General features: G+C 71.1%; 48 protein-coding genes and 1 tRNA gene (1 of these 49 running past the window's edge). 25 read left to right on the top strand and 24 right to left on the bottom strand.

Annotation, left to right across the window (positions count from 1 at the left end; translation table 11 throughout):
- The 7 genes from ACZ7CD_RS35290 to tkt form a co-directional block, all read right to left on the bottom strand.
- Positions 1-2,003: the 5' portion of a substrate-binding domain-containing protein gene (locus tag ACZ7CD_RS35290; protein ID WP_470380602.1), read on the bottom strand. Its footprint begins 901 nt before the window's first position; only the first 2,003 of its 2,904 coding nucleotides appear in the window; it begins with the start codon at positions 2,001-2,003; the stop codon falls past the left edge of the window.
- A gap of 237 nt (positions 2,004-2,240) precedes the next feature.
- Positions 2,241-3,020 (bottom strand): 6-phosphogluconolactonase, encoded by a 780-nt coding sequence (gene pgl, locus ACZ7CD_RS35285; protein WP_360400202.1) that lies wholly within the window; start codon positions 3,018-3,020, stop codon positions 2,241-2,243.
- Positions 3,017-4,066: a glucose-6-phosphate dehydrogenase assembly protein OpcA gene (gene opcA, locus ACZ7CD_RS35280; RefSeq protein WP_360400205.1), complete on the bottom strand. Its 1,050-nt coding sequence runs from the start codon at positions 4,064-4,066 to the stop codon at positions 3,017-3,019. Before opcA ends, pgl begins: the two co-directional genes overlap by 4 nt.
- On the bottom strand, positions 4,063-5,550 hold the full coding sequence (zwf, locus tag ACZ7CD_RS35275; RefSeq protein WP_360400332.1) for a glucose-6-phosphate dehydrogenase: 1,488 nt from the start codon (positions 5,548-5,550) through the stop codon (positions 4,063-4,065). The genes opcA and zwf overlap by 4 nt, the downstream gene beginning before the upstream one ends.
- A gap of 53 nt (positions 5,551-5,603) precedes the next feature.
- A complete protein-coding gene (locus ACZ7CD_RS35270) occupies positions 5,604-7,190 on the bottom strand; it encodes a glucose-6-phosphate isomerase (protein WP_470380601.1) in 1,587 nt (528 codons plus the stop codon).
- 25 nt (positions 7,191-7,215) lie between these two features.
- Entirely contained in the window at positions 7,216-8,328 is a 1,113-nt protein-coding gene (tal, locus tag ACZ7CD_RS35265; RefSeq protein ID WP_360400211.1) for a transaldolase, read from the bottom strand.
- A complete protein-coding gene (gene tkt, locus ACZ7CD_RS35260; protein WP_470380600.1) occupies positions 8,325-10,415 on the bottom strand; it encodes a transketolase in 2,091 nt (696 codons plus the stop codon). Before tkt ends, tal begins: the two co-directional genes overlap by 4 nt.
- A gap of 264 nt (positions 10,416-10,679) precedes the next feature.
- On the opposite strand from tkt, the gene ACZ7CD_RS35255 reads away from it, so the two are divergent.
- Positions 10,680-11,612: a heme o synthase gene (locus tag ACZ7CD_RS35255; RefSeq protein WP_470380599.1), complete on the top strand. Its 933-nt coding sequence runs from the start codon at positions 10,680-10,682 to the stop codon at positions 11,610-11,612.
- Positions 11,613-11,634: 22 nt separating this feature from the next.
- Complete coding sequence (locus ACZ7CD_RS35250) at positions 11,635-13,632, top strand: hypothetical protein (RefSeq protein ID WP_470380598.1); 1,998 nt, start codon at positions 11,635-11,637, stop codon at positions 13,630-13,632.
- A gap of 2 nt (positions 13,633-13,634) precedes the next feature.
- On the opposite strand, the gene ACZ7CD_RS35245 is transcribed toward ACZ7CD_RS35250, so the two are convergent.
- From ACZ7CD_RS35245 to ACZ7CD_RS35235, 3 genes are all read right to left on the bottom strand, one after another.
- Entirely contained in the window at positions 13,635-14,285 is a 651-nt protein-coding gene (locus tag ACZ7CD_RS35245; RefSeq protein WP_470371063.1) for an HD family phosphohydrolase, read from the bottom strand.
- A gap of 61 nt (positions 14,286-14,346) precedes the next feature.
- Positions 14,347-14,994, bottom strand: a complete 648-nt coding sequence (locus ACZ7CD_RS35240) for a hypothetical protein (protein ID WP_360400225.1) — start codon at positions 14,992-14,994, stop codon at positions 14,347-14,349.
- 6 nt (positions 14,995-15,000) lie between these two features.
- A complete protein-coding gene (locus tag ACZ7CD_RS35235) occupies positions 15,001-16,005 on the bottom strand; it encodes a hypothetical protein (RefSeq protein ID WP_360400335.1) in 1,005 nt (334 codons plus the stop codon).
- A gap of 408 nt (positions 16,006-16,413) precedes the next feature.
- Here ACZ7CD_RS35235 and ACZ7CD_RS35230 point away from each other — a divergent pair, with 408 nt between their 5' ends.
- A complete protein-coding gene (locus ACZ7CD_RS35230) occupies positions 16,414-16,923 on the top strand; it encodes an FKBP-type peptidyl-prolyl cis-trans isomerase (RefSeq protein ID WP_360400228.1) in 510 nt (169 codons plus the stop codon).
- A gap of 163 nt (positions 16,924-17,086) precedes the next feature.
- Here the strand turns inward: ACZ7CD_RS35230 and ACZ7CD_RS35225 are convergent, their stop codons facing one another.
- Together ACZ7CD_RS35225 and ACZ7CD_RS35220 are read right to left on the bottom strand one after the other, a co-directional pair.
- A complete protein-coding gene (locus tag ACZ7CD_RS35225; protein WP_360400231.1) occupies positions 17,087-18,028 on the bottom strand; it encodes a quinone oxidoreductase family protein in 942 nt (313 codons plus the stop codon).
- Positions 18,029-18,127: 99 nt separating this feature from the next.
- Positions 18,128-19,714 carry a DUF885 domain-containing protein gene (locus ACZ7CD_RS35220; RefSeq protein ID WP_470380597.1) on the bottom strand — a complete coding sequence of 529 codons (1,587 nt, stop codon included), beginning with the start codon at positions 19,712-19,714 and terminating at the stop codon, positions 18,128-18,130.
- Between the two features lie 37 nt (positions 19,715-19,751).
- Between ACZ7CD_RS35220 and ACZ7CD_RS35215 the strand changes: the two genes are divergently transcribed.
- The 3 genes from ACZ7CD_RS35215 to ACZ7CD_RS35205 are packed head-to-tail and all read left to right on the top strand — an operon-like array spanning position 19,752 to position 21,706.
- On the top strand, positions 19,752-20,042 hold the full coding sequence (locus ACZ7CD_RS35215) for a hypothetical protein (RefSeq protein WP_360400237.1): 291 nt from the start codon (positions 19,752-19,754) through the stop codon (positions 20,040-20,042).
- Positions 20,039-20,884: an ATP-grasp domain-containing protein gene (locus ACZ7CD_RS35210; protein ID WP_470380596.1), complete on the top strand. Its 846-nt coding sequence runs from the start codon at positions 20,039-20,041 to the stop codon at positions 20,882-20,884. The genes ACZ7CD_RS35215 and ACZ7CD_RS35210 overlap by 4 nt, the downstream gene beginning before the upstream one ends.
- A 27-nt stretch (positions 20,885-20,911) precedes the next feature.
- A complete protein-coding gene (locus tag ACZ7CD_RS35205; RefSeq protein ID WP_470380595.1) occupies positions 20,912-21,706 on the top strand; it encodes an alpha/beta fold hydrolase in 795 nt (264 codons plus the stop codon).
- Here ACZ7CD_RS35205 and ACZ7CD_RS35200 read toward each other — a convergent pair.
- The gene (locus tag ACZ7CD_RS35200; RefSeq protein WP_470380594.1) at positions 21,692-23,269 is read right to left on the bottom strand and encodes a solute symporter family protein; all 1,578 of its coding nucleotides are present in this window, start codon (positions 23,267-23,269) and stop codon (positions 21,692-21,694) included. The genes ACZ7CD_RS35205 and ACZ7CD_RS35200 overlap by 15 nt on opposite strands.
- Positions 23,266-23,676 (bottom strand): DUF485 domain-containing protein, encoded by a 411-nt coding sequence (locus tag ACZ7CD_RS35195; RefSeq protein WP_360400249.1) that lies wholly within the window; start codon positions 23,674-23,676, stop codon positions 23,266-23,268. The genes ACZ7CD_RS35200 and ACZ7CD_RS35195 overlap by 4 nt, the downstream gene beginning before the upstream one ends.
- A gap of 332 nt (positions 23,677-24,008) precedes the next feature.
- On the opposite strand from ACZ7CD_RS35195, the gene ACZ7CD_RS35190 reads away from it, so the two are divergent.
- The 4 genes from ACZ7CD_RS35190 to ACZ7CD_RS35175 are packed head-to-tail and all read left to right on the top strand — an operon-like array spanning position 24,009 to position 28,264.
- Positions 24,009-26,687, top strand: coding sequence for a nitrate- and nitrite sensing domain-containing protein (locus tag ACZ7CD_RS35190; protein WP_470380593.1), 2,679 nt, complete (start codon positions 24,009-24,011; stop codon positions 26,685-26,687).
- The gene (locus ACZ7CD_RS35185; RefSeq protein WP_053738309.1) at positions 26,684-27,103 is read left to right on the top strand and encodes a roadblock/LC7 domain-containing protein; all 420 of its coding nucleotides are present in this window, start codon (positions 26,684-26,686) and stop codon (positions 27,101-27,103) included. The genes ACZ7CD_RS35190 and ACZ7CD_RS35185 overlap by 4 nt, the downstream gene beginning before the upstream one ends.
- A 2-nt stretch (positions 27,104-27,105) precedes the next feature.
- Complete coding sequence (locus ACZ7CD_RS35180; RefSeq protein WP_360400255.1) at positions 27,106-27,669, top strand: DUF742 domain-containing protein; 564 nt, start codon at positions 27,106-27,108, stop codon at positions 27,667-27,669.
- Positions 27,670-27,727: 58 nt separating this feature from the next.
- Entirely contained in the window at positions 27,728-28,264 is a 537-nt protein-coding gene (locus tag ACZ7CD_RS35175) for a GTP-binding protein (protein WP_360400258.1), read from the top strand.
- A gap of 73 nt (positions 28,265-28,337) precedes the next feature.
- Here ACZ7CD_RS35175 and ACZ7CD_RS35170 read toward each other — a convergent pair whose 3' ends face one another.
- Together ACZ7CD_RS35170 and ACZ7CD_RS35165 are read right to left on the bottom strand one after the other, a co-directional pair.
- Positions 28,338-29,330, bottom strand: a complete 993-nt coding sequence (locus tag ACZ7CD_RS35170) for a hypothetical protein (RefSeq protein ID WP_470380592.1) — start codon at positions 29,328-29,330, stop codon at positions 28,338-28,340.
- A complete protein-coding gene (locus tag ACZ7CD_RS35165; RefSeq protein ID WP_470380591.1) occupies positions 29,323-31,335 on the bottom strand; it encodes a toll/interleukin-1 receptor domain-containing protein in 2,013 nt (670 codons plus the stop codon). The genes ACZ7CD_RS35170 and ACZ7CD_RS35165 overlap by 8 nt, the downstream gene beginning before the upstream one ends.
- Before the next feature lie 111 nt (positions 31,336-31,446).
- Between ACZ7CD_RS35165 and ACZ7CD_RS35160 the strand changes: the two genes are divergently transcribed.
- From ACZ7CD_RS35160 to ACZ7CD_RS35150, 3 genes are all read left to right on the top strand, one after another.
- Entirely contained in the window at positions 31,447-32,388 is a 942-nt protein-coding gene (locus ACZ7CD_RS35160) for an NPCBM/NEW2 domain-containing protein (protein ID WP_470380590.1), read from the top strand.
- Positions 32,389-32,461: 73 nt separating this feature from the next.
- Positions 32,462-32,926 (top strand): GbsR/MarR family transcriptional regulator, encoded by a 465-nt coding sequence (locus tag ACZ7CD_RS35155; RefSeq protein WP_360400270.1) that lies wholly within the window; start codon positions 32,462-32,464, stop codon positions 32,924-32,926.
- A gap of 9 nt (positions 32,927-32,935) precedes the next feature.
- Positions 32,936-34,039 carry an ankyrin repeat domain-containing protein gene (locus ACZ7CD_RS35150; RefSeq protein ID WP_470380589.1) on the top strand — a complete coding sequence of 368 codons (1,104 nt, stop codon included), beginning with the start codon at positions 32,936-32,938 and terminating at the stop codon, positions 34,037-34,039.
- Here the strand turns inward: ACZ7CD_RS35150 and ACZ7CD_RS35145 are convergent.
- Genes ACZ7CD_RS35145 through ACZ7CD_RS35135 form a run of 3 tightly spaced genes read right to left on the bottom strand, consistent with a single transcriptional unit; the run spans position 34,018 to position 36,639 of the window.
- Positions 34,018-34,935 (bottom strand): COX15/CtaA family protein, encoded by a 918-nt coding sequence (locus ACZ7CD_RS35145; protein WP_458431219.1) that lies wholly within the window; start codon positions 34,933-34,935, stop codon positions 34,018-34,020. The two genes, ACZ7CD_RS35150 and ACZ7CD_RS35145, sit on opposite strands and share 22 nt — an antisense overlap.
- 19 nt (positions 34,936-34,954) lie before the next feature.
- Complete coding sequence (locus ACZ7CD_RS35140; RefSeq protein WP_470371051.1) at positions 34,955-35,713, bottom strand: ABC transporter permease; 759 nt, start codon at positions 35,711-35,713, stop codon at positions 34,955-34,957.
- The gene (locus ACZ7CD_RS35135; RefSeq protein WP_360400282.1) at positions 35,710-36,639 is read right to left on the bottom strand and encodes an ABC transporter ATP-binding protein; all 930 of its coding nucleotides are present in this window, start codon (positions 36,637-36,639) and stop codon (positions 35,710-35,712) included. Before ACZ7CD_RS35135 ends, ACZ7CD_RS35140 begins: the two co-directional genes overlap by 4 nt.
- 339 nt (positions 36,640-36,978) lie before the next feature.
- Between ACZ7CD_RS35135 and ACZ7CD_RS35130 the strand changes: the two genes are divergently transcribed.
- Positions 36,979-37,554, top strand: coding sequence for a DUF998 domain-containing protein (locus ACZ7CD_RS35130; protein ID WP_360400285.1), 576 nt, complete (start codon positions 36,979-36,981; stop codon positions 37,552-37,554).
- Positions 37,551-39,536, top strand: coding sequence for a glycosyltransferase (locus ACZ7CD_RS35125; RefSeq protein WP_470380588.1), 1,986 nt, complete (start codon positions 37,551-37,553; stop codon positions 39,534-39,536). Before ACZ7CD_RS35130 ends, ACZ7CD_RS35125 begins: the two co-directional genes overlap by 4 nt.
- Here the strand turns inward: ACZ7CD_RS35125 and ACZ7CD_RS35120 are convergent.
- Together ACZ7CD_RS35120 and mptB are read right to left on the bottom strand one after the other, a co-directional pair.
- On the bottom strand, positions 39,517-43,302 hold the full coding sequence (locus ACZ7CD_RS35120; protein WP_470380587.1) for a patatin-like protein: 3,786 nt from the start codon (positions 43,300-43,302) through the stop codon (positions 39,517-39,519). The two genes, ACZ7CD_RS35125 and ACZ7CD_RS35120, sit on opposite strands and share 20 nt — an antisense overlap.
- A 475-nt stretch (positions 43,303-43,777) precedes the next feature.
- Complete coding sequence (mptB, locus tag ACZ7CD_RS35115) at positions 43,778-45,310, bottom strand: polyprenol phosphomannose-dependent alpha 1,6 mannosyltransferase MptB (protein ID WP_360400294.1); 1,533 nt, start codon at positions 45,308-45,310, stop codon at positions 43,778-43,780.
- A 124-nt stretch (positions 45,311-45,434) separates the two neighbouring features.
- Between mptB and ACZ7CD_RS35110 the strand changes: the two genes are divergently transcribed.
- From ACZ7CD_RS35110 to ACZ7CD_RS35065, 10 genes are all read left to right on the top strand, one after another.
- The gene (locus tag ACZ7CD_RS35110) at positions 45,435-46,106 is read left to right on the top strand and encodes a helix-turn-helix transcriptional regulator (RefSeq protein WP_458431226.1); all 672 of its coding nucleotides are present in this window, start codon (positions 45,435-45,437) and stop codon (positions 46,104-46,106) included.
- A complete protein-coding gene (gene sufB / locus ACZ7CD_RS35105) occupies positions 46,103-47,557 on the top strand; it encodes a Fe-S cluster assembly protein SufB (protein WP_470380586.1) in 1,455 nt (484 codons plus the stop codon). Before ACZ7CD_RS35110 ends, sufB begins: the two co-directional genes overlap by 4 nt.
- A gap of 1 nt (position 47,558) precedes the next feature.
- The gene (gene sufD, locus ACZ7CD_RS35100) at positions 47,559-48,716 is read left to right on the top strand and encodes a Fe-S cluster assembly protein SufD (RefSeq protein WP_470374459.1); all 1,158 of its coding nucleotides are present in this window, start codon (positions 47,559-47,561) and stop codon (positions 48,714-48,716) included.
- Positions 48,713-49,027 carry a non-heme iron oxygenase ferredoxin subunit gene (locus tag ACZ7CD_RS35095; RefSeq protein WP_360400305.1) on the top strand — a complete coding sequence of 105 codons (315 nt, stop codon included), beginning with the start codon at positions 48,713-48,715 and terminating at the stop codon, positions 49,025-49,027. Before sufD ends, ACZ7CD_RS35095 begins: the two co-directional genes overlap by 4 nt.
- A 33-nt stretch (positions 49,028-49,060) precedes the next feature.
- Entirely contained in the window at positions 49,061-49,834 is a 774-nt protein-coding gene (gene sufC, locus ACZ7CD_RS35090; RefSeq protein ID WP_266041288.1) for a Fe-S cluster assembly ATPase SufC, read from the top strand.
- 26 nt (positions 49,835-49,860) lie between these two features.
- Positions 49,861-51,138 (top strand): cysteine desulfurase, encoded by a 1,278-nt coding sequence (locus ACZ7CD_RS35085; protein ID WP_470380585.1) that lies wholly within the window; start codon positions 49,861-49,863, stop codon positions 51,136-51,138.
- A 1-nt stretch (position 51,139) separates the two neighbouring features.
- The gene (sufU, locus tag ACZ7CD_RS35080) at positions 51,140-51,580 is read left to right on the top strand and encodes a Fe-S cluster assembly sulfur transfer protein SufU (RefSeq protein ID WP_360400311.1); all 441 of its coding nucleotides are present in this window, start codon (positions 51,140-51,142) and stop codon (positions 51,578-51,580) included.
- Positions 51,577-51,954: a metal-sulfur cluster assembly factor gene (locus tag ACZ7CD_RS35075; protein ID WP_360400314.1), complete on the top strand. Its 378-nt coding sequence runs from the start codon at positions 51,577-51,579 to the stop codon at positions 51,952-51,954. The genes sufU and ACZ7CD_RS35075 overlap by 4 nt, the downstream gene beginning before the upstream one ends.
- Positions 51,955-52,428: 474 nt before the next feature.
- Positions 52,429-52,506, top strand: a tRNA-Ile gene (locus ACZ7CD_RS35070).
- Between the two features lie 127 nt (positions 52,507-52,633).
- Positions 52,634-53,392, top strand: coding sequence for a hypothetical protein (locus ACZ7CD_RS35065; protein ID WP_470380584.1), 759 nt, complete (start codon positions 52,634-52,636; stop codon positions 53,390-53,392).
- Between the two features lie 3 nt (positions 53,393-53,395).
- Here the strand turns inward: ACZ7CD_RS35065 and ACZ7CD_RS35060 are convergent, their stop codons facing one another.
- The 3 genes from ACZ7CD_RS35060 to ACZ7CD_RS35050 all read right to left on the bottom strand — a co-directional run bounded on the left by ACZ7CD_RS35060 (position 53,396) and on the right by ACZ7CD_RS35050 (position 57,349).
- Positions 53,396-54,460, bottom strand: a complete 1,065-nt coding sequence (locus ACZ7CD_RS35060) for a carboxylate-amine ligase (RefSeq protein WP_470371058.1) — start codon at positions 54,458-54,460, stop codon at positions 53,396-53,398.
- A 154-nt stretch (positions 54,461-54,614) separates the two neighbouring features.
- Positions 54,615-56,288: a GGDEF domain-containing protein gene (locus ACZ7CD_RS35055; RefSeq protein ID WP_360400323.1), complete on the bottom strand. Its 1,674-nt coding sequence runs from the start codon at positions 56,286-56,288 to the stop codon at positions 54,615-54,617.
- A 107-nt stretch (positions 56,289-56,395) separates the two neighbouring features.
- Positions 56,396-57,349 carry a lycopene cyclase family protein gene (locus ACZ7CD_RS35050; protein ID WP_470380583.1) on the bottom strand — a complete coding sequence of 318 codons (954 nt, stop codon included), beginning with the start codon at positions 57,347-57,349 and terminating at the stop codon, positions 56,396-56,398.
- Positions 57,350-57,671 lie beyond the last annotated feature (322 nt).

Genomic DNA, 57,671 nt, shown 5'->3' with positions numbered 1-57,671 from the left:
TGCAGCACCTGCTGGCGGGTGAACGCGAGCAGCTGCCGGGTCAGGTTCGCCGCCCGCTCACCGGCGTGGCGGATGTCCTCGATCGCCGCGCGCCGCGGGTCGTCGGGCAGGGTGCGCCGCAGCAGCATCTCGCTGTTGCCGTTCACCACGGTCAGGATGTTGTTGAAGTCGTGCGCGATGCCACCGGTCAACCGGCCGATGGCCTCCATCTTCTGCGCGTGCCGCAGCTGCGCCTCGGTCTCGCCGACGCGTTCCTCGAGCCGGGCGCGCGCGTCCTTCAGCTCCTGCATCAGCCGGATGCCGCGCAGGGCGCTGCTGAGCTGCTGCTGCACGGCCTCGTAGATCCAGCCCTGCTCCGGGCCCTCCTCGAAGATCACGTACCCGAGCTGCTCGTCGTCGGCGTGGAGCGGGGCGACCAGCGCGCTGAACGGCTCATCGCGGCGGAACGGGTACGGCGTCAGCGCGATGGCGGGGAACGGCCTGGCCGGAGCGGTCCGCACCGCGCCCCGCTCGTAGCGGACGAGCACACGGGCTATGCCGGGCGCCTCGTACGCCATGACGTGGCAACCGGGGATGCCCAGCCGCGGCAGCTCCTCGACCAGCGCGTCGGTGAGCTCGCTGACCGTCCTCGACGCGATGAGCCGTTGCCCGGCTTCGCGCACCGTCTGGTCGTGGCGCTCGTGCGACAGGTACGCGAACTTCGCGTCCGTGCGGAACGCGTCGCCCACCAGCAGCTGCACGCGCAACCACAGCTCCTGGAACACGGCGGCGTCGGTGACCCGTGCGGTGACGAACCGGTAGAGGTCGAACAGCGGCGCCCACCAGCTCTCCGGCGAACACCCGGCGCGCGCGCTCGCCCGGATGTACTCGGCGAGCAGCTTGAGGAACTCCGCCCCCTCGACCTCCCCGCGTCCGGCGGCCATCAGCTCGACGACGAGCTGTTCGGCCCAGCCCTCCGGCAGCGCCTCCGCCGACGGGCCGAGCGAGGACCGCAGGTGCCCGGCCACGGTGTGCGCGCTCGCCGACTCGGTGAGGTTCAGCCGGCCGTGCGCGGGCGCGTGCTCGCCCAGCCCGGTGGGCAGGCAGCCGCACGACCGGCGCACCACCAGCTCGGTGCGCATCGTCTGCACCGGCGGCGTGGGCCGCTTGCGCGCCAGCGCCAGCGCCAGCTCCGCCGCCCGGACCCCCATCTGGTGGAAGGGGGCGCGGACCGTGGTGAACGCGGGCATCGCCGCGTCGATGTCGACCTTGCGGTGCACCCGGACCTGGTGACCGGAACCGGACGTCGTGGCGTACCCGAGGTCGTGGGTGCGGACGTTGGTGTGGTTGTCGTAGCCGACGACCGCGATGTCCTCCGGGATGCGGAACCCCAGGGCCTCCAGCGCGGACACGACACCGATCGCGTAGTCGTCGTTGGCGGCGGCGACCGCGTCCGGCGGCCGGTCCACCGACGCGAGCACGGCGCGCACCGCGTCCGCAGCGGTGCTCGGCTCCCAGACGAACGAACCGGGCACCGTCACCAGCCGCGGGTCGAGCGGAATCCCGTGCTTGCGCAACGAGTCCGCGTACCCCTGGTACCGCTCCTGCGCCCCGGCGTGCGACCGCGGACCGCGCACGAACGCGATGCGCCTGCGGCCGTGCACCTCGATGAGGTGGTCGACGGCCTGTTCCATGCCTTTGCGGTTGTCCATCAAGATGGCCGGCCACTGCGCGAGGGAGGTCTCCACACTCACGATCGGCGTCGGTGCGTACCGCTTCACGTACTCCTGCATGCCCTCGGAGCCGATGAGCTGCCCCACGCGCGTGGTCCACACGACGAGCGCGTCGACCCGGTCCGGTGACACGAGCTCGTACACGGAGTTGGCCTGGCGCTTGTGCGGGTCCGGGTGGCCGAGCTCGGTGCCCACGAAGCACACCAGGTCGCACCCGAGCCGCTGCGCACCCTCGCTGACACCGCGCCACTGCTCGCCCGCGAGCTCGATCAGCGGGCCAGCGGTGATCATCCCGATGGTGGGCCGCCGCTCCGCACTGCCGTTCGCCACAAAACCCCCGCTGCCTCAACGCGATTCGAGATGATACGCGCAGCCGGGGGAATGCCCGGACTGTTGCGAGGGGGAACTCTTCGGTGGATTTGGCCGTACTGCACGGAGTTCACGGTCTGGCGGCCTGATCTGCCCCACGCGCTGTACGACCGTGTTCCCCCGACGAAAAAGGCCCCCGGTGCGAACCGGGGGCCCTCGTCATGCCAGCGGGGGTGTGAACAAGGCGGGCACCTTCGAGGCCGCCGCCGTGTCCAGCAGCCACAGCGTGCGGCGGCGTCCGGTGGCACCGGCGGCCGGCAGCTGCACCTCGCCCGCACCGGTCAGGCTCATCGCGACCGCGGCGGCCTTGGCCTCCCCGGTGGTCATCAGCCAGACCTCCTGCGAGTTCCGCACGGCCCCCAGCGTCAGCGACACGCGGGTCGGCGGCGGCTTGGGGCAGTTGCGGACGGCCACGACCGACCGCTCCTCCTCGTACACCGCAGGGGAAGCGGGGAAGACCGACGCCACGTGGCCCTCCTCGCCGACACCCAGCATGCAGACGTCGAACGACGGCACGTCGCCGTGGTCCTCCGGGCGGGCCAGCGCGGCCAGCACCGCCGCGTACGCCTCGGCGGCGGCCTCCGGGTCGTCGCCGAACTCGCCGTCGGAGGGCGCCATGACGTGCACGCGCGCCGGGTCGACCGGCACGTGGTCGAGCAGGGCCGCGCGGGCCTGCGTCTCGTTGCGCTCCGGGTGACCGGACGGCAGGAAGCGCTCGTCGCCCCAGAACAGGTCCACGCTGGACCAGTCCACGGCGTCACGGGCGCCGTTGCGGTTGAGGTGCTCCAGGACCGCGGTGCCGGTGCGGCCGCCGGTGAGCACGACCGACGCGGAGCCGCGGGCGGCCTGAGCGTCGACCACGCGGGTCACCAGGCGAGCCGCCGCGGCGGCGGCCAGGAGGTCGCCGTCGCGGTGGACCACTACTTGCGGACTGCTCACGAACCCGCCTTCGCCTTGGGCTTCTTCGCGGCCGCCTTGCCGTTGGGCGCGGGCAGGTCCGCTGCGGCCTCCGGTTCACCGGCCGCCGCCGCGGCCGCGGCCGACTCGGGCTTCGCCGCCGGCGTGCGACCCCGGGAGATCTTCGACAGCGACTTCAGCGCCGCCGCGTAGACCTCGTCCGGGTCGAGCCTGCGCAGCTCCTCCGCGAGGCAGTCGCGCACCGAACGCCGCTGCAGCGCCACCCGCCGCGACGGCTGGCCGGGCTGGGTCAGCGTGCCCACCTTGCCGTCCGGGCGGTGCAGGTCGACGTGACCGGACGCCCGGTTCAGCGTGACCTGGACGATGCCCTCGCCCGAGGTCGCCTTGAAGCGCTTCGCGGGCACCTTCAGCCGGTCGGTCAGCCACGCGGCCAGCAGGTCGGTGGACGGCGAGTCGGCCTCACCGGTCACCTCGGCGTCGACGACCTTCTCGTACGGCGGCAGGTCGAGCGACGAGGCGAGCATGGCGCGCCACAACGTGAGCCGCGTCCACGCCAGGTCCGTGTCGCCGGGCGCGTAGTGCGCCCGCCGGGTCTCCAGGGCCTTGATCGGGTTCTTCTCGGCGGCGGCGTCGGTGATGCGCCGCTGCGCGAGCTGGCCGATCGGGTCCTTCGACGGCGAGATCGGCGCGTCGAACGGCCACCACGCCACGACCGGGGTGTCCGGCAGCAGCAGCGGCATGACGCAGGACGCGCCCTCCTTGGCCAGCTCGCCGTACAGGCGCAGCACCACGACCTCGGACGCGCCCGCGTCACCGCCGACGCGGATCTGGGCGTCCAGCCGGGGAGCCGCCTGCCGGGCGCCGCGCGCCACGACGATCACGCGACAGGGGTGCTCGCGCGAGGCGTCGTTCGCCGCGTCGATCGCGGCGTCGGTGCGCTGGCCGTCCTCGGTCACGATGACCAGGGTCAGCACGCGGCCCAGCGTCGTCGCACCGCCCTCGTCGCGCAGCCGGACGAGCCGGGAGTTGATCTGCGAGGTGGTGGTCGAGGGAAGGTCGATGATCACGGACGCCTCCAGTGCCTTCCGGTCCTGGCGGTCATCGCGTCCGCCGACGGCGGTCCCCAGGTGCCGGCCTTGTACTTCTCGAGAGCCGGTTCGTCCTTGCGGGCCCAGAACTCGAGGATCGGGTCGAGGATCTCCCAGGAGAGCTCGACCTCGTCGTTCTTCGGGAACAGCGACGGCTCGCCGAGCAGCACGTCGAGCAGCAGCCGCTCGTAGGCCTCCGGCGACGACTCGGTGAACGAGTGGCCGTAGCCGAAGTCCATCGTGACGTCGCGGACCTCCATCGTGTTGCCCGGCACCTTCGAGCCGAACCGGATGGTCACGCCCTCGTCCGGCTGCACCCGCACGACGAGCGCGTTCTGGCCGAGCTCCTCGGTCGCGGTGTCGTCGAACGGCAGGTGCGGCGCCCGCTTGAACACGACGGCCACCTCGGTGACGCGGCGGCCCAGGCGCTTGCCGGTGCGCAGGTAGAACGGCACCCCGGCCCACCGGCGGGTGTTGACCTCGCAGGTGATCGCACCGAACGTCTCGGTCTTCGACTCGGGCGAGAAACCGCCCTCCTCCAGCAGACCGGGCACCTTCTGGCCGCCCTGCCAGCCACCGGTGTACTGGCCGCGCGCGGTGGTCTCCTCGAACGGCTCCGCCGGACGCGTCGCCGAGAGGATCTTCACCTTCTCCGCCCGCAGGTCCGACGGCTTGAAGGAGACGGGCTCCTCCATCGCGATCAGCGCGAGCAGCTGCAGCAGGTGGTTCTGGATGACGTCACGCGTGGCGCCGATGCCGTCGTAGTACCCGGCGCGGCCACCGAGACCGATGTCCTCGGCCATGGTGATCTGCACGTGGTCGACGTAGTTCGAGTTCCAGATGGGTTCGTACAGCTGGTTCGCGAACCGCAGCGCCAGGATGTTCTGCACGGTCTCCTTGCCGAGGTAGTGGTCGATGCGGAACACCGACTCCTCGGGGAAGACCTCGTTGACCGTGCGGTTGAGCTCCTTGGCCGAGGCCAGGTCGTGGCCGAACGGCTTCTCGATGACGACGCGGCGCCACTGGTCGTTCTGCGCCTGCGCCAGACCCGCGCGCTTGAGCTGGTTGATCACCGTCGGGAACGCGCCCGGCGGGATCGACAGGTAGAACGCGTGGTTGCCGCCCGTGCCGCGCTCGGTGTCGAGCGCCGCGAGGCAGGAGGCCAGGTTGTCGAACGCCTCGTTGTCGTCGAACGTGCCCTGCACGAACCGGATGCCCTCGGCGAGCTGCTGCCACACGGCCTCGTTGAACGGCGTGCGCGCGTGCTCCTTCACCGCGTCGTGGACGACCTTCATGAAGTCCTGGTCGGCCCAGTCGCGGCGGGCGAAGCCGACGAGACCGAAGCCCGGCGGCAGCAGACCCCGGTTCGCGAGGTCGTAGATCGCGGGCATGAGCTTCTTGCGCGACAGGTCACCGGTGACACCGAAGATGACCAGCGCGCTCGGCCCCGCGATGCGCGGCATGCGCTTGTCGCGCGCGTCCCGCAGCGGGTTGCGCCACTTGGCGGCGGATGTGGTCACGAGCCGTCCTCCTGGACTGCCTCGACGAGCTGGGCCAGACCTGCGATGCGGTCCTGCAGGTGCAGCCGCAGCACCGGGCGGCCGTGTTCGACGAGGACCTGACCGTCACCGGCCGCCTGCGCGAGCTGCAGCTGCGCCAGCGTGTAGGGACGGCCGGGCACCTCCAGGTCGTCACCGGACTCGCCGGTGATCTGGATGAACACGCCGTTCTGGTGACCGCCCTTGTGGTACTGGCCGGTCGAGTGCAGGAACCGCGGACCCCAGCCGAACGTGGTCTGCAGGTGCGTCCTCTTCGCGATCTCCGCGCGGAGCAGCTCGAAGGACGCGTCGTCGATCCTGTCCAGGTACGCCTGAACGGAGATGTAGCTGTGCTCGGGCGCCACCTCGACCAGGGCGGCGAGCGCCTCGGCGACGGTGTGGACCTCCCGCGGGGCCCAGTCGGTGCCGTGGCCCTCGACCGGACCGTCCACGAAGGACGGAGCGGTGGCCGAGACCGCCGGCGCGTCGAGCAGCGCCCGCGCGGCCTTCTTCGCGGCCTCGACGTCGGGCTGGTCGAACGGGTTGATGCCGAGCACCCGGCCGACGAGCGCGGTCGCGTACTCCCACAGCAGGAACTGCGCGCCGAGCGGGCCCTCCACGGCCACGTGCGCCGACCCGGTGGCCGGTCCGATCGCGACGGTGGTGGCGTCGGAGCGGGCGTCGACGAAGCCGGGGGCACCGGGGCCCTCGACGACGACGGGCAGCAGGCCGGTGCCGTTCTTGCCGGTGGACTCGGCGATCAGCTGCTCGGCCCAGTCGCCGAAGCCCTTGATGCCCGAGCCGGTGTCGGCGAACACGACCTTCTCCGCGCCGTTGGCGTGCGCGGCACCGAAGATCGCGGCCAGCCGCACCGCGGGGTTGTCGACCGAGTCCTGGGAGAGGACCTTCGCCTCGGCGGCGGCGTCGTCGAGCAGGGACTCGACGTCGGCGCCCGCGAGGTAGGACGGCACCAGGCCGAACGCGGTCAGCGCGGAGTAGCGGCCACCCACGTGCGGGTCGGCCAGGAACACCTTGCGGTAGCCCGCCTCCTCGGACGCCTTCTGCAGCGGCGAGCCGGGGTCGGTGACCACCACGATGCGCGACGCGGCGTCGATGCCCGCGTCCGCGAAGGCCTTCTCGAAGATCCGCCGGTGGCTGTCGGTCTCGACGGTGCCACCGGACTTGGACGACACCACGATCACCGTGCGCTCGAGGTCACCGGCGAGCGCGTCGGCGACCTGGGCGGGATCGGTGGTGTCCAGCACGACCAGCGGGACGCCCGCGGTGCGCGTGATCACCTCGGGGGCCAGCGACGAGCCGCCCATCCCGGCGAGCACGACGCGGTCGACGCCTTCGGCGTGCAGTGCGGAGCGCAGGGCCACGAGGTCGGGGAGCAGCGCACGGGACGACTCGTGCAGCGTGGTCCAGGAGAGGCGGATGCCCGCCTCGGACTCGGCTTCCGGCCCCCACAGGGTCGGGTCCTGCGCGGTCAGCTTGCTCGGCACCGAATCCGCGACCAGGTCAGCAGCGATCGTGCTGACCTGGTCGGCGTTCGGTGACCTCACGATGTCGACGGAGGTCACTTGATGATCAGCCCTTCAGCTTCGCCAGTTGGTTCGTCACCGTCTCGAGCAACTCTTCCCAGGACTTCTCGAACTTCTCGACGCCCTCGGTCTCCAGCGCGACGAACACGTCCTGGAGGTCGATGCCGACGGCGCTGAGCCGGTCGAACACCTCCTGGCCCTCCGCGGCGCGCCCGGTGACCGTGTCACCGGTGATCTCGCCCGCGTCGGCGACGGCCTGCAGCGTCTTCTCCGGCATCGTGTTCACGACGTCGTTCACGACGAGCTGGTCGACGTAGAGGGTGGGGGAGTAGCTCGGGTCCTTCACACCGGTCGAGGCCCACAGCGGGCGCTGCGCGTTCGCGCCGTCCGCCTTGAGGGCCTCCCAGCGCTCGCCCTGGAAGGTCTGCTCGAACGCGCCGTAGGCGATCCACGCGTTGGCCAGCGCGGCCTTGCCCAGCAGCGCGGTGGCCTCGTCCGTGCCGATCGCCTTCAGCCGCTTGTCGATCTCGGTGTCCACCCGGGACACGAAGAACGACGCGACCGAGTGGATCGAGCGCAGGTCGTGGCCGTTCGCCTTGGCCTGCTCCAGGCCCGCGATGTAGGCCTCCATGACCTTCTCGTACCGCTCGACCGAGAAGATCAGCGTGACGTTGACGGAGATGCCCTCGGCGATCACCTTCGTGATCGCGGGGATGCCCGCCTCGGTGGCCGGGATCTTCACCAGCAGGTTCGGCCGGTCCACGGTCTTCCACAGGTCCTGCGCCTCGGCGACGGTCTTGTCCGTCTCGAACGCCAGGCGCGGGTCGACCTCGATGGAGACGCGGCCGTCCACACCGTTCGTGCTGTTGTAGACGTCGCGGAACTTGTCGCACGCGTTGCGCACGTCGGTCGTGGTGACCTCGCGGATGGTCGCCTCGGTGTCGGCGCCCCGGTTCGCGAGCTCGCGGACCTGCTCGTCGTAGGACTCGCCCTTCGACAGGGCGCCCGCGAAGATCGTCGGGTTCGTCGTGACACCGACGACGTTCCAGTCGCGGATCAGCTCGTCCAGGTTGCCGCTGGTCAGGCGCTCGCGGGACAGGTCGTCCAGCCAGATGGAGACACCGGCGCCGGACAGTGCGTCGAGATGCGGCTTGCTCACTTGTTACCCCTCACGTTGTCAAGGGAACGGCGGGCGGCGGCGACGACGTCTTCCGTCGTGAAGCCGAACTCCTTGAACAGGACCTGGTAGTCGGCCGAGGCACCGAAGTGCTCGATCGAGACGATCTCGCCGGCGTCGCCGACGTAGCGGTACCACGGCTGTGCGATACCGGCTTCCACCGCGACGCGCGCCTTGACCGCCTTCGGCAGGACCGACTCGCGGTACTCGGCGTCCTGCTTCTCGAACCACTCGACGGACGGCATGGAGACCACGCGCACCGCAACGCCCTCGCCCTGCAGGACCTTTCCGGCCTCCAGGGCGACCTGCAGCTCGGAGCCGGTGCCGATGATCACGATCTCCGGGTTGTCGTCACCGAGGAGCACGTAACCGCCGCGCTTGACGCCCTCCGCGGAGGTGCCTTCGAGGATCGGGAGGTTCTGCCGGCTCAGCGCGAGGCCCACCGGGCCGAGCTGCTCGACGACGGCCTTCCACGCATACGCGGTCTCGTTGGCGTCACCGGGGCGCACGACAGCGAAGTCCGGGATCGCGCGCAGGGCCGCGAGGTGCTCGATCGGCTGGTGCGTCGGGCCGTCCTCACCCAGGCCGATGGAGTCGTGCGTCCAGACGTAGGTGACGGCGGCCTGCATGATCGCGGCCAGGCGCACCGCGGGGCGCATGTAGTCGGAGAACACGAGGAACGTGCCACCGAACGGGCGCGTCGGGCCGTGCAGCGCGATGCCGTTGAGGATCATGCCCATGGCGTTCTCGCGGACACCGAAGTGCAGCACGCGGCCGTACGGGTCGGCGCTCCACATCTCGGTCGAGATCGAGGCCGGGCCGAAGGACTTGGCGTCCTTGATCGTGGTCAGGTTCGACTCGGCGAGGTCGGCGGAACCGCCCCACAGCTCGGGCAGGTGCTTCGCCAGCCCGTTGATCGCCTCACCGGAGGCCTTGCGGGTCGAGATCTCCTTGCCGCCCGGCTCGTAGGAGGGCAGGTCGGCGTCCCAGCCCTGCGGCAGCTCGCGGGCGACGAGCCGGTCGAGCAGCGCCTTGTTCTCGCCGTTGGCCGAGGCCCACGTGTCGAAGGACTTCTGCCACTCGGCCTTGGCGTGCTCGCCGCGCTTGACGACCTCGCGGGCGTGCGCGAGCACCTCGTCGGCGACCTCGAAGGTCTGCTCGGGGTCGAACCCGAGGATCTCCTTCGTGGCCTTGACCTCGTCGACGCCCAGCGCGGCACCGTGCGCGGCACCGGTGTTCTGCTTGTTCGGCGCCGGGTAGCCGATGATCGTGCGCAGCAGGATGAACGACGGCTTGTCGGTGACGGCCTTGGCCTTCTCGACGGCCTCGAGGATGCCCTTGACGTTCTCGCCGGACTCCACGACCTGGACGTGCCAGCCGTAGGCCTCGTAGCGCTTCGCGGTGTCCTCGGACAGCGCGATCGTCGTGTCGTCCTCGATGGAGATCTTGTTGTCGTCGTAGAAGACGACCAGGTTGCCCAGCTGCTGCGTGCCCGCGAGCGACGAGGCCTCGGAGGTGACGCCCTCCTCGATGTCACCGTCGGAGGCGATCACGTAGACGTGGTGGTCGAACGGGCTCTCGCCCGGCGCGGCCGACGGGTCGAAGAGACCACGCTCGCGGCGGGCGGCCATGGCCATGCCGACGGCGGCGGCCAGACCGGAGCCCAGCGGGCCGGTCGTGATCTCGACACCGCGGGTGTGGCCGTGCTCGGGGTGGCCCGGCGTCTTCGAGCCCCACTTGCGCAGGTGCTTGAGGTCGTCGAGCTCCAGGCCGTAGCCCGACAGGAACAGCTGGACGTACAGCGTCAGGCTGGAGTGGCCCGCGGACAGCACGAACCGGTCGCGGCCGATCCAGTCCGGGTCGGCGGGGTCGTGCCGCAGCACCCGCTGGAACAGCGTGTAAGCGAGGGGCGCGAGGCTCATCGCGGTGCCGGGATGACCGTTGCCGACGTTCTGCACGGCGTCCGCCGCGAGCACCCGAGCGGTGTCGACGGCGCGCTTGTCGAGCTCCGTCCAGTCATCAGGCAGATCGGCCTTGGTGAGCCGGGTGATGTCGTCGGTGACGCTCACGGACTTACAGCTCCACTCTGTCGGTTGGGCGGGTCCCGACCTGTCTGCAGACGACCTTGGTGGATCGATCCCGAAAGGCCTGACCCGCGTGTGTCCCTCGTCCTGCGGCCAGCCTAGTCCTGACACTTGCCGAAGGTGCTCTGAAAGGTCCCGGGCCGGTGTGTGCCCAGGCACACCAGCACCCGAACGGGCTGTGAATCCTGCGCGCGGTTACCATCAGTTGCTGGATTTCCCCCCACTCGCGACATGAGGAGCGTTCCCGCGATGAGTGCCGACAGTCTCGTTGCCGAGGCCCCGGGCAGGTCGCCTCGCCAGGTTGTCGGCGCCTACGTGGCGCTCACCAAGCCGCGGGTCATCGAGCTCCTGCTGATCACCACGATCCCCGCGATGCTGCTGGCCCAGCACGGTATGCCACCGCTGTGGCTGATCGCCTGCACCCTCACCGGCGGTACCCTCGCCGCGGGGTCGGCAAACGCCCTCAACTGCTTCGTGGACGCCGACATCGACTCGGTCATGAAGCGGACCGCGGGCCGGCCCCTCGCGCACAACGCCATCCCGCCGCGCAACGCCCTGATCTTCGGCATCGTGCTCGGGGTCGTCTCGTTCGCGTTCCTGTGGATCTTCGTCAACCTCATGTCGGCCGCGTTCGCGGTGGCGACGATCCTCTTCTACATCTTCGTGTACACGCTCGTGCTCAAGCGCCGCACCTCCCAGAACATCATCTGGGGCGGCATGGCGGGCTGCATGCCGGTGATCATCGGCTGGAGCGCGGTGACGGGCACGGTCGAGTGGCCCGCCCTCGTGATGTTCGGCGTCATCTTCTTCTGGACCCCGCCGCACACCTGGGCCCTCGCGATGAAGTTCAAGGACGACTACGCCAGGGCAGGCGTGCCGATGCTGCCGGTGGTGGCCACAGCCGCGCAGGTGACGCGGCAGATCGTCATCTACAGCTGGATCACCGTGGTCTGCACGCTCGCACTCGCCCCGGTCACCTCGTGGATCTACGTCGCCGTGGCGGCGCTGTCGGGCGTGTGGTTCGCCGTGTTCGCCCACAAGCTGCACAACGTCGTGCGCCGCGGTGGTTCCACGAACACCATGAAGTTCTTCCACATGTCGAACCTCTACCTGATGCTGGTGTTCTGCGGGCTCGCCGTGGACGCCGTGGTCGGGTTGCCGGTGCTGGGCTGGCCGTTCTAGCTGCACCTCCAGGCGTACGGCTGTGGCGCCCGTCGAGTTCACCGTCTCCGGCGGCGAAGGCTCGCCGCTGGAGCACGTCGCCGCGCTCGCGGACCGGGTGTCGCTGTTCGTCGTGACCGATCCGGGCGGGTGGGCGCAGGTCAGCCGGGGGCTGGCGGTCGGCCGGGCCGGCTCGGCCGCCGTGCGGACCCGCCTGCGGACGCTGCGGTTCGCGGTGCTCGACCTCCGGCACTTCGCCTCGGCCGACGGCCTGCCCCCGATCTCGGACGTGCCCGGCGACGTGGTCGCGCTGCACGACACCCGGGCGTGGGACTCGGCGCCGGTCGTCGCCGCGCTGCGCGGGCTCGGGCGGCCGGTCGTGCTGTTCACCGCCGTGCACGCGTGGGTGTCCGGAGTGGATCCGGCGACCGTGGTCCTGGGCTGGAGCACGCCGCACGTGGTGCTGGCCGCGCCGGTGCGGGCGGGCGAGGTGCGGGTCGAGGACGTCCTGTGGCAGTTCCGCGAGCTGGAACGGCGGGGGCGGGCCGGGTTCGTCCCGCTGCCGCAGCCGCCCGTGCCCGACGACCGCGCGGTCACCGTCGTGGTCGCGCTGCCCGGTGCGACCGAGGGCGTCGCGGGAGCGTTGCGGCCGGGTGCCGACTACGAGGTGTGGGTGCACGTCGGGGCGCACGCCACGCCGTTGCCCGGTGACCTGGAGCTGCGGGCGGTGCTCGCCATGTCCGGTCGCGCGGTGCGGACCGAGACGTTCGTGCTGCCCGCCGACGGGGCGGGCCCGTGGGTGAGCTTCCCGGTGACCACGCCGTACGCCGCGGCGCGGTGGACCGGGGAGCTGGTCCTCTACCGCGGTGCGGTGCCGGTGCACGTCCAGCAGGTCGTGCTGCCGGTCGGTGGTGGTGAGTGGCGTGCGGTGCCGCGGTACCGGCTGTCGCGGACGTTCGCCGACGTGGCACCGCTGGCGTCGCGGGTGGCGTCGATCCTGGTGGTGGGGGAGCGGGCGCTGGTCGCGGCCGGTGACGGGGTGCCGTCGTGGGTCGGCCTGGCCGGCTGCGGGCACCCGGTGCTGCCCGTGGCGGGGCTGGACCCCTGGTACGGCAAGGACTTCCCGGCGTACTGCGCGGACCTGGCGGCGTTGGCGCGCGAGGGTGCGGCGTTGTACGCGCGGCTGTTCGCCGGGTCCGCGTTGCCGGAGCTGCTCCGGCGGTCGGCGCGTGCCTCCGGTCGCCCGGCCGGGGTGCTGGTGGCCGAGGTGACCGGGTCGCCGGTGCCGTGGTCGCTGGTCTACGACCTGCCGTTCGCCGATGGGCCCTATCGGCTGTGCGCGTCGGTGGGGCGGTTCGGCCCGTTCGGGCCCGGCGGTGAGGTGCCCGCGCACTGCCCGGTGTCCGACCACAGCGGGAACGTGCTGTGCCCCTTCGGTTTCTGGGGCCTGTCCACTGTGCTGGAACAGCCGGTCGGACCGCTCGTGCGGCAGGTGTCGCAGACCCCGCGGCCGTTCGAGGTGATGATGGCGGTCGACCCCGGGATGGACCGGGCGCTGACCGAACGGCACGCCGCCGAGCTGATGTCGATGCTTCCGCCGGAGGCCGTGTCGTCGGCGTACGTCAGCCCGTCGGAGCTGGGGCACGCGCTGGCCGATGAGTCGGCGGACATCGTGCACCTGCACTTCCGCGAGGGGTCCCTCGACGCGGAGGAGGTCGAACGGTGGAGCCACGACGGTGTGTGGCCGCAGCCGCACTGGCCCACCCGCAAGCCCTTGGTGGTGGCCACCTCCCCGCTGAGCGCGCTGGTCCGGCCGCTCGTCCGGCACGGCGCGTCCGGCGTCATCAGCCCCGCCGTGGCGGTGCCGCAGGACATGGCCGGGTGGGTGACCGGCATGGTGCTGGCCCGGCTCGCGGCCGGGTTCGGCGCGGGTGAGGCGCTGCGGCTGACCCGGTGGGAGATGCTCGGCCGGGGCAACGTGCTGGGCCTCGCCCACGCCCTGAACGCGTCAGCCGACCTGCGGCTGCGGGCCGGCGGCTGAGGTCACGAAGCCACCTTCGCGAGCAGGTCCTCGACGCACGGGTCGTCGAGCGACTCCACGATGCACCGCCACAGCGACAGGTTCGCCTCGGCCCACCGGGTGTAGGTCGCGGCGGCCTCCTCGTCGTAGAAGTAGTAGCCCTCGTCGGCCTTGCCCACCTGCTCGCCGACGATCTTGTGCGCGAGCTCCCGCAGCGTGATGCCGTTCTCCTGCAGGTACTTGTGGGCGAGGACGACCGGTGTGACCGGCAGCGCCTTGAACAGGGTGTCCGCGTCGGACAGCGCCTGCGCCTCCGGTGAGATGTCGCGGTGGCGGGTCCGCATCTCCGCCTCGACCACGATCCGCTCGATCCAGTCGATGTCGCCGACGCACACCCCCGCGACGAACAGCGTCTTGCGGCGCAGCGCCGCGCCGTCGGTCGGCAGCGAGTTGCGCCGGACCATGTAGTTGAGGTCGTGCACCAGCGCGGCCACCTCGACGACGTCGGCGGCGGCGCCGTTGCGGCCGGCGAAGTGCACGGCCTTGTCGCGGACGAAGCTCACGTGGTGCCAGCCGTGGAACTGCAGCTTGGCGGCCAGGTCCTCGCACAGCCGCCGCACCCGTTGCTCCACGTCCGCTATGACAGATCTCGGAATCATCGTGCGCGTACGCATCATCAGCCCTCCTGGCAGGTGGGCTGATGGTAGGCGCGCGCCGAACCCGGCCGCAGAGGCTTCAGAGGTTGTTCGTCAGATCCTCCAGCCGCTCCTCGACCGGCACGTGCCGGTGGCTGACGCCGGTGTCCGGGTCGTAGCTGAGGCTCCACGGCGTGACGGCCCGTGACTTGACGAGGAACGTCATCGTGCCGTCCGCCGCGCGAGGGATCCGGTGGAACTCGTGCGCGAGCAGCGTGCCCGTGGTGCCCGCGGCGCACTGCGTGCGCTTGGTCAGCTCGGTGCTGATGATCGAACGTCCGCCGACGCCCAGCCGTGCGTCGAAGCGTTCGTGCAGGTAGGCGCCGCTGAGGATGGTCGTGCAGAAGTGGTAGCGGTGGTTGTGCACCGAGTCCGCGTAGCCCGTGCGCCAGTCGGCGAGCGGTTTGTACTCGTGCAGCCAGAACGTGAACGGCTCACCCGGCTCGTCACGCAGGCACCACGCGAAGTGCGTCGTCGTCTCCCGCGAGTGCGCGATCACCCACGTCGCCTGCTGCGGTGTGAGCCCGTCGATGTGCGCGCGCAGCTCCTTGCGCAGCTCCGGCCGTGCCGCCCACTCGCGGAACCACCCGCCGACCTCGGCCCAGTGCTCGACCACGGGAGGGTCGGCGCGCTTGACCCGAGCGGTGAGCTCGTCGAGCGCGGACACCCCGGTGAACTCGGCTAGCAAGATCGATCAGCTCCTCAACTGAGCGGAAGCGGAGAATTCGCGGCGAAATGCGTGGAACTTCTCTTCGAGCTCGGTGAACCCGTCGTCGCCGAGGGGTGTTCCGGTGATCTTCTCGAACAACGCCAGGAAGTCGGCGCGGGAGGTGCCCGGCGTGATGACGAAGTGGTATCCGGCCCTGGAGTTGCTGATCCGCAGGAACTCCGCGCGTTCCATTGCGTACAGGAACGAACTCTCCGTGAACCGCAGCGTCCGCGGATATGGCCTGAGCACTCCGGCCGTGTTGCTGTACAACGTGAGCCAGGCGCTGTCGTCGAACAGTTCGAGCCGGTCGAGCGGTGGGTCGGAAACGATGGTGACGTCGATTCTGCTGCACCTGCTCCTGGCCGCGTACAGCCCGACGAGACCGATTCTGATCTGTTCCTTGAGCCGGCGCTGGATCTCCTCGTAGTCGCCGTCGGCGCCCTCGTTGCGCAACAGGTACCGCGCCCGACCGCTGAGGGCGTTGTCGTCGCGCGGGTCCGCCAGCACCGCCCTGAGCTCGCACTCCGTCTGCGACAGCAGCACCCGGCCCGCCGCGTACCGCCCCGCGAACCCGCGGAAGCAGTACAGCCGCGTCCGCTCCAGGTCCTGCATCATGAGCTGGTTGAACACCGGGTCCGGCGTGGCCGTCGGCTCGAACACGTGGCTGGGGAAGAACTCCCGGTCGAGCGCCCGGTACTCCTCGCTCAGCTCCTTCAGCGCCTTGCGGCTTTCCTCGACCACGGGTGTGAGCAGCGCCGTGTGCGCCGCCCTGGACGTGATCAGCGTCTGCGTGAAGCTCACGACAGCGGAAATGAGCGTTCCGGTGCCGACCGACGTCAAGAAGTTCCGCGCCGTCCCCACGTCCATTTGACTGGAAATGGCGAGCGACACCCCGGACGTGACGACGAGTACGAGGAGTAGCAACCCGGTCCGGGTCCAGAACAACTCCTGGATCAGGTTGCTGCGGATGCCTCCGGCCTCCGCGGACACAAGTCCCACCTCCTGGATCACCTCAATGGTCGCTACCCGATCGGACGAATGCTCTCAGTGTCCGATCAAGTGCGCGGAGTTACTGTACGCGTCGGTCAAAAGATAAGGAAGCTGCTGATCGTGCGATATTCCCGGCCGGAATAGTCATCTTCCGGCGCACCCGCTCGTTCGCACCCGTGCGCTCCGGTGACGCGGCGTCGCGAAGTTCCGCCCTCGTGTCGGATGAGGGTGACCCACCCACCCGAACGCACCCGTGGCCTGTGTTCGCCCGGATTGGACCCGCTCCAAGTGGCGGACTCCTTTCACCCGCTCGGCACGTAATTCCGAGTCAGGTGGAATCGGGGTGGCGGCGTCCCGCGACCGGCCTGCTACACCCCGCTCACACCGCCGCCCATAAGCTGCCCGGTCATGCGCACCGTCCTGCTCATCGCTTCCCTCGCCCTGGCCACCACCGCACTCGCGGCGTGCGGCACCGAGGAGAAGCCCGCCGCCGACGCCTCCGCCCCCTGCAAGGCGGAGGACTTCAAGGTCACCGGGGACTTCGGCAAGGCGCCGAAGGTCGAGATCCCGGCCTGCAAGCCCACCGGCGAGCTCATCGTCAAGGACCTCGTGACCGGCACCGGTGCCGAGGTGAAGCCGGGTACGACGGCGTCGGTGAACTACCAGCTCACGACGTTCAGCGACAAGAAGGTGCTGGACAGCTCGTTCGAGCGCGGCGAGCCGTTCGACGTGGAGAACGTCGGGCAGGCGCAGGTCATCGACGGCTGGAACGAGGGCATCGTCGGCCTGAAGGAGAAGGGGCGCCGGCTGCTGGTCGTGCCGCCCGCCAAGGGCTACGGGCAGGGTGGCGGCGGCATCAAGCCGAACGAAACGCTCGTCTTCGTGATCGACGGCGTGAAGGTCACCGCCGCGCAGTAGCCGTTGACCGCACGCGGGGACCTTCCGTGCACCACAAGTGCACAAAAGCTCCCCGCGTGCGCCGCAAGTGCACGAAAGCTCCCCGCGTGCACCACAAGTGCACGGAAGCTCCCCGCGTGCACCACAAGTGCACGGAAGGTCCCCGCGTGCACCTCGGTCAGGGTCAGGGCAGGAGCAGCAGCTTGCCGGTCGTGCGGCGCGACTGCAGGTCCGTGTGCGCCTGCGCGGCCTCGGCCAGCCGGTAGCGGCCGCCGACGCGCACCGACAGCGTGCCCGAGGAGATCGCCGAGAACAGGTCCGCCGCGCGCCACTCGAACTCGGCGCGGTCCAGCAGGTACGCGCCGGTCGACGGCCGGGTCAGGAACACCGAGCCGGCGGCGTTGAGCCGCTGCGGGTCCACCGGCGGCACCGGGCCGGACGACGCGCCGAACAGGGCCAGCAGGCCCCGTGGCTTCAGCGAGGCCAGTGACTGGTCGAACGTGTCCGCGCCGACGCCGTCGTAGACCACGTCGACCTTGTCGATCTGCGCGGCGAAGTCCCCGTAGCGCAGCACCTCGTCCGCGCCGGCCTCGCGGGCCAGCGCCTCCTTCTCGTCGGTCGACACGGTGCCGATCACGTGCGCGCCGTACGACTTGGCCCACTGGGTCAGCAGCAGGCCGACACCGCCGGCCGCCGCGTGCACGAGCACCCGGTCACCGGCCTTCACCCGGTACGTCGAGTGCACGAGGTAGTGCGCGGTGATGCCCTGCAGCAGCGCGGCGGCCGCGAGCTCCACGTCCAGCCCGTCGGGCACCTTCACGGCGGCTGCGGCCGGCACCACGACCTCGGTCGCGTAGCTGCCCAGCACGGACATCCACGCCACCCGGTCGCCCACCGCGAAGTCCGGCGAGCGGGACTCGACGACCTCGCCCGCGCCCTCCAGGCCCAGTGCGGTCGGCAGCGGCACGGGGTAGAGCCCGCTGCGCTGGTAGGTGTCGATGTAGTTCACGCCCGCGGCGCTCACCCGCACCAGCAGCTCGCCGTCACCGGGTGTGCGCGCGTCCACGTCCGCGTGCTCCAGCACCTCCGGACCACCGGCCGCGCGCACCACCACTGCCTTGGGCATCTGTCCTCCTAGATCGGCTCACCCCGGACAACTGCGGCCCGCCACCCGATGTTCCCGGTCCCACCACGCGGGAGCACGGGGCGGTCCACCCCGTGGCCGCTACTCCTCGCCGAGCGCCACGCGCCGCGCGAGCCCCAGCGGCAGGGCACCCGACCCGGCGATGCGGTCGTGGAAGTCGCGCAGCGACCCCAGCCCCGCGGCCAGGTAGTCCTCGCGGATCAGGTCGATCTCCAGCGCACCGGTCAGGTAGGACGGTGCCTGCGTCGGCCACGAGCAGTACCGGCGCACCTCACCCGCCGCCGTGCCGGGCGTCAGCGCCGTGCGCTCCACCATGAACGACTCCGCCTCGTCCGGGGTCATGTCGCCGCAGTGCAACGCCGTGTCGACGACCATCCGCGCCGCGCGGAACAGCCGCGCCTCGACGTGGCCCATCACCGCGCCCGGTGTCGTGTAGTGGCCGACCGAGCGCAGCAGCTTCTCCGCGTACAGCGCCCAGCCCTCGGAGAAGTACGGCGTCCGGAACACCCAGCGCAGCGGGTGCGCGTCCTCCTGCGCCGCGACCCACGACGCGTGCCAGTGGTGGCCGGGGTAGGCCTCGTGCACGGAGATCGTCGGGAGCTGCGAACGGGCGTTGGTGCGCAGCCGCTGGGTGACGTCGACGTCGGAGGCGCCGTCCGGGGTGAACGGCACGAAGAAGTGCCCGAGCCGGCCCGCGGTCATCGGCGGCGGGCCGACGTAGCTCGCCACGGCCATCACCGCGCGGTGGAACGGCGGCGACGGCACGACCCGGCACTCCTCGCCCTCCGGCAGCGTCACCAGCCGGTGCTCGACCAGCGCCGCCCGCGCCCGCGCCGTCTCGGCCTCGTACTCCGCGCGCATCGCCGCCAGCGTCGGCGGGTGGTCGTCCTGCAGCGAGCTCATCACCGCGCGCCAGTCCGGTGTGCCCGCGAGCTCGACCAGCTCGGCCTCCAGCCCCGCGTACGCGTCCTGCCCGCGGCGGTGCAGCTCCGGCGCCCCGTACCCGAGCATCTCCTTGTCCTGCAAGAGGGTCGAGTACAGCTTCTCGCCCATCCGCCAGTCGCCGGTGGCGCGCAGGGCCAGGTCCTCCAGGAACACCGCGAACCGGTCGAACGCCTCCGCGGCGGGCAGCGCGGCCTCCACGAGCTCCGCGCGCAGCTCCGGTGCGGACACCTCCAGCGGCAGCGTGTCAAGGACGAACGACCGCCCGGTCCGCACCTGGCCGAGGGCGCGCCGCACGACCAGCGGCGCCGCGAGCGCCGGGTCGAGGTTGTGCTGGGCCGCCGCCAGCACCGACGGCACCTCCCGCAGCTTCGCGGCGATGGCGGTGACGAGCTCCGCCTCGGGCAGCAGGCGGTGCAGGAACGGTGCGAGCAGCCCGAAGAACAACATGCCCGTGTACGCGTGCGGGTCGCGCCGCCACGCGGGCCACGTCTCCGCGGCGAGCTCACCGCGCAGCACCGACAGCACGAGGTCGCGGTCCACCGACGCCGGCTCCGCCTCCAGCTTCGCGAGCCACGCGGCGTTCTCCCTCGCCCGGTTCTCGAAGGCAGAGGAGGAGAAGTCGCCGAACGTCGCGTAGTGCGGGAGGGAACCGACCTGCGCCGCGTGCGCGGGGTGCTGGTCGAAGTACCAGGCGAGGTAGGACGTGAGCGTGTCGGTGGTCACCCGTCCGAAGTTACCTGCTGGTTTTAGAGTGTGGGACGTGTCTGATCAAACCGCGCAGAAGCGCATCGCCGAGTTCGTGAAGGCCCACGGCAAGCCGGACCAGGCCGTTCGCGCGGTCGTCGAGCCGATCGGCCGGGCCGGTGCCCGGATCGTGCTCGTCGGTGCGGACGGTGCCATGGGCGACGTGATGACCGAGGACGTGGAGTCCGCGACCGCCGCCGTCGAGGCCGCCCCCGGCGTCGAGCCCGCCGAGTGGGACCGCGAGACCACCGCCGCGACCAAGATCGGTGCCGAGCACCGCCGCAAGATGGCCAAGATGCAGTCGTGAGGGTCGTCCTGGTCTCCTGCGCGGAGCTGCCCAAGGGCGACGGTGACGACGACGCGCTGTTCGACGCGCTGGCCCGCGACGGCGTGGACGTCACGTGGCAGGTGTGGGGCGGTCCGGTCGACGCCGACCTCGCGGTGCTGCGGGCGCCGTGGGACTACCCCGAGCGGTTCGACGAGTTCCTGGCGTGGTGCGACACGGTGCCGGTGCTCGCGAACCCGGCCGCGGTGGTCCGCTGGAACACCGACAAGTCCTACCTGGTCGAGCTGGCCGGCCGCGGGGTGCCGGTGGTGCCGACGTTCGTCGTGCGGCCCGATGAGACGCCCGAGTGGCCGTCCGGCGAGTTCGTGGTGAAGCCGGCGGTCGGCGCGGGCTCGCGCGGCGCGGGCCGGTTCACCGACCACGACCTGGCGCTGGCACACCTGCGCTCGCTGGGAAAGACGGCGCTCGTGCAGCCCTACCAGTCCAGTGTGGACGCCAACGGGGAGACGGCGCTGGTGTACTTCGCCGGCGAGTACTCGCACTCGTTCCACAAGGGACCGATGCTCGCCAGGGGCGGTGCCGGGTCCGACAACGGCCTGTACCTGGAGGAGAAGCTGGCGGGCGTCGAACCGTCGGCGGCGCAGCGCGCACTCGGTGACGCGGTGCTGGACGCGGCCGCAGACCTGCTCGCGGTGCCGCGCGAGGAGCTGCTGTACGCCCGCGTCGACGTCGTCGAGGACGCGGACGGGGCACCGCTGCTGCTGGAGCTGGAGCTGACCGAGCCGACGCTCGGGTTCCGGTACACCGGTGAGGAGGCGGCTGCCCGGATGAGCGCGGCGATCAGGGCGGCGGCCACCCGGTAGTCGTTCCACACCACCTCGGGGGATTCGGTGAAGGCGGACGTCAACGGCATCACGATCGGCTACGACGACGAGGGCGTGAGCGGCCACGTGCTCGTCCTGGTGCACGGCCACCCGTTCGACCGCACGATGTGGCGCCCGCAGGTCGAGCACTTCGGCCGGCGGGGCTGGCGGGTGGTCGCGGCCGACCTGCGCGGCTACGGCGAGACGACCGTCGTGCCCGGTGTCACGCCGCTGTCGGCGTTCGCCCAGGACGTCGCGGGCCTGCTCGACCACCTCGGCGTCGACCGGTTCGTGCTCGGCGGCCTGTCCATGGGCGGCCAGGTCGTCCTGGAGTGCCAGCGGCTGTTCGGCGAGCGCATCCGCGGTCTCGTGCTCGCGGACACCTTCGCCCAGGCCGAGACGCCGGAGGGCAAGGTCCACCGCAACGCCATGGCCGACCGGCTGCTGCGCGAGGGCATGTCCGGCTACGCCGGCGAGGTGCTCACGAAGATGGTGGCGCCGCACAACGCCGAGGCGCTGCCCGAGGTCGCCGCCCACGTCAGCCGGATGATGCACGACGCGCCGCCGGAGGGTGCCGCGGCGGCGTTGCGCGGCAGGGCCGAACGCCCCGACTACACCGACCTGCTGGGCACCATCGAGGTGCCGACCCTGGTGGTGGTCGGCAGCGACGACGAGTACACGCCGGTGCGCGACGCGGAGTACATGCACGAACGCGTCCCCGGCTCGACCCTCGTCGTCGTGCACGGGGCCGCGCACATGCCCAACCTCGAACGCCCCGAGGTCTTCAACGAGGCGCTCGGCTCCCTGCTAGCGGAGGTCTGACCCGATCCCGGTCAGCCCGCGGACCTCCATCTCCGCCTGCTTCTCCCGGTCGGCCGGCTCGCCGCCGGACACCGTGCCCAGGTACCCGGCCAGGAACGACAGCGGGATCGACACGATGCCGGGGTTGCTGAGCGGGAAGAAGGCGAAGTCGACGTCGGGGAACACCGACGACGGCGAACCGGAGATGGCGGGGGAGAACACGATGAGCAGCACGCACGACGTGAGGCCGCCGTACATGCTCCACAGCGTGCCGCGGGTGTTGAACCGCTTCCAGAACATGGAGTAGAGCAGCGTCGGCAGGTTCGCCGAGGCCGCCAGCGCGAACGCGAGCGCGACCAGGAAGGCGACGTTCTGGCCGTTCGCCGCGATGCCACCGGCGATCGCGAGCACGCCGACGCCGACCGCGGTGTAGCGGGCGACCCTGACCTCGTCGCGCGGGTCGGCCTCACCGCGCTTGATCACGTTGGCGTACACGTCGTGCGCGAAGGAGGCCGACGCGGTCAGCGTCAGACCGGCGACCACCGCGAGGATCGTTGCGAACGCCACCGCGCACACGACGCCGAGCAGCACCGCCCCGCCGATCTGGAACGCCAGCAGCGGGGCCGCCGAGTTCTCGCCGCCGGGAGCGCTGGTGATCTTGTCCGAGCCCACCAGCGCCATCGCGCCGAAGCCGATGACCAGGGTGCACGAGTAGAAGATCGCCATCATCCACGTCGCCCACACGACCGAACGACGCGCCTCGCGCGCGTTGGGCACCGTGTAGAAGCGCATCAGCACGTGGGGGAGTGCCGCCGTGCCGAGCACGAGGGCCAGCGCCAGCGACAGGAAGTCGATCTTGGACAGGTCGGTGGCGCCGTACTTCACGCCCGGCGACAGCACGGCCTCACCGCGCGGCGACCGCTGGGTGGCGCGGTCGAGCATCGAGGACAGGTCGAAGCCGAACTTGCCGATCAGGAAGATGGTCAGCAGCGACACGGTCAGCAGGAGCAGGACGGCCTTGATGATCTGCACCCACGTGGTGCCCTTCATGCCGCCGACCAGCACGTACAGCACCATGACGATGCCCACGACGGCGATGATGACGGCCTGGCCGACCTTGCTGTGGACGTCGAGGAGCAGCGCCATGAGACCGCCGGCGCCCGCCATCTGGGCGATCATGTAGAAGATCGAGATGACCAGCGTCGAGTTGGCGGCCGCGGCGCGCACCGGGCGCTGGCGCATCCGGAACGCCATGACGTCGCCCATGGTGTAGCGGCCGGTGTTGCGCAGGCGCTCGGCGATCAGCATCAGGCCGATCAGCCAGGCGACGACCCACCCGATCGAGTACAGGAACCCGTCGTAGCCGTTGACGGCGATGGCACCGGAGATGCCCAGGAACGACGCGGCGGACAGGAAGTCACCCGACAGTGCGATGCCGTTCTGCGTCCCGGTGAAGCTGCTGCCCGCGGCGTAGTAGTCCGACGCGCTCACGTTCCTGGTCGACGCCCGGTAGACGACGTAGAGCGTGAGCAGGACGAAGATGCCGAAGACGGACAGGTTGATCGCGGTGTTCGCCCCGGTCACGCGAGCTCCTCATCAGCGCCGGCGAGCGCACGGACCCGGTCGACCTGGGGGTCGAGCCGCTTCTTGGAGTAGCGCGCGTACGCCATTGTGATGACGACGGTCGTGACGATCTGGAGGAATCCGAGCGTCAGGCCGACGTTCACCGTTCCGAACAGCGGAGTGCGCATGAAATCGGCGGCGTAAGCCGAAAGCAACACGAACGTGACGTACCACGTGAGGAACAAACCGGTTGCGGGAAGAATGAAACGTGTCACCCGGCGCTTCAGGACGAGGAAATCCTCACTCGTTTGGATGGCACTGAAATCCGGCTCACCGTCACCGTCTATGAGCAATGAGTGACGGGAGTCGTCAAAGGTCGCGAAACCGGGCGTCGCCGGGCGTGACACGGAGGGCAGCGCCTTCGTCATCAACCGCTCGTTTCGTTACGGGGAGTACCCGGCGGGCGCGTGCGCGGACGCCGCTGCCGTGCCGGAGGTGGAGGGCGCCAGCGTAACCACGCGTGGCGGCGAGTCAATCCCTTGCGCGTGCAACACCACCCCAAGAGGTTGCTCGTGACAGCCGGTGATCAATCGTGCACGCCTGAGGTCGTTGTAGCCGCACGCTCTCTGGCCTACTATCCGCACACACCCGATGCGGCGGATCTCGATATCGAACCCCCGGGTGACTCAACTCGTGGGGATTCACCGGCCAGGAGGTAGCCGATAGTGGGGCACTTCGAGCGCGCCGTGGGGATCATTTCGTGAATGTCGAGTGGAGAAAGATCAGCGACTGGCGCAACTGGAGGCTGCCGGTCAAGCTCGGCGTCGTGCTGCTGGTCCCCGTGGCCGTGGCCGTCGGTGCGGGCGCACTGCAGATCAACGGGTACGTCGACCGGTCGAACTCGTACGTGCGGATGCAGGGACTGGTCAAGCTGAGGGCCGACCTCGCGCCGCTGATCTCCAGCGTCCAGCAGGAACGCACGCTCGCCGCGCAGAGCGCCACGAGCGGCTCCGGTGTGGGCGCCTACCAGAACCAGATCAGCGCCACGGACAACGCCGCCGCGACCGTGCGCCGCCGCGTCGAGCGCACCGCCGGCCTGAGCGACGTCGCCCGCAGCCGCTTCACGGAGATGGGCGACCAGATCGGTCAGCTCAAGACCTTCCGCGAGAAGGTGACCACCGGCAACGGCGACTCGGCGGAGGCCACGGCCGGCTACACCGGTGTCGTGAAGTCGTTGCTGGACTTCGAGCAGGCGCTGATCAGCCAGTTCGGCGACCAGGCCATCTCCGGCACCGCCATCGGCCTGCACAACATGGTCATCGCGCAGGAACAGGTCTCGCAGCAGCACGCGATCGTGCTCGCGGGCATCGGCCGCGGCAAGCTGCTCGGCACCGAGGTCCGCTCGCTGGAGCAGTCCGACATCCGCCTGCAGGACCGCCTCGGCGACTTCCAGGCCGTCGCCACCGGCGGCCAGCGCCGCGACTACGACCAGACCGTCACCGGCGCCGAGGTCGCCGCCCGCGGCAAGCTCGTCGAGCGCGCGCTCACCCAGCCCGACGGCACCCCGATCCCGGTCAGGCCCGGTCAGCCCCGGCCCGACCCCGCCTCGACGCTCGGCATCGCCGTCGACGAGTGGAACAAGGCCTCCGGCACCACCGCGCGGCTCATGGAGCAGGTCACCCGCGGCCTGCAGGACGAGCTCGCGAGCTCGTCGGCCGCGCTGCAGGACGACACGTCCGACAAGGCCGGTGCCGCCGCGGTGGTCCTGCTGGCGATGCTGCTCGTCGCCGTGACGCTCGGCTTCGTCATCGGCCGCTACCTGCTGCGCTCGCTGTCGGAGCTGCGGCACTCCGCGCTCGACGTGGCGCACCACCACCTGCCCCAGGTCGTCGCCGCGATCCGCGCCGACCGCCAGCCGGACACCACGATCGAACCGGTGCCCGTGCACACCAGCGAGGAGTTCGGCCAGCTCGCCCGCGCGTTCGACGCGGTGCACGAGCAGGCCATCCGCTCCGCCGTCGAGCAGTCGTCGATGCGGTCGGGCATGAAGAACATCTTCGTCAACCTGTCGCGCCGCTCGCAGGGCCTCGTCGAACGCCAGCTCAAGCTCATGGAGGAGCTGGAGCGCCACGAGGAGAACCCCGAGCAGCTCGCGAACCTGTTCAAGCTCGACCACCTCGCGACGCGCATGCGCCGCAACAACGAGAACCTGATGGTCCTCTCCGGCACCGACGTCGCACGCCGCTTCCACCAGCCCGTCGCGCTGGCCGACGTGCTGCGCGCCGCCGCGTCGGAGATCGAGCACTACCAGCGCGTCGTCGTGAAGTCGACGCCGTCGGTCGAGATCGTCGGCTACGCGGCGAGCGACCTCGTCCGGCTCGTGGCCGAGCTGCTGGACAACGCCACCGCGTTCTCCGCGCCCAGCACCCAGGTCGTCATCGGCTCCCGGCTCGACCAGCAGGGAGCGGTCCTCGTCGAGGTCGCCGACCAGGGCATCGGCATGGGCCCGGCCGAGCTGGCCGAGGCCAACGACCGGTTGTCCTCCGGCACCGAGGAGGACGTGCCGGTCTCCCGCCAGATGGGTCTCTTCGTCGTCGGCCGCCTCGCCGGACGGCACGGCATCACCGTGCGCCTGCGTTCGGCGGGAGAGGGCGGGGAGGGGCTGCGGGCGTTCGTGCTCGTGCCCGCCGAGCTCGTGCGCTCCCACCAGGAGGCCGAGGTCCCCGCCGCACCGCGCCACGCCGCGCTGCCCCAGCCCAAGCAGGTCCCCAAGCAGGCCCAGAAGCCACCGCACGTGGTCGTGAAGACGCCGAACCTGGCCCCGGCCCCGGTCGCCCCCGCGATCGAGGAGCAGCGCCAGTCACCGGAGTGGACCTCGTTCCGCGGCGCGGCGATCGACGAGACGCCGCTGCCGAGCCGGCCGACCGCCAACGGCACCTCCAACGGCGTCCACAACGGCACCTCCAACGGCGCCCGCAACGGCAACAGCGGCTCGAACGGGCACGGCACCGGCGCCCGCCCGGCGGTCCCGCCGGCCGCACCGGCCGAGACGACGTCTTCGTGGTTCGCCGGGGGCAGCTCGGGCGGCCCGGCCGGCGACGACAGCTCCCCGCAGGTGCCCGGCCCGTCTTCGTCACCGTCCGTGACGGGTTCGTGGTTCGGCAAGAAGGCCCCCGGCACGGTGTGGGAGCAGCCGGGCGACCCCGCGGCCGACGCGGGGGAGACGAATGCCGGGTTGCCGAAACGCGCGCCGCGTAAGAACCTGCTCCCCGACCTCGTGGAACGTCCCGAGAACGGGGTGCGGCCGGCCGGTGGGCCCAAGCGCGATCCGGAACGCGCGCGGGGCTTCCTGGCCAGCTACCAGACAGGCCTTCGCCAGGCCCCGCTGGGGGACAAGGGCAACGGGAACGGCCAGTGGAACGGGCAGGAGAAGGCATGAGCACGCCTCAGTCGCGGCAGGTGGACCAGTTCGGTTGGCTGATCACGAACTTCACCGACCGCGTGCCCGGTGTCGCGCACGCGATCGTCATCTCGGTGGACGGGCTGCTCCTGACGAAGTCGTCAGGTCTGCCGCCGGACCGAGGGGAGCAGCTGGCCGCGATCGCGTCGGGCGTGACGGCGCTGACGATGAGCGCCTCCCGCTGTTTCGAGGGCGGCGGAGTGTTGCGCACCGTGATCGAGATGGACTACGGGATCATGCTCCTCATGTCCATTCGAGACGGGTCCTGTCTGGCGGTGCTCGCCGCGCCCGACAGCGACGTCGGCCAGGTCGCCTACGAGATGACCGTGGTCGTCGACCAGGTGGGCCAGATCCTCACCCCCGAACTGCGAGCTCAGCTGCACAGCGTGAGGTGATCATGAGTTCGGCCGCTGACGCGCCCCGGCGGCGCAGGCGGGCGGAGACGCCCGCGGAGCAGACCTTCGCCGACCTGATGAACGGGTTCACGCTGAACTCGTCGCGGCGGCGGTCGCGCTCGGCCTCCGACGGGCCCGAGCGGGACGCCCCCGCGTCCGGCGCCGCTGTTCCCCTTGCGCCACAGGAGGAACAGCCCGCCTTCGAGGTGCCCGCGGTGGAGCCGCAGGACGCCTCGATCGTGCGCGCGTACGCCTGGACGGGCGGGCGCACCCGGTCCGCCGTGCACCTCGAGATCGAGACACTCGTCTCCGCGAATGATCAGAGCCGGCAGTCTGCGGGTATCTTGCAGGCTGAGCACCAACACGTCGTCGAGCTGTGCCGCTCACCGCGATCCGTCGCGGAGGTGGCCGCACTGATGCGGCTCCCGCTGGGAGTCGCGAAGGTGTTGCTCGGCGACCTGGCGGAACGAGGTCTGGTGGACGTGCACCAGACTGTTTCCGCGGGCGGTGACACGCCGGACCTCGGGTTGATGGAGAGAGTGCTGAGTGGACTACGTCGGCTCTAGATTTCCCGACCTCGGGCCCCCTGGGCCTCCCGGTCGGGAGCTGACTTCGGCCAAGGTTGTGGTCGCCGGTGGCTTCGGCGTCGGCAAGAGCACCTTCATCCGGTCGATCCTCGAACACGACCTGCTGACGATGACCGCGCTGCCGCCGGAGCGGGGCCTGGTCACGGAGCTGGTGCGCATCCAGTTCGGCAAGGTGTGGCTCGACCCCGGGCTGGCGCTGCACCTGTTCGTGGCCCCGCAGTGGCAAAACCCGCGCGCGGGCTGGTCCGACGTGGTGCGCGGTGCCGTCGGCGCGGTCGTGCTCTTCGACGTGATGCGCCCGGCCGACTCGGTCGACGCCATGCGCTACTTCGAGGACCACAAGATCCCGTACGTGATCGCGTTGAACAACGTGCACGTGTCCGTCCGCTCGGACGTGCAGGCCGTCATCCGCGGCATGGGCATCGCGCCCCAGGTGCCGGTGGTGGACTGCGACCCGCGCCTGCGCGTCTCGGTGCGCGAGACGCTGATCTCGCTGGCCGAGCACGCGAAGCTGGACCGGTGGCGCCGCCGTCCCGGCCCGGACGAGACGACGCCGCTCGCGCCCGTCTGCTGACGAACCACGCGGGGGCCTTCGCACGACACGTGCGAAGGCCCCCGCGTGGCGTTTCACCGGCCGGAAGGCGTGCTCAGGCGGCGCCGGCGGCCACCACGTACGGCGAGCCCCACACGGCCTTGCCGGAGCGGCACTGCGCCTTGTCGACCGTGGCGACGGACGACCTCAGGGTCAGCGCGAACACGTTCGGCGGCAGGTCGGCCTTGAGCGGCTTCGCCTCACCGGGGTTGACCACGACCTCGGCGACCGGCTTGACCAGGTCGCTGTTGACGAACACCTGGAACTTCACCACCAGCTGCGGGTCGGACGTCGCGTCGGTGCCGACCGCCGCGACCTCCAGCCGCGTGAAGTTCTTCAGCCTGACCTGCTGGTCGCTGCTGGTCGTGTAGCACGAGTCGAGGCTCGTGAACGCGGAGTTCTGGTGCTGCGTCAGCTGCACGTCGTGGTCGCCGCGGGTGAAGGACCAGCTGTTGCCCGGCACCGGCAGCTCGACGAGCCACACCGGCGCGTCCGCGGACAGCGAGCTGCCGTCACCGGGCACCGCCGAGGCCGGCAGCGACCCGGTCGGCAGCGCGTTCGACGAGGACGGCCTGGCCGTGGTGGTGCTCGTCGTCGCGGTCGTGGTGGTCACCGCCGCGGTCGTCGTGGTCGGCAGTGCCGTCGGCGGGGCGGGCTGACCGGACGAGAACGCCTTCGCGGCGATGAACCCGAGCAGCAGCAGCACGACCGCCGCCGCCGCACCCGCCGCGATCTTCCACCGCCCGCGCTTCGGTGCCGTCACGACCCTGCCTCCCAGGTCTGCGTAGAGCCGGCGGCCGAAGCCGGGGTCCTGGCGCAGCTCGCGCGCCAGGTGCAGGCGCAGCGTCTCCACCTCGACCGGGTCGGCCGGGTTCGCGAGGAAGCGCGCCAGGATCTCCTGCGGGTACGGGCCGGACAGCTTCGCCTCCAGGTGCCCGAGCAGGCCCTCCAGCCGCGCGTCGTACGCGGCCGGGCCCACCTCGTTCTTGCGGATGACGTACTGCGACAAGGCGTGTACGGCGGAGCTGGCGAGAACGTCGTCATCCATCCTGCTGGTCCCCCTTCTCCCGCTGCTGTGCTGTGTAGAGGTCGCGCAGCACCCCCATCACCTGCGGCGGCAGGAGCGGTTTGCCGTCCGGACCCCGCGGGGCGCGTCCGGACCCCGGGTCGACGAACGACACCGCGAAGTCCTCCGCGAGCTTCGTGAGGCCGGTGAGGATGCGGCCGAGCGGTTCCGGCGGTGGCGCGACGGGCGTTCCGCTGTGCGACCGAATCTGGTCGGTGAACCCGTTCCACGCCTTGAGCAGCGCCTCCATCGCGGCGCCGCGCAACGGGTCGTGCGCGGTGCCGCCGGTGGACACGTTCTGCAGCAACGACATGACGTCCTGCATCGACCAGTCGAGCTTGCCCATCTCGTTCGCGATGGCGCGGGCGAACGGCTCCGGCTCGTCGAGCCGGGTGAGCGCGACGCTCACCAGCGGTTCGAGCCGGCGCGGTGCGGCGTGGAACAGCGCCGTGACCGCGTCCAGCAGCCCGGGGTGCCGCGGCAGCGCCCGGCCGAGGACGGTGAGCGCCGTGGTCAGCCACTCGTCCGGGAACGCCACGGCCACGGTCGTGACCAGTGCCGGGTGCTCGGCCAGGGTCGCGGCGACGAGGTGCTCGCCGAGCGCGTCCGGGCGCAGCGCGGTGAGCGGGTAGGGGCCGGGGTGCAGGCGCGACCACGCCGCCACCTGCGTGCGCACGGCGTCCGGGTCCTGGCCGAGGAAGTCGGGCAGGCGGACGACCAGCGCCTCGGCCTCCTCCGCCGACGCCGGGGCGCACAGCGTCGCCAGGGTCCCGATGATCGCGAGCGAGGGGGAACCGGCGCGCAGCGCGGCGTCGTGCCGGTGCAGCGCCGCGAGTGGGTCGGGGCCGGTCTCGCCGAGCACGGCGGTGAGCGCGCGTGCCTGGAGGTCCAGGACCGTTCCCGGCGGGGCGGCGACGGCGACCGGCTCCACGCCGAGGGCACCGGCGAACGCGGTCACGGCGGCGGTGATCGACAGACCGGGCGGGCAGGGCTGCAACGTCACCGTGCCGGACCGGCCCGCGGTGCGGAACAACGCGGCCACCCGGTCGTCGCGGTGCTCCCGCAGCGCGGTCAGCCAGCTGCCGTCGGACCGGCCGAGCAGCAGCAGGCGGGTCGGGGCGTCGTGCACCGCCGACCGCGCCGCGACCGCCTCCGCCAGCGCCACCAGCTGCTCGGAGCGCTGCTCGGCGTCGTCCACGACGGCGAGCAGCGGCCGGTCGACCGCGCTGGTGCGCCGGATCTGAGCGGCGGGCGCCTGCCCGGCGAGCAGACCGGCGAGCCACCCGTCGGCCGTCATCCGCCGGCACAGCTCGACCGCGAGCCGGGTCCGGCCGCAGCCGGCCGGGCCGACGACCAGCCTGGCCGCGTTGGGAGCGGAGGCGTGCGCCCACGCGACCAGGTCGGCCAGCTCGCGGTCCCGGCCGTGGAACGGCACCACGGCGCGCTCGGGCAGCAACAGGGTGCTGGGAGCGGCACCGGGCTCGAACGGCTGCGGCGGCTGGGCGAACAGGCTCGGCACCACGAGCGACGGGACCAGGCCGACCAGCCTCGCCACGAGCTCGGCCATGTCCTGGTGGAACCGCCGGTGGCTGAGCGCCTGCGCCTGGATGCTCGCGAACCCGCGGATGCCCGCCGGGAGGTCCCCGTGCTTCGGTCGCGGCGCGTCCTCCAGCAGGACGGGCACGATCGGGATGCCGTTCGCCAGCGCGTGGGCGATCTCGTCGTGCACCCAGTCGCCCGGTGACTCGAGGCGCGGGCGACCGGTGCCGGGGTCGGGCACGAGCCAGTGCGGCCCGACGACGGCGACCAGGACGTCGGCCTCGTGCAACGCCCTGCGGATCTCGCTGGGGTAGTGGGTGCCCGGCTCCATCGACACGGCGTCGCGGAAGACCAGGTCGGCGCCGAAGTGGTCGCGCAGCACCTGCGTGATCGACGCCGCGCCGTAGGGGTTGTCCTTCACGCGGTAGTTGACGAACACACCGGCCATGCGACGAGAAAAGCACGCGGCACTGCCGAACGGAGCACCCCGCCGCGCATTGACCTTGAAGTGTCCAGCGGATGTCCAGTTCGCGGGGCCCACCTGTGTCCACAATGGTCCATGGGTGTCGTCTTCATCAACTTCCGCGGTGGTGACGGCCAGGACAGCGCCGTCCTGATCGACCGGAAGCTCAGCCGGGTGCTCGGCCGCGACCGGGTGTTCCGCTCCAGCGCGAGCATCGAGCCGGGTGTCCCGTTCGACCCGGAGCTCGTCCGCGCGGCCTCCTCGTGCGCGGTCCTGCTGGCCGTGATCGGCCCGCGCTGGCTCACCGTCGCCGACGGGGGCGTGCCGCGGATCGCCGCACCGGGCGACTGGGTGCGCTTCGAGATCGAGCTGGCGCTGCGGGCGGGCGCGCGGGTCGTACCGGTCCTGGTGGGGGACACGGCGATGCCGTCGGCCGCGGACCTGCCGCCGACGATCGCGGCGATCGCAGGGCACCAGTACCTGCGCCTGCACCACCGGTCCGCCGACTACGACCTGATGCAGATCCTCGACGCCGTGCGGCCGTTCGCGGGCTCCGACGGCAGCGTTCCGCCCCCTCCGCCGGCCGACACCACCCGCCTCACGTCGTTGCCGGTGGCCGCCCGTTCGCCGGACGTGGTGCTGGGCGGCGCGAACCTCAACGGCCGGCACTACGGCGAGAGCGTCGTCTACCGCTGCTCGGGCTTCTGCCACGAGCCGAAGGGACAGGTCGAGTTCAACCTGGGCCGCCGGTTCCGCCGCTTCGAGGCCACGGTCGGCGTCCTCGACGACGCCGTGGACGCGGGCCAGACCGGTGTGTTCGAGGTGGTCGTCGACGGGGTGCCGCGCGAGCAGCGCTCGGCGGGCCAGGGCGGCCCGCGCCTGCTGAGCCTCGACGTCACCGACGCGCTGCGGCTGCGGCTGGTCGCCTACCGGCCGGGCACGACGGTGCACCCGCTGCTGGCCGGCGCGAACATCGCCGGCGGGCGGTCGAACCACCTGCCCGAGCTCGCCTGGGGCAACCCCACCCTGTACGCCTGAACCACACCGCCACCCCCTGGGTCGTTGACAAGATCGCTACGATGATTTCAGTGTCGACCGAAGGGGAACATCGATGAGCGTCGGCAGGGAAACCCGCCTGTCCGCCTGGATCGAGCGGTTCGCGGCCCACTTCGCCGAGGAGGGCATCCCGCTGATCGGCGGGCGCATCCTCGGCTACCTGCTGGTCTGCCAGCCGGTGGAGCGCACCGCCGCCGAGCTGTCGCAGGAGCTGGAGGCGAGCAGCGGCTCGATCAGCACGAACCTCAAGTTCCTGGTCAACTCGGGGCTCGTGACCAAGCGGACCCGGCGGGGCAGGCAGGCCGCGGAGTACCGGATCAACGAGAAGGCCTGGTCGGACTTCGTGCAGCGCAAGCTCCACGCCATCGCGAGCGTGCAGACGCTGACCGACGACGGCATGCGGCTGCTCAGCGGCGATCCGGAGCGGGCGATGCGGCTGAAGACCGTCGACCACCTCTACGGTTGGCTCTCAGCGGAAATCCCGGCCCTGTGGGAGCGCAGGCCCGCGTCGCCCAAGTAGCTTGGGTGCATGTGGCACCCGTTCCGCGACGACATCGAGTACTACGAGGAACGGGCGCGCGGACTGCTCGCCTCCGCGTGGGACGGCGTGCCGGGTGCGCTGGAGGTCTTCGACGGTGTGCCGCTGACGGACGAGGGCGCGCACATCGTGCTCGCGCAGGCACACGGGTGCGAGGACTGGAAGACGCTCAAGGCGCACATCCGCAACCCGCGCCCGTTCGCCCGCGCCTACCAGGCGGTCGAGCTGCAGCACCCGGCCGAGCTGGCGGCGCTGCTCGCGCGTGACCCGTGGCTGGTGAAGGCCAGCGGCACCAACGGGAACGACCTGCTCGGCATGGCCACCGCCAAACACGACGAACGCCTCGTGCGGGTGCTGCTCGACGACGGCGCCGACGTGAACCACCGCAACGTCCACGGCTGGACCGCGTTGCACCAGGCGGCGTACGCCAACCAGCCGCACCTGGCCGAGGTGCTGCTCGCCGCGGGCGCCCGCACCGACCTCGAAGCGCGCGGGGCGGGCGGCACCCCGTTGACGGTCGCGTTGTTCTGGGGCCACCGGGAGACCGCGGAACTGCTGGCACGGCACGGGATCCACCCACCGAACCTGCGCACCGCCGCCGGACTGGGCGACCTGGACCTGGCGGTGGAACCCGAGGCGGGCCGCGGCTACTACCGGCCGCACAGCGGTTTCCCGCGCTGGTGGCCGACGGCCGACCCGCAGGAGGTGCTGGACGAGGCGCTCGCGTGGGCGGCGCGCAACGACCGCACCGAGGTGTTCGGCGAGCTGCTCCAGCGCGGTGCCCGCGTCGACGCGGACGTCTACCGCGGCACGGCGCTGGCGTGGGCGGCGTGGTGCGGTCTGGAGAACGCCACCCGCACGTTGCTCGACCTGGGCGCGAACCCGGACCAGCGCACCGGTTTCGGCGGTCCGATGCACGGCGAGGGCGTCACCGCGCTGCACCTGGCGGCCGAACGCGGGCACCTCGGCGTCATCCGGGTCCTGCTCGGCGCGGGCGCCGACCGGACCGCCATCGACGCGAACTTCGAGGCGACCCCCGCCCACTGGGCGAGGCACAACGGGCAGACCGAGGCTCAGGCCTTGCTGAGCGCCTGACCGGTGGCCGCGGGCACCTCGACCTCGACGGTGCGTTCACGTGAGGACGTCCACAGCATCGCCGTGGCGACGACGACGGCACCGGCGCCCAGGACGTGGATCGACACGAGCACCTCGGGCACGCCGGTCCAGTACTGGACCATGCCCAGCGCGCCCTGGGCGAGCACGACGCCCACCAGGACCCAGTAGGAGCGGTTGCGGACGAAGAAGCCCATCGCGATCAGCATGCCCAGGAACAGGAACAGCAGGTCGGCGTGGATCTGCGCGAGCGTCGGCACAGGCACGTCCAGGCGCGGCGTCTTCGAGTCGCCCGCGTGCGGGCCGGCGGCGGTGACGAAGGTGCCCGCGATCAGCAGCAGGTACATCACGACGGCCATCACGACCTGCAGCCCGCGCGCGCCGGCGGGGACCAGCCAGCGGGCGGGTCCGTCGCCCTCGCTCAGCGACCGCAGGAGCAGCACGGCGAACCACACCAGCACCATCGAGACCATGAAGTGGACGGAGACGCTCCACCACACCAGTCCGAGCCGGACGGTCAGGCCGCCGATCACGGCCTGGGCGAGCACGCCACCGACCTGGACCGCGGCGAGCACGATCACGCGGCGGCGGCGCGGCTTGTTCAGCACCGCGGCGACCAGGCACAGGCCCGTGATGATGCCGATGACGCCGAACAGGGTGCGGTTGCCGAACTCGACCCACTGGTGCAGGGCGGCGACGTCGGGGTGCTCGACCGGGACGATGCTGCCGGGCACGCACTCCGGCCACGTCGGGCAGCCGAGCCCGGAGCCGGTGACGCGCACGATCGACCCGGTGACCGCGATGCCGCCCTGCGCGATGATGGCGGCGATCGCGAGGGCGCGTTGCAACGGAACGATGAAAGCGGTCAATCGAGACACGGACCGATGGTATGCCGGGTCAGGTGAGCCGCGTCGTCCGGGTCGCCAGTGCCCCGGCGGCAACGCCCCAGGCCACGAGCACCGCGACGGGGCCCGCACCCGGTGCCGTGCCGTGCACCACAGCGGCTTCGAGCGCCTCGGCGAGCGCGGCGGACGGCAGCAGGTGCACGAACCCGACCGGCACCGACAGCGCGACGCCGCCGGCCATCAGCAGCACGAACCAGATGATGTTCGCGAGCGCCAGCACGACCTCCGCGCGCAGCGACCCGCCGAGCAGGACGCCCAGCGCGCCGAACGTCAGCGTGCCCAGGACGACCATCAGCACCAGCCACGGCAGCCCGGCGGGCTGCACGTCCCAGCCGAGGAACAGCGCCGTCACGGCGAGCAGCGCGATCTGCAGCGCCACCACGACGAGCGCGCCGCAGACCCGTCCGGCGACGAGCAGCCAGCGGGGCAGTGCGGAGGCCGACAGCCGCTTCAGCACGCCGTAGCGGCGGTCGAACCCGAGTGCGATGGCCTGGCCGGTGAACGCCGACGAGATGATCGCCAGCGCGAAGATCCGGGCGGTGGCCGACCCGACGCGCGGCTCGGGCATCGGGATGACCGACATGAGGCTGAGGGCGACGAGCAGCGCCAGCGGGATGAGCACCGTGAGCAGGATCTGCTCGCCGTTGCGCAACGTCAGCATCGCCTCGGTGCGGGCGTGCGTGAACAGCATGCGGCCGAGCGAGCCGCGGCCGGGCTTGGGCGTGAAGGTGCCGGGAGCGAAGGTGGTCATGAGCGCAGCTCCCTGCCGGTCAGCTCCAGGAACACGTCTTCGAGGCTGCGCCTGGCCACGGTCAGCTCCTCGGCCAGCACGCCCTGTTGGGCGCACCACGACGTGACCGTGGACACGACCTGCGGGTCGATCAGGCCTTCGACGACGTAGCCGCCGCGGGTGGCCTCGCGCACCTTCAGGCCCTCGGGCAGCGCGGCCGACAGCAGCGACGTGTCGAGGCCGGGCCGTGCGCGGAACCGCAGCCGCTGGTCGTCGGCCCGGTTCGCGGTCAGCTCGGCGGGCGTGCCCTGCGCGACGACACGGCCCTGGTCGATGATGACGACCTGGTCGGCCAACGCCTCGGCCTCGTCCATGAGGTGCGTCGTCAGCAGCACGGACACGCCGTCGTCGCGGAGGGCGCCCACGAGGTCCCACACCAGACGGCGGGCCTGCGGGTCCATGCCCGCGGTCGGTTCGTCGAGGAACACCAGCTCGGGGCGCCCGATCAACGCGCACGCGAGCGACAGCCGTTGCTGCTGGCCGCCCGACAGCCTCTTGTAGGGCGTCTTCACCGCGCCGGACAGCCCGAGCACCTCGATCAGCCACCGGGGGTCGAGCGGGTGCGCTGCGCAGGCCGCCACGAGGTTCAGCATCTCCTCGGCGCGGATGCCGGGGTAACCGCCGCCGCCCTGCGGCATCACGCCGATGCGCGGGCGCAGCGCCTCGCTGCCGGGCTCCAGCCCGAGAACGCGCACGGACCCGCCGTCCGCGGAACGGAAGCCCTCGCAGACCTCGACGGTCGTCGTCTTGCCGGCGCCGTTGGGCCCGAGCAGGGCGAGAACGGTGCCGGTCGGCTGCACGAGGTCCAGGCCGTCGACGGCGGTCTTCGAGCCGTACCTCTTGACCAGCCCCGACACTTCCACCGCAGGCTGGGGATTCGGGCTCACGAGCGCCCACCCTATTCGGTCGCCCCCGCTCCTGGTGCACGCGGGGCGCCCGCGTGCACCAGGAGCGCACGAAAGCTCCCCGCGTGCACTCCGCACACGTGCACGCGGGGGCCCCGCGTGCCGCTGAGGGGAACGCGGGGGCCCCGCGTGCCGCTGAGGGGAACGCGGGGCCCCCGCGTGACCTCCGCAGGGGTGGCGCAAACGTTCGCGGGGCGCCCTTGACGAAGGCGGACGGGAAAGGGTGGGGCTGGCCCTACCCCGGGAAGTCAGGGACACCTCAGGGTCCGCTCGGGGGAGTTCCCCATTGGTTGATCACCGCCGTCACAAGAGACTTTTCACGTGATCGAGGTGGGGGACAGAAGACGGGGACTGGTGCTCGGGGGACTGGTGTTCTCACTGGTTCCGATTTTTTACCTGCACGTGGTGTCGGCGGGGCAGCTCGACCCGGTCAGCGACGTCGTGAGCGACTACGTGTTCGTCCGCAACGGCACCGAATGGCTGGCGGCGACGTCCCTCAGCCTCGCGGCCGTGTCGGCGTTGCTGGCCGTCAGCCTGCGGGGTGCGGGCAGGTCAGCGCAGTGGCTGATCGGTGTCTGGTCGGCCGGTCTGACCGTCTCGACGATCTTCCCGACCGATCCGACGGGGGCACCGACGTCCCTGTCGGGCTACGTCCACCGCTACGCCGGCGCCGTCATGTTCGCCGCGTTGCCGGTCGCCGGACTGCTCATCGCGCGCAAATTTCCGGCTCTGCTCGGTATCGCAATAACGGCCACGGTGTCGAGTGCGGCATTCATGGTCAGCCACGTTTCCTTCGCCGGTTTCGAGGCGCGCGGGCTCACCGAACGCGTTTTGTTCGCCGCCCTTTACGGACTTCTCTTCGCAATCGCGGCCACCCAGCTCAGGCGGACGACATGACCCTGCTCGCCATCACCCTCGCCGTGCTCGGCGCCGTGTGCTTCGCCCTCGCGGCACGCCTGCAGCACGACGCGGTCGCCGAGACCGGTGCCCGCGCGAGCGTGCTGCGGCAACCCCGCTGGCTGGGCGGGCTCGCCCTGCTCGTCGCCGGTGCCGGGGTGCACGCGGCGGCGCTCGGCATGGCGCCGCTCACGGTCGTGCAGCCGATCGGCGTGGTCGCGATCGGCCTGACCGCGCTGCTGGACCGGCGGCTGAGCGAGCTGCCCGCGATCCTGCTCACCACGGTGGGCGTGGGCGCGTTCGTGTTCCTCGCGTCCGGCAGCGCGACCGCCACCGAGGTCGTGCCCGACGCCGAGCTCACGGCCGGACTGGTGTGCCTCGGCCTGATCGCCATCCCCGGTGTGACAGCCGCGCTCACGACGAACGCGCGCGTTCGCGCCGTGGCGTTCGCATCAGCCGGTGGTGTCGCCTACGGCTACGTGTCAGTGCTCATGCGCGCCGTCTCCCAGTCGGTGCAGCAGGGCGGTTTCGGCCTTTCGCACGTGGCGTCCGTGCTCGGCATCGCCCTTTCGCTCGCGGTCGGCGGCTGGCTCGTCCAGCACGCCTACGCGGGAGGACCCCCTCATCTCGCCGTCGCCTGCCTGACCGTGGTGGACCCGCTGGTCGCCGTGGGCATCGGCGCCTTCCTCCTCGGCGAAGCCGCGCACCTGTCCGCGTGGACCGGTGCCCTGCTGCTCGCCTGCGCGCTCGCCGCAGCCAGTGGTGTTTTCGCCCTCGCCCGTCACCCTCGTGTCCCTCTTCGAACGGAGCTTCCCGTGAACACCTCCAGCGCGCTGCGCGTCGTCATCGCCGCCGACACGTTCCCGCCGGACGTCAACGGAGCCGCGCGGTTCGCCCAGCGCCTCGCCGTCGGTCTCGCCTCCCGCGGCCACGACGTCCACGTCATCGCACCCGACTCGCCCAAGGCCACCGACATCGAAGGCGTGACCGTGCACCGCCTGCGTTCGCACCGGCTGCCGTTCTACCCGGACTTCCGCTTCTGCCTGCCGTGGCAGGCGAAGGAGGAGGCCGACGCGCTCGTCAAGGCGCTCAAGCCGGACGTCGTGCACGTCCAGGCGCACTTCGTGGTCGGCCGGTACGTCCTCGGCTCCGCCGCCGCGCAGGGCATCCCGACCCTCGCCACGAACCACTTCATGCCGGAGAACCTGTTCAGCCACGCGCACGTGCCGGCGTTCCTGCAGGGCCTGTCCCGCAGATGGGCCTACCGCGACCTCGCACGGGTCTTCGGCCGTGCCGACATCGTCACCGCACCGACACCGCGCGCCGTGCAGCTGCTGCACGACAGCGGGTTCCCCGAACGCGCCATGCCCGTGTCGTGCGGCATCGACATCGCCCGCTACCAGCGCGAGGTCACCCGCAACGACCGGCCCACCGCGTTGTTCGTCGGCCGGCTCGACGAGGAGAAGCGCGTCGACGAGTTCCTGCGCGCCCTCGCCCGCGTGCCCGGCGCGCTCGGTGAGGTCGTCGGCGACGGCACGTGCCGCGCGGAGTGGGAGCTGCTGGCCCGCGACCTCGGCATCACCGACCGGGTGCGGTTCCACGGGTTCGTGTCCGAGGACGAGCTGCTCGACGCCTACGCCCGCGCCGACCTGTTCGTGATGCCCGGTGTCGCCGAGCTGCAGAGCCTCGCCACCATGGAGGCGATGGCCGCGGGCAAGCCGGTGATCGCCGCGAACGCCATGGCGCTGCCGCACCTCGTGCACCCCGGCCGCAACGGCTGGCTGTTCGAACCCGGTGACGTGACCGCACTGGCCCAGCGCCTGCACGCGCTCGTGCACGACGCGCCCACGCGGGCCCGCATGGGCGCCGCCAGCAGCGAGATCATCTCGCACCACGCGCTGGCGGCGACCCTGGAGCGGTTCGAAGGTCTCTACGCACGGGCGATGGGCCGCCCTGCGCCGGTCATCGCGCTGGCGGCCTGAGCTTCCGCTCGATCCGCTGCGCGACGACCTGCCCGGTGCGGGAGAGGGTGAGCCCTGCGGGGTGCTCACCCTCCCCGTCGATCAGGAACCGGTACAGCGAGGCGTGGCCCTCCAGCCGCTCCCGCAGCACCGCCGCGACGTCGCAGCCGCCGGGGTAGATCGCCGGGATCGCCTCGGTGACCAGCTGCTCGCGGATGCGCCGCCGTTCCGCCCTCGGCACGTACCAGGACGTGATCAGCAGCAGCGTCAGCCCGAACACCAGCGCCGTGCCGATCACCGCCCGCCAGCCCCAGCCGCCCGGCCGCACCAGCAGCAGCACGTCCGCGGCCGCGAGGTAGGCGATGCCGTAGACGACCGCCCAGCCCGCGGTCGCCGCGGCGGGCGGTTCGGCGCGTTCGGTGCCCCACACGCCCTCCACCCGGCGCCACCGCTGCAACGACTTGCCGCCCGACAGCGCCATCCACACCCCGAACGCTCCACACAGGACGGACGTCGGGATCACCAGCCACGGCCGGGTGTGCAGCTCGAACTGCCACACCGACCACACCAGCCCGGCCGCCACGGCCACGACGGCGGCCTGCTTCCAGCGCCGCCGCAGCACCTCCAGCGGCCGGAAGTCGGCGAGCACCGCCAGCGGGGTGCGGATCGGCGCCGGCAGCGACCCCAGCAACAGCAGCGCCGCCACCACCACGACCACACCGCCGACGGTGACCGTGCCGGTGGTGAGCTGCGAGCGGTCGTCCGGCACCCGGTCGACCGCGACCGCCGCCAGTGGGATCACCGGCGACAGCAGCACCAGCCCGTGCAGCAGCGTGCCGGACCGCAGCGCGGCGTACCCGAACGCGGCCAGCAGCGACGCGGCACCGACCGCCGCGCCGGGCCCGGCCGCCCACGACGGCAGCAACCCGAACAACGCCATCACGACCAGCGCCCCGCCGACCGCGAGCCCGAGCAGACCGAGGAACTGCGCGAGGTTCCCGCCCCTGGTCAGCCCGGTGATCGTCCAGTACGGCAACAGCGCGCCGCCGCGCATGACCCTGGTGACCGGCCGCACCGCCCTGAGCCCGGCGCGTTCCGAGTCGGCCACCGTGACCGCCACCGCCGCCGCGGTCGCCGCCGTGCGGATCATCTGGTCCGACGCCGCCTCCTGGGTGAGCGGCTCGCGGCCGATGCCCGCGCGGTCGAACGCCGTCAGCGCCGCCATGCCCAGGGTGACCGTGTGCTCCTGCGGGAACTCCAGGCGCCGCAACAGGTCCGCGTGCTCCTCCAGGAACAGCTCGCCACGCGACCGCGCGTCCGCCCCGTCCCCGCGGTCGGCGATGATCGCCGCCCGCAGCCGGGGCAGCTCCTCGCAGATGATCCGCCAGTGCAGGCCCCACGCGGCCAGCTCGGCGAGCTTCAGCGACGACGGCGACAGCTCACCCTCGGCCTCGTAGATGCCCTGCAGCTCCTTCGCGGCCTCGTTCGCGCACGCCGCGACCCGCACCGGCAGCTCGGGACCGAACATGTGCCCGATCACGTTCTGCACCACCGCTTCCGCGCGTTGCGCGGCGGTGCGGGTGTCACCCTCGGGACGGCCGAGGAGGTCCATCCGCCGCAGCCGGCGCGGGTCGAACAGCACCCGGCACAGCATCGTGGCGCCGTCGAGCCGGCCCCAGATCCAGTCGTTGACCCGCCAGGACCTCTTGAGGAACCCGGAGAACCGCGACAGCGACGCCCCGCCCGCCTTGTCGTCGGCGGTGAGCGACTGCTGCGCGAACGCGTTGCGCGTCTGCAGCGACACCTGCACCAGCTCGACCGGCGTGTCCAGCCCCGTCGACGCGTCGTCGGACAGGCAGGTGCCCGCGACCTCCAGCGCCAGCAACCGGCTCAGCCACCGCTCCGCCTCCGACAGCCCCGCCTCCTGCGCGGTGGCCGCCGTGCCGAGCAACGCGTGCCACGCGCTCAGCCCACCCAGCTTGAGCCGGTGCTCGTCGAGGTCGCGCACGACCTCCTGCGCCGCCCCGACGACCCGCCCGATCTCGGCGACCTGCGCCTTGACCTCCAGCCCGAGGTGCCCGTCGACCATGAGCTCGTGGTAGCTCGCCAGCCGCCCGGTCCAGTACTCCTCGCCGAGCGAGTCCGACGGCTGCCAGGCGAACAGCTCCTCGCGCAGCCGCCGCAGCTCCGCCCTCACCTGGTGCAGCTCCCCGCGGGCCCGCGCGATCCGCTCCGCCTGCCCGTCCGGCGCCACCCACACGAGCCGCTTGAGCAGGTCGAGCGCCGAGGCCCCGAGCCGCTCGGCCATCGTGATGCCCCATTCCCAGCCCAGGTCCGCGCGGCACACCGTGCTCGGCAACCGCACCCCCGGCACGTACGGCAGCACACCGTGCTTCCTCTTCCACGCCCGCTGCGCGTTCTCCGCGGCCCGCCGCGCCCGTTCGAACGACCAGTTCGCCGGGTTCCCCTTGGGCAACGCGAACTGCTGCGCGGCCACCTGCCGCGCCGCGAGCCGGATCTCCACGTCCTCGTAGTGCCCGAACAGCTTGTCCGCCAGCGAGTACACCTCGCCGACCACGTCCTGCCCCCCGGCGTGCAACCGTTCGAGCAACGCCATCCGCCCGCCCCTGCTGCCCGCCGCGCGCCGGTTGTGCTCCTCGATCTTCTCGACGTAGGTCCGGTTCGCCTGGCTCGACATGGCGCTCAGCAACCGCGCCCCGGCCGCCACCGTCGTCGGCCCCGCCCCTGCCACGTCCGCCCGCGGCTCCGACCCGAGCGGCTCGGCGTGCGGGAACACCAGCAACATCACCCGCCGCACCGGCCCGTCCGCCGGCATCCGGTCGATCGCCTCCAGCGCCTCCCTGGTCGGCGTGTTGACCAGCACCCCGCCGTCCACGGCGAACCGGCTCCGGTCCCCGCCGTTCGCCCAGCTCGCCACGTCCGCCATGTCCGGCCGGCCCGGCGAGGGCTGCCCGCCGACGGGGATGAAGCTCGGCTCGAACGCGAACGGGAAACTCGCACTGCTGCGCGCGGCCAACGCCAACTGCAGCACCCGCTCGTCGATCCCCCCGGCCGCGAAGTCGTCCCTGGTGACCTCGCTGACCCACGAGTAGGGATCACGCCGGAACGAGAAGCTGCCCTGGTGCACCGACTGCGTCAACGGCTGCCCGAGGTCGTCGTAGCTCGTGGTCGGCACACCCCCGAGCAGGGTGGTCGTGATCCGCAGGTCGATCGGCCGCTCGTCCGGCGCGGTGGGCTCGAAGTCGCTGGTGAGCCGCGCCAACGCCTCCTGCAACCTCGGCAGGAAGAACTCGTCCCCCTGCAACAGCGACGCCGGCGCCCCCTTGAACGGCGTCCTGAGCAGCTGCTCCATCCGCCCCTGCTCCGCCCACAGGTCCCGCAGCCTGCTCAGGTCCGCGTTCTTGTTGACCTGCGACAACGCGAGCGCGGCCCCGTTGATCCCCCCGGCGGACGTGCCGGCGATGACATCGGCCCTGGCCGTGCACCCCACCAGGTCGAGCAGCGGCTGGTAGACCGACCCCGGCCTGGTCAGCCGGTCCAGTTCGAGCACCGTGCCGCCCATCCAGACGGCGAGACTGACGCCGCCGTTGAGGACGACGGCGAAGCGGACCTCCTCGCGGGACATGGGCTGTCCGGCGTGGGCGGGCTGCTCCGGCTGTTCGGGCTTTTCCGGTTGTTCGGGCTGTTCCGGCTTTTCGGCCGGCGCGGCCTGCGTTGGCTGCGCGGCTTGCTCGGTCTGTTCGGCTCGTGCGGTCTCCTCGGACATGCCGCACCACCCCCTCCAGCTTCGATCTTCCCCTCTGCCGGGTAGTCGTCCGCTGGAGTTGTGTGGTTACTGCTGCTTTCGCCGCAGCCGACAGTCCACGGCGCCACCCGGACGGGTGAATCGTGTCCGGATCCACGCCCGGCTGCGTCTTGTGGATGTCCGGAACCACCCCCTTGCCGCGCCCCGGAGGAAAGGAGGAACGCGGGCCCGGCCCGGCCTGACCCCGCCGTCAGCCCGCCGAGTCGACACCGTCCCAGCACACCCTGACCAGACCCCGGCACACCCGGTCAGGCCCGCCAGATCGGTCAGGTCCGCGGTCGAACGCACCGGCCCGCCGCCCGCCCTGCGCGAGCACGCGCGCCGGGTGTGAGCCCCGGATGCGAGCGGCAGCCCCGCCAAGGCGGCATCGAACAGGCCGCTTCGGCCCCACGCCCGCCCGCGCCGCCCTCACCCCCGAGCTAGCCGCACCCCCACCTCACACCGCATCAGACTTCAAAAACGGCCCAACCCGCTTCCGCGCGATCAACACACAAACCGCGAACGTGATCACGGCCCCCGCCACCGCCTGCGGCACCGTGTACGCCCGCCCGTCGAACGCCGACCCGGTCGGCGGCAGGATCACCGCGATCACCGCGCTCGTCACCATCGCGAACCCGCGGAACCGCGGCCCGATCACGGCCGTCGCCATCGGCAGCACCGCCCACAGCACGTACCAGGGTTGCAGCACCGGCCCGAGCACCAGGATCGCTCCCAGGGCCGCTCCCAGGGCGTTCATCGCCTTCAGCCGGCCCTTGAACGTCCGCCACAGCAGCACCACGGTGATCACGATCGAGATGCCCTGGCTGAGCAGGCGGGCGAGCGCGATCATCGAGTCGGTGTGGTTGCCGAGGCTCAGCAGGATGCCCAGGCCGCCGCCCATGAAGCCGAGCGCGGTCGGCGGTGACATCCACGACTTCACGACCGAGGCGACGTTCAGCGTCTCGATCCACCCGAACCCGAAGCCGGTGCCGAGGCAGATCGCGACCACCCCCACGCCGGCTATCGCGGCCATGACCGCGGCCACCACCAGCAGGTGTTTGAAGCTGCCGCCGAGCTTGCGCGCCACCAGCACGCCCACGAAACCGAGGGCGGCCATCGCGGGGATCTTCACCATGGCCGCGCACACGATCGTGGCCGCGCCGAACGTGATCCACCACCACCGCAGCGGTTCCAGGCCGCGCAGCGCGAACTCGATGCCGACCAGCATCATGCCCAGTGCCAGGCCGTCGTTGTGCACGCCGATGACGATGTGGAACAGCACCAGCGGGTTCAGCGCGCCCAGCCACAGCGCCCCGACCGGCGACACGCCGAAGCGGGCGGCCAGCCGCGGCAGCGCCCACACGATCATCACCAGACCGCACAGCACGAGCAGCCGGTGCACGAACACGCCCGACACGACGTGGTCGCCGGTGACCATCGCCAGCAGCCGGCCGACCGCGAGGAACAGCGGCCCGTACGGCGCCGGGGTCTCCCGCCAGATGTTCGGCACACCGCGGGTCAGCACGTGGTCCACGCCCAGCGCCGAGGCCGGGCCGAGCTCGTACGGGTCCAGGCCGCGGGCCGCGATCTCGCTCTGCGCCAGGTAGGAGTACACGTCGCGGGAGAACATCGGCACGCAGAACACCAGCGGCACGGTCCACATCAGCAGCGTGCGGTCCATCTGGCTGCGCGACACGATCCGCACCCGCCCCGGCCGCACGAACCGGCCCAGCGCGAGCCACGCCGACACGATCATGAAGATGCCGGTCCAGACGACCCCCATCGCGACTGAGGGCATCCTCGAGAAGAGCCCGAGGACGGGCACGCCGTACAGCGGCGAGTAGATGGGGGCGGCGCCACCGCCCAGGGACCCGACGGTGAGCAGCAGCGCGCCGATGGTCCCCCAACGGCGGACGATGTCCAGCTGACGACGCTCTCGACCGTTCAAGAGGTCGCTCTCCGGAGTCACGGCTCCGCCGGAAGTGGGCATGCCAGCAGCGTATCCAGCCCCGCTCAGCCGTGAGTCAGGTCACCCTGTGACCGCGATCTTTGCGACCTCCGGCGAAATACGCAACACTGGTGTTGTGAAAAACGCCGAGACCCACCTTGACGCCGTGTCGCAGCACGACGGCAAGACTCGGCGCGCTGTCGCCAGGCTCCTGCTGGAGCAGGGTCCGGTCACCGCGGCCGCTGTTGCCGAGGAACTGGGCATCAGCCCCACGGCCGTGCGCCGTCACATCGACGCACTGCTCGCGGACGGCGAGGCGACGACGAGGGACGCACCCCGCCAGACCCAGCGGGGCCGGGGCCGTCCGGCGAAGCTCTTCCTGCTGACCGACACCGGGCGCGCCCGGTTCGGCCACGCCTACGACGACCTCGCGGTCGCCGCGATCCGGTTCCTCGCCCAAACGGGTGGCGAAGAGGCGGTCAGGGCGTTCGCGCAAAGTCGGGTCGACGCGCTCGTGGACCGGCACCGGACGGCGATCGTGGCGCAGGCCACACCCGCCGAACGGGCGAAGGCCCTCGCTGCCGCGTTGACCAGGGAGGGTTACGCTGCGGCGACCCGCACCGCGGGGGCGGGTGAGCAGTTGTGCCAGCACCACTGCCCGGTCGCCCACGTGGCTGCCGAGTTCCCCCAGCTGTGCGAGACCGAGACGGAGACGTTCGCGAACCTCCTCGGAACCCACGTGCAGCGCCTCGCGACGATCGCCCGCGGCCACGCCGTGTGCACGACGCACATCCCGAACATTTCACGGATCCCAGATGATGGAGGGGAGCCCGCATGACTGCCGCTGCCGAGCAGCGCACGCCCACCACGGTGCAGTCTCCGCTCACGCAGGAAGAGACCATCGCGTCTCTCGGCAACTACGAGTTCGGCTGGGCCGACTCGGACGTTGCCGGCGCGAGCGCCCGCCGAGGCCTCAGCGAGGACGTCGTCCGCGACATCTCGGCCAAGAAGGACGAGCCCGAGTGGATGCTCGAGTACCGGTTGAAGGCGCTCAAGCTCTTCGACCTCAAGCCGATGCCGAACTGGGGCGCTGACCTCTCTGGGATCGACTTCGACTCGATCAAGTACTTCGTGCGGTCCACGGAGAAGCAGGCCACCTCCTGGGAGGACCTGCCCGAGGACATCAAGAACACCTACGACCGCCTGGGCATCCCCGAGGCCGAGAAGCAGCGCCTCGTCGCCGGCGTCGCGGCCCAGTACGAGTCCGAGGTCGTGTACCACCAGATCCGCGAGGACCTGGAGCAGCAGGGTGTCCTCTTCCTCGACACCGACACCGCCCTCAAGGAGCAGCCGGAGCTCTTCAAGGAGTACTTCGGCTCCGTCATCCCCGCGGGTGACAACAAGTTCTCGGCGCTCAACGCCGCGACGTGGTCCGGCGGCTCGTTCATCTACGTGCCGAAGGGTGTCCACGTGGACATCCCGCTGCAGGCCTACTTCCGGATCAACACCGAGAACATGGGCCAGTTCGAGCGCACGCTGATCATCGTCGACGAGGGTGCGTACGTGCACTACGTCGAGGGCTGCACGGCGCCGATCTACTCCTCGGACTCGCTGCACTCGGCCGTCGTCGAGATCATCGTGAAGAAGGGCGGCCGCTGCCGCTACACGACGATCCAGAACTGGTCGAACAACGTCTACAACCTGGTCACCAAGCGCGCCAAGGCCGAAGAGGGCGCGACCATGGAGTGGGTCGACGGCAACATCGGCTCCAAGGTGACCATGAAGTACCCGGCCGTCTTCCTGATGGGCGAGCACGCCAAGGGCGAGGTCCTCTCGATCGCGTTCGCGGGCGAGGGCCAGCACCAGGACGCCGGCGCCAAGATGGTCCACATGGCCCCGCACACCTCCTCGACCATCGTGTCGAAGTCGGTGGCGCGCGGCGGTGGCCGCACGTCCTACCGCGGCCTGGTCCAGGTCAACAAGCGGGCGCACCACTCGAAGTCCACGGTGAAGTGCGACGCGCTGCTGGTCGACACCATCAGCCGCTCGGACACCTACCCGTACGTCGACGTCCGCGAGGACGACGTCGCGATGGGCCACGAGGCCACGGTCTCGAAGGTCTCCGAGGACCAGCTGTTCTACCTGATGTCGCGCGGCCTCAACGAGGACGAGGCCATGGCCATGATCGTGCGCGGGTTCGTCGAGCCCATCGCGCGCGAGCTGCCCATGGAGTACGCCCTCGAACTGAACCGCCTGATCGAACTGCAGATGGAAGGGGCCGTCGGCTGACATGGCCGCCCTGTCGACTCAACCTCACTCCCACGGCGCTGTCGTCCCGGTCGCCTCGCGCGCGGAGCACTTCACGTCCTACGACGTGGACGCGTTCGAGGTCCCGGGCGGCCGTGAGGAGATCTGGCGCTTCACGCCTCTCAAGCGTCTTGCCGGTCTGCACTCCGGCGCTGCGGCAACGGGTTCCGCTGCCGTCGAGGTGAACGCCGCCGCCGGTGTCACCGTCGAGACGGTCGGTCGTGACGACGACCGCCTCGGCGGGGCCGGTGTCCCCGGTGACCGCATCGCGGCCCAGGCGTACACGTCCTTCGAGAACGCCACCGTCGTGACGCTGCCCGGCGACGCGAAGTCCGAGCCCACGACCGTCACCGTCACCGGTGCCGGCGAAGGCCAGGTCGCCTACGGCCACCTGCTGGTCAAGGCGTCGCAGTTCGCCGAGGGCACCGTCGTCCTCGACTACCGGGGCTCCGGCGCGTACGCCGAGAACGTCGAGTTCCTCGTCGCGGACGGCGCGCACCTCCAGGTGATCGCGATCCACGACTGGGCCGACGACGCGGTGCACGTCTCGCAGCACCACGTGAAGCTCGGCCGCGACGCGTCGATCAAGCACACCGTGGTGACGCTGGGCGGCGACGCCGTCCGCATCACGCCGGTCGTGCAGTACGCGGGCAAGGGCGGCGACGCGGACCTGGCCGGTCTGTACTTCGCCGACGCGGGCCAGCACCAGGAGCACCGCCCGTTCATCGACCACTCGCAGCCCAACTGCCGCAGCAACGTCGTCTACAAGGGCGCGCTGCAGGGCGAGGGCGCGCACACCGTGTGGATCGGCGACGTGCTGATCCGCGCGGCGGCCGAGGGCACCGAGACCTACGAGCTCAACCGCAACCTGGTGCTCACCGACGGCGCACGCGCCGACTCGGTGCCGAACCTGGAGATCGAGACCGGTGAGATCGAGGGTGCGGGCCACGCCAGCGCCACCGGCCGGTTCGACGACGAGCAGCTGTTCTACCTGCAGGCGCGCGGCATCCCGGAGCACCAGGCGCGGCGGCTCGTCGTGCGCGGCTTCTTCCAGGAGCTGATCGCGAAGATCTCGGTCCCCGAGGTGCGCGAGCGCCTCGAGGCCGCCATCGAGGCAGAGCTCGAGGCGGTCGGGGCGTGATCAAGGTGTGTGCACTGTCCGACCTGGACGACCGCAAGCCCTTCGCCGCCACCGTGGACGACGTCGACGTCGTCCTGGTGCGCGAGGGCGAGCGGGTGCACGCCCTCGCGGACCTGTGCTCGCACGCCGCGGTGTCGCTGAGCGAGGGCGAGGTCTCCCGCAAGGGGATCGAGTGCTGGCTGCACGGGTCGTGCTTCGACCTGCAGACCGGCAAGCCCTCGTCACCGCCCGCCAGCGAACCGGTCGACGTCTACGCCGTCGACATCCGTGACGGCGACGTCTTCGTCGACGTCACCGCCACCACGAACTGACTTCTAGCTACACCACCAGGAGAACGGCAAGTCATGGCCACCCTTGAGATCAAGGACCTGCACGTCTCGGTCGTCAGCGAGGACGCTCCCAAGGAGATCCTCAAGGGCGTCGACCTGACGATCAAGGCCGGCGAGACGCACGCCATCATGGGCCCCAACGGCTCCGGCAAGTCCACGCTGTCCTACGCGATCGCCGGGCACCCGAAGTACACGATCACCTCGGGCACCGTCACGCTCGACGGTGAGGACGTCCTGGAGATGTCCGTCGACGAGCGCGCCCGCGCGGGCCTCTTCCTCGCCATGCAGTACCCGGTCGAGGTCCCCGGCGTCTCGATGTCGAACTTCCTGCGCACCGCCGCCACCGCCGTCCGCGGCGAGGCCCCGAACCTCCGCCACTGGGTCAAGGAGGTCAAGGGCGCGATGGCCGACCTCGACATCGACCCGGCGTTCGCCGAGCGCTCGGTGAACGAGGGCTTCTCCGGCGGTGAGAAGAAGCGCCACGAGATCCTGCAGCTGGGCCTGCTCCAGCCGAAGGTCGCGATCCTCGACGAGACCGACTCCGGCCTCGACGTCGACGCGCTGCGCGTCGTGTCCGAGGGCGTCAACCGGTACAAGGCCTCCGGTGAGGTCGGCGTCATGCTGATCACGCACTACACCCGGATCCTCAAGTACATCCAGCCCGACTTCGTGCACGTCTTCGCGAACGGCCGCATCGTCGAGTCCGGTGGCCGCGAGCTGGCCGACGTCCTCGAGTCCGAGGGTTACGTGAAGTACACCGGGAAGACGGAAGCAGCAGCCCTTTCCTGACGTTGTAGCGGTTGAGAGGAGGCGCTGTGACCACCACCGCAGCACCACTGGACGTCACCGCCCTCAGGGCGGACTTCCCGATCCTGTCTCGCACCGTTCGTGACGGGAAGCGCCTGGTCTACCTGGACTCCGGCGCCACCTCGCAACGCCCGACGCAGGTTCTGGACGCGGAACGCGCGTTCCTGGAGCGGCACAACGCCGCCGTGCACAGGGGCGCGCACCAGCTGGCCGAGGAAGCGACCGATGAGTACGAGGGTGCGCGTCAGCGCATCGCGGACTTCGTCGGCGCCGACTTCGGCGAGCTGGTGTTCACCAAGAACGCCACCGAGGGCTTCAACCTCGTGGCGTACGCGATGGGCAACGCCGTGACCTCGGGTCCCGAGGCCGCGCGGTTCCGCATCGGCCCCGGCGACGAGATCGTCGTGACCGAGATGGAGCACCACGCGAACCTCGTCCCGTGGCAGCAGCTCGCTGCCCGGACCGGCGCCACGCTCAAGTGGTTCGGACTCGACGCGGACGGCAGGCTCGACCTGTCCGACGTGGACAGCGTGATCACGCCCAGGGCGAAGGTCGTGGCGTTCACGCACCAGTCCAACGTCACCGGCGTGATCAACCCGGTCGACGTGCTCGTCGCGGCCGCGCGGAAGGCCGGCGCGCTGACCGTGCTGGACGCGTGCCAGTCCGTGCCGCACGGACCGGTGAACTTCCACGAACTCGGCGTCGACTTCGCGTCGTTCTCCGGCCACAAGATGCTCGGCCCGTCCGGCATCGGTGTCCTCTACGGACGCCGTGAGCTGCTGGAGACACTGCCCCCCTTCATCACCGGCGGCTCGATGATCGAGCTGGTGAAGATGGAGGGCTCGACGTTCGCCCCGCCGCCGCAGCGCTTCGAGGCGGGCTCACCGATGACGTCCCAGGCCGTCGGTCTGGGTGCCGCCGTCGACTACCTGAGCGTCGTGGGCGTGGAACGCGTCCACGCGCACGAGCACCTGCTGACCGTGGCGGCGCTGGAAGGCCTGTCGGCCGTCAAGGGCGTCCGCCTGATCGGCCCGCGCGACGCGGTCAACCGCGGCGGCGCCGTGCCGTTCGAGATCGAGGGCGTCCACCCGCACGACGCCGGCCAGGTGCTCGACAGCCTGGGCATCGCCGTGCGCGTCGGGCACCACTGCGCGTGGCCGCTGCACCGCTGCCTGAACGCGCAGTCCTCGGTGCGGGCGACGTTCTACCTGTACAACACGCTGGACGAGGTCGACGCGCTCGTCGACGGCGTCCGCGAGGCGCAGAAGTTCTTCGGGGTGGCCTGAGATGCAGCTCCAGCAGATGTACCAGGAGATCATCCTGGACCACTACAAGAACCCGCACGGCCGCGGCCTGCGCGACCCCTACGACGCCGAGTCGTTCCAGGTCAACCCGACCTGCGGCGACGAGGTGACGTTGCGCGTGCACGTCGTGGACGACGTGGTGAAGGACGTGTCCTACGACGGCCAGGGCTGCTCGATCAGCCAGGCCTCGACGTCGGTGCTGACCGACCTCGTCGTGGGCAAGCCGGTGAGCGAGGCGTTCGGGAAGATGGACGCGTTCGTCGAGCTCATGCAGGGCCGCGGCCAGGTCGAGCCCGACGAGGACGTCCTGGAGGACGGCATCGCCTTCGCCGGCGTCGCGAAGTACCCGGCGCGCGTGAAGTGCGCGCTGCTGGGCTGGATGGCGTTCAAGGACGCAGTCGCACGAAGCCAGGGAGCAGCATGAGCACCGAAGAAGTGGTCCGGGGAGCCGAAGGCATGCCGGTCTTCGAGCCCAAGGCTGACGTCGCCGCCCTCGACGACGTGGAAGAGGCCATGCGCGACGTCGTCGACCCGGAGCTCGGCATCAACGTCGTCGACCTCGGTCTCGTCTACGACATCCACGTCGACGACAAGAACGTGGCCACCATCGACATGACGCTCACGTCCGCGGCCTGCCCGCTGACCGACGTCATCGAGGACCAGACCCGCGCCGCCCTCACCGGCGGCGGCCTCGTGTCGGACTTCCGCATCAACTGGGTGTGGATGCCGCCGTGGGGCCCGGAGAAGATCACCGACGACGGCCGCGAACAGCTGCGCGCGCTGGGCTTCACCGTCTGACCTCACCAGCAGTGGAACGGCGCGCACCCACCCGGTGCGCGCCGTTTTCCGTTGGTTCAACAAATGCGTTGCACGGCTTCACCACCGTCGCTTAACTTGGTCCCGACAACGAACAAGAGATCAACCGGAGGAAGACATGATTGCCAGCTTCGAGCTCGCGGGGTGGCGGATTCTCGCTGCGATCGCCGGGGGTCTCCTGGCGCTGGCGTGGGGCTCCACGCCATGACCTGACACACCAGGTCATGACCTCGGAGCCGCCCACGGGAAACCATGGGCGGTTTTCTTTTCGCTAATTCCCGCCGGCGAGCTTCGGAAGCGGAACGGATTCCAAACCCGTTTCCCGGGGGTTCGACTCCTTCCGCCGGTGCTGCCCGGAAGAACAACCGCACGACAACCGAACAACGGGGGACGCGCCGGCGCGCAGGTGATCCTTGCACGATCGCCCCGGTGGGTTCGACACCCACGTCTTCCACCCGTCCCGTAGCTCAGTCCGGTGAGAGCGTCCGTCTGATACGCGGTAGGTCCCAGGTTCAAGTCCTGGCGGGACGACCAACCCACCCCGAGCGGCCCGCCGGATCTTCGGCGGGCCGCTCACCCGCACCCGGCGCCCGTGCTCCGAACGGCCTAGTGTTGCGCTCCCGGGGTGCCGCGACGGCGCCGCTGACCCGATGGTGGCCACGTGACGGCGTTGACGCACCTGCACCGCCTCGACACCCCGTCCGGGGTCCTCGCCGCGTGCTGCGCCGCCTGGGGTGCCTGCTACGCGACCGGGCCGGACCTCGGTGTCGTGGTCGCGGTCCTCGCGAACTTCACGGCGACCCTCTCCGGCACCCTGCTCGACTCCTCCCGCACGCAACCGGTCGCGGTGCGCGAGGTGGGGACCGGTCAGGTCCGTGCCCTGGTGGTCGCCGAGATGGTCGTCGCACTGGCACTGGCGACCGCCGTGTCGTGGCGGGTCGCCGCCGGCGTCGCACTGGCCCTGCTGCTCCACCTGGCCCGGACCCGGTTGCCACGCCACGGGTACGCCGGTCCGGTGGCGCTGGCGACGGCCACGGTCCTGCTGCCCGCCGTCACCGCCTACTCCGCCGCCGGGGGACAGGCCGACCCCGCCGTGTGGCTCGTGTTCTCCGGCGCCACCGCGCTCGCGACCGGCCGTGCGCTGCGGTGGCCGGCCGACGACCAGCCGCGTGACACGACCGTGCGCACCCGGTCCGCGGTCGGCGCCGCCCTCCAGCTGACCGCGGGTGGCCTGCTGATGACCGGCGCCGGCCTGTGGTTCCGCTTCGGCTGGTCCTGGGCGGTCGCCGGGGTCGTCGCGTGCTCGGCGTTCCTGCTCGCGGCCCGCGACAGGCCGGACCACGGCGAGTCCGCGGCAGCCGCGTCGACCGTCGTGCTGGCCGTGATCCCGTTGCTGGCCAAGATCCCGCCATCGGTCTGAGGGTCAGGCCGGCGCGGTCTGGTCCACGAGGAACCCCACCACGTCGTCGAGCCGCCCCCTCCGCGCGAACGCCCGCCGCTGCCGCACCGCACCCGTCCCGTCGAGCAGCACCCGGTCGATGCCGTCGCTCACCAGCTCGTAGTCGCCCGTGAGCTCCAGCGCCGGGCGCACCCAGCGCACCAGCGACGCCACGAGCGTGGCCGCCGGCGTCAGCGCCCCCGTCACGGGGTCGATCCCGAACCCCTCCAGCCCGTCCCTGGCCGCACGCCACAACGCCACCCTCAACAGGTGCGGCGGAACCGGCGCCGGCGCCGCACCCGACGTCAGCGCGGTCGCGGCGATCCCGCGCACCAGGGCCGCCATCAGCACGGCCTCCTCGACCGTCGGCGCCACGTCGCTCACCCGCAGCTCCAGCGTCGGGTGCCGGGCCGACAGCCGCACGTCCCAGTAGAGCATCCCCGCGTCCAGCGCCGCCCCGCTCGCGACGATCTCCTCCCGTGCCGCGAAGTACTGCGCCGCCGACTCGAAGTGCGGCGGCGCACCCGAGGTGGGCCACCGGTTCCACACCACGTACCGCCAGCTCGCATAGCCGGTGTCGTCGTCCAGCCAGTACGGCGAGTTCGCGCCCAGCGCCAGCAACGTCGGCAGCCACGGCCGCAGGTGGTTGCTCACGAACACCTTCGACTCGTCGTCGGGCAGCCCGACGTGCACGTGCAGACCGCAGATCGCGAGGTCGTTGGTCAGCGCGCCCATCTCCTGCGCCATCCGGTGGTAGCGCGGGGCGTTCGTCAACGGCGTCGGCATCGTCAGCCCCAGCACCGGCGTCCCGGTCGCGGCCAGCCGGGCGTCGTGGCGCGCGGCCCGCTCCATCAACGCACGGCGCGCCACGGCCAGCTCCTCGCGCAGCACGGCCATGTCCGTGCAGATGCCCGTGGCCGACTCGACCTGGTACTGCGCGATCTCCGGCTGGAGGTCCACCTCGTAGCGGTCGGCACCGGCCAGCACCTCGGCGGCGCGGTTGGCCAGATGCCCCGTCGACGCCTCGACGAGCACGAACTCCTCTTCCACCCCAACAGTGAGGAGACCGTCCACGGCCGTGCGCTGCGCTGGTACAGATTGCGTTCCGCTGCCGACCTGCACGACGAACCTCCGATGCGCTGAGTAGCGACCTCGATGCTATGAGTGATCAGGTCGTCGCACAGGAGGCGTTCGGTTGTACTTGTCAACTCACCGCGCGTTGCCCGACACCACGCAGCACATCGCGCCGTTCGGTACCCGGCCGGCCCATGACCCAGCTCGACCCGGCGAGCGACTTCGCGTGCTCCTTGACCGGTGCCAGCAACCGCGACACCTCGCGATACGACCCCACTGACCCCGCGGCACAGATAAGGGTCGCAAGAGAGACGGTGACGTGTCGTCCTTCTGCCGTGTACGCCTTGTCCAGCAAACGGGCGGACAACGGCACCGTTTCGTCGAGACCGGCCATGATGAGGAAGTCGTCGCCGCCCACGTGCCCCACCTGCACACCGGGGAACGTCGTCGCGAGGTCCGCCAGGTCGTGCCCGATCTCGCGGATCAGGTCGTCCCCCGCCGCGAACCCGACCGTGTCGTTGACCAGCTTGAAACCGTCGACGTCCAGCCACGACACCGCGAAGATCTCCCCGCCCCCGATCCGCCGGTCGACCTCCCGCGCGATCGCGTCGCTGCCCGGCAGCCGGGTCAGCGGGCTCAACGCGGCCGCCTGCTCCACCTTGAGCTCGGCGACACCGCGGACCACGTCCGCGACCCGCACCACGCCCATGCACCTCTCGTTGTGGTCGACCACGATCAGGTCGTCGTTCGTGCGCTCACGGTTGGCATGCGCCACCACGTCCAGCAGGTCGAGCGCCGACGCATCAGTACCGATGACGTGCGGCCTGTCCGCCAGCCGAGCCGCCTCCCGCTTCGCGTGCAGCGCGTGCCCGTACGGACCGGTCACCGCCAGCAGGAACCGGTTGCGGTCCACCGACCACCGCGGCCGGCCCTCGACGTCGACCAGCACCACACCGGTGACCGTCGGCTGCGTTGCCAGCACCTCGCGCACCTCCTCCGAGGTCGCGCTCTCCGGCAACGTCGTGGCCGGGTGCAGGAAGTCGGTCACCCGCGGACCACTGCTGCGCCGGATCTCCCCGGTCTGCGTCACGGCCTCGGGCGCAATGCGCGCGTTGACCACCGGTCGGCGCTGAGGGGGAGCAAGGAAATGCCCTTGTGCGTGCGCCACACCGAGCTTCCGCACGACCGCGAGCTGTTCCTCGGTCTCGATACCCTCCGCCACGACCTGACCGCCGGTGTACTCACCGAGGTGCACCAACGACCGCACGAGCGAACAACGCGCCGCATCGTCCGGAAGGGTGCGCACGATCTCACGGTCGAGCTTGATGTAGTCCGGCGCCGAGCTCGTCAACAGCCCCAGCGGGACGTCACCCTCGCCCACGCAGTCCAGCGCGATGCGGAAACCGTGGTCCCGCAACGTCTGCAACCCGCGCGCCAGCCGCACGCGGTTCGCCCGCGAGTACGGCTCGCCCACCTCGATGACGACACCGTCCGGACTCCGCCCGGTCTCCCGCAACGCGCCGTACAGCGGCGAGAGCGTCTCCGGCCGGTCCGCCACCGTGAGCGCCAGCAGGTTCACGTGCAACGGGAGCAGCAGCTCGAAGTCGGCCGCGGCGCGGAGGGCACGGCACGCGAGTCCGACGTCGGCGTTCGTCAGGAGCCGCGCCTGATGAGCCGCCTGCAGCAGGTCCTGCACGGTGCCGTCGTGGGGCCGCGCGAGCGCCTCCACCGCGACGACGCCGCCGGTGTTGAGGTTGAACAGCGGCTGGAAGGCGAACCTGACGTCATCCAGCAATGCGGGCACGCACCCGATCGTGCCGGTGCGAACGACCCGCACCAAGGGGGTTCACCAGGAGTTCACGGAGTTGGCGGCGACTCGCCACGGCACCGCTGCGCACCGTGACCCACCCCTCACACGGGGAGCACCAGCTTGAGCTTGAACCGCGCCGGAGCCGTGCCGAACAGCCGCACCATCGCGGCCGAGACCCCCGCCAGGTCCTCGCGACCGGACAGGTACGCCCGCTGCGACTCGGCCGGGAGCCGGAAGAACAGCTCGAAGAAGTCCCGCGTCTCGTCGGCGTCCATGCGCAGCAGGGTCTCCAGCCCGAACCGCCGCAGGGCGTGAACCGCACGGGCCTTCTTCGACCAGATCACCTGATGCGGGTCTTCACCGGCCTTGACGGCCGCCGCCACCCTTGGAGCGAGCGCGAGAGAGGTGGCCACGCTGTAGCCCGTCGCAGGATGGATGAACCCCGCCGCCGCACCGAACGCGCGCCTGTGCCGTGGAGCGTCCAACGGGAAACGGACGCGCTCCTCTCTCACGCCCGGCAACTGGCGAGCATCAAGCCGTCGGCGCAACTCGTTCAACGGCATGCCCGGCCGGCGCGCGAGGCAGGTCTCCTCCACGAGCACCTGGTTGTCGCCGAGCGGCACCGTGTAGAGGAACGTGTCGCCGCCCCGCCAGTCCATCAACGTCGTGTCGGTGTCGTCCGACTCGATGACCACACCGACTGCTGTCTGCTCCGCACGGCCCTTGCGCGCACCCGTGGCGTTGAACGTGTGCCTGGCCGGTGCCGGCCGATCGAGCACCGTGACGTCGCCAGGCAGCTCGTGCAGACGCGAGTTGTCGAGCACCACGTAGGTGCGGTCGATTTTGTGCTCCTCACGCGCGAAGGCACGCACCGTCGTACTCGTCGCCGCAACCGGTGTGTGTGGTGGGAGCTCATCCGCCCACGCGCCATAAGTCGCCGTCCACACGCGATGCGGGTGCCTGTCGACGATGGCCGTGTGCAGGCCCTCCCGTGCACACGCGCGCGCAAGGGCACGTCCGGCCGGTCCGCCACCGATCACGAGCACGTCGTACATGCGTCCATGATTGACGTTGTGGGCCCGGAGTACCTGACGGCGACGCAGGTCACTTCAAGTCGTTTCGCGCCGCTGCGCGCTCCGTCCCGGGTCGTCGCCGGAGAACCCGCAGGTCAGGGCGCTGCCGATGGCGGGTGACCCCCCGATTTGGAGATCGAAACACCCCCGTGTAATGTTCTCCATGTCAGAGCGAAGCGGGCCGGAAATCAAAACCGGAACGGGCCTGTCAAAAGCCGGATAAGAAGGGCCTCTGAGAGGCGGATTTGACACCGGCGGGCAAGACCAAATAAGCTTCAGCAACACAAGCCCCGAGAGAAACTCT

Source organism: Lentzea sp. NPDC036949 (assembly GCF_055608075.1).
Note: the sequence above shows the minus strand (reverse complement) of the source record. Positions and strands in the feature narration are given on the sequence as shown.

Bases quoted from the DNA above. Each gene is read 5' to 3' on its own strand.
- zwf (WP_360400332.1), bottom strand. From the start codon at position 5,550: ATGCCGCGCATCGCGGGGCCGAGCGCGCTGGTCATCTTCGGTGTCACC.
- ACZ7CD_RS35255 (WP_470380599.1), top strand. From the start codon at position 10,680: ATGAGTGCCGACAGTCTCGTTGCCGAGGCCCCGGGCAGGTCGCCTCGC.
- ACZ7CD_RS35245 (WP_470371063.1), bottom strand. From the start codon at position 14,285: ATGCGTACGCGCACGATGATTCCGAGATCTGTCATAGCGGACGTGGAG.
- ACZ7CD_RS35230 (WP_360400228.1), top strand. From the start codon at position 16,414: ATGCGCACCGTCCTGCTCATCGCTTCCCTCGCCCTGGCCACCACCGCA.
- ACZ7CD_RS35225 (WP_360400231.1), bottom strand. From the start codon at position 18,028: ATGCCCAAGGCAGTGGTGGTGCGCGCGGCCGGTGGTCCGGAGGTGCTG.
- ACZ7CD_RS35195 (WP_360400249.1), bottom strand. From the start codon at position 23,676: ATGACGAAGGCGCTGCCCTCCGTGTCACGCCCGGCGACGCCCGGTTTC.
- ACZ7CD_RS35185 (WP_053738309.1), top strand. From the start codon at position 26,684: ATGAGCACGCCTCAGTCGCGGCAGGTGGACCAGTTCGGTTGGCTGATC.
- ACZ7CD_RS35180 (WP_360400255.1), top strand. From the start codon at position 27,106: ATGAGTTCGGCCGCTGACGCGCCCCGGCGGCGCAGGCGGGCGGAGACG.
- ACZ7CD_RS35170 (WP_470380592.1), bottom strand. From the start codon at position 29,330: ATGGATGACGACGTTCTCGCCAGCTCCGCCGTACACGCCTTGTCGCAG.
- ACZ7CD_RS35165 (WP_470380591.1), bottom strand. From the start codon at position 31,335: ATGGCCGGTGTGTTCGTCAACTACCGCGTGAAGGACAACCCCTACGGC.
- ACZ7CD_RS35160 (WP_470380590.1), top strand. From the start codon at position 31,447: ATGGGTGTCGTCTTCATCAACTTCCGCGGTGGTGACGGCCAGGACAGC.
- ACZ7CD_RS35155 (WP_360400270.1), top strand. From the start codon at position 32,462: ATGAGCGTCGGCAGGGAAACCCGCCTGTCCGCCTGGATCGAGCGGTTC.
- ACZ7CD_RS35150 (WP_470380589.1), top strand. From the start codon at position 32,936: ATGTGGCACCCGTTCCGCGACGACATCGAGTACTACGAGGAACGGGCG.
- ACZ7CD_RS35140 (WP_470371051.1), bottom strand. From the start codon at position 35,713: ATGACCACCTTCGCTCCCGGCACCTTCACGCCCAAGCCCGGCCGCGGC.
- ACZ7CD_RS35125 (WP_470380588.1), top strand. From the start codon at position 37,551: ATGACCCTGCTCGCCATCACCCTCGCCGTGCTCGGCGCCGTGTGCTTC.
- ACZ7CD_RS35120 (WP_470380587.1), bottom strand. From the start codon at position 43,302: ATGTCCGAGGAGACCGCACGAGCCGAACAGACCGAGCAAGCCGCGCAG.
- mptB (WP_360400294.1), bottom strand. From the start codon at position 45,310: ATGCCCACTTCCGGCGGAGCCGTGACTCCGGAGAGCGACCTCTTGAAC.
- sufB (WP_470380586.1), top strand. From the start codon at position 46,103: ATGACTGCCGCTGCCGAGCAGCGCACGCCCACCACGGTGCAGTCTCCG.
- sufD (WP_470374459.1), top strand. From the start codon at position 47,559: ATGGCCGCCCTGTCGACTCAACCTCACTCCCACGGCGCTGTCGTCCCG.
- sufC (WP_266041288.1), top strand. From the start codon at position 49,061: ATGGCCACCCTTGAGATCAAGGACCTGCACGTCTCGGTCGTCAGCGAG.
- sufU (WP_360400311.1), top strand. From the start codon at position 51,140: ATGCAGCTCCAGCAGATGTACCAGGAGATCATCCTGGACCACTACAAG.
- ACZ7CD_RS35075 (WP_360400314.1), top strand. From the start codon at position 51,577: ATGAGCACCGAAGAAGTGGTCCGGGGAGCCGAAGGCATGCCGGTCTTC.
- ACZ7CD_RS35050 (WP_470380583.1), bottom strand. From the start codon at position 57,349: ATGTACGACGTGCTCGTGATCGGTGGCGGACCGGCCGGACGTGCCCTT.